Annotated in this window: 52 protein-coding genes and 1 pseudogene (2 of these 53 only partly in view); 30 read left to right on the plus strand and 23 right to left on the minus strand. The window is 68.8% G+C overall.

The window, feature by feature from the left end; all coding sequences use genetic code 11:
• Together ligD and ACFVYL_RS22175 are read left to right on the plus strand one after the other, a co-directional pair.
• Positions 1-746, plus strand: partial view of a non-homologous end-joining DNA ligase gene (gene ligD, locus ACFVYL_RS22170; RefSeq protein ID WP_389718762.1) — the 3' portion only. Its footprint begins 199 nt before the window's first position; 746 of the gene's 945 nt are visible here — the last part of the coding sequence; its start codon lies beyond the left edge, outside the window; the stop codon is at positions 744-746.
• Positions 743-1,279: an isochorismatase family cysteine hydrolase gene (locus ACFVYL_RS22175; RefSeq protein ID WP_389718764.1), complete on the plus strand. Its 537-nt coding sequence runs from the start codon at positions 743-745 to the stop codon at positions 1,277-1,279. The genes ligD and ACFVYL_RS22175 overlap by 4 nt, the downstream gene beginning before the upstream one ends.
• Before the next feature lie 16 nt (positions 1,280-1,295).
• Here the strand turns inward: ACFVYL_RS22175 and ACFVYL_RS22180 are convergent, their stop codons facing one another.
• Positions 1,296-2,384 (minus strand): Ku protein, encoded by a 1,089-nt coding sequence (locus tag ACFVYL_RS22180; RefSeq protein WP_389718767.1) that lies wholly within the window; start codon positions 2,382-2,384, stop codon positions 1,296-1,298.
• 103 nt (positions 2,385-2,487) lie between these two features.
• A complete protein-coding gene (locus ACFVYL_RS22185) occupies positions 2,488-2,790 on the minus strand; it encodes a DUF1330 domain-containing protein (RefSeq protein ID WP_389718769.1) in 303 nt (100 codons plus the stop codon).
• Between the two features lie 188 nt (positions 2,791-2,978).
• Here ACFVYL_RS22185 and ACFVYL_RS22190 point away from each other — a divergent pair, with 188 nt between their 5' ends.
• Entirely contained in the window at positions 2,979-3,881 is a 903-nt protein-coding gene (locus ACFVYL_RS22190) for a LysR family transcriptional regulator (RefSeq protein WP_389718771.1), read from the plus strand.
• Positions 3,882-3,935: 54 nt separating this feature from the next.
• Here the strand turns inward: ACFVYL_RS22190 and ACFVYL_RS22195 are convergent, their stop codons facing one another.
• Positions 3,936-4,727 carry a VOC family protein gene (locus ACFVYL_RS22195; protein WP_389718773.1) on the minus strand — a complete coding sequence of 264 codons (792 nt, stop codon included), beginning with the start codon at positions 4,725-4,727 and terminating at the stop codon, positions 3,936-3,938.
• 487 nt (positions 4,728-5,214) lie between these two features.
• Between ACFVYL_RS22195 and ACFVYL_RS22200 the strand changes: the two genes are divergently transcribed.
• The 6 genes from ACFVYL_RS22200 (at position 5,215) to ACFVYL_RS22225 (ending at position 10,301) form a co-directional block, all read left to right on the plus strand.
• Positions 5,215-5,601 carry a DUF6479 family protein gene (locus ACFVYL_RS22200; RefSeq protein WP_389718775.1) on the plus strand — a complete coding sequence of 129 codons (387 nt, stop codon included), beginning with the start codon at positions 5,215-5,217 and terminating at the stop codon, positions 5,599-5,601.
• Positions 5,602-5,702: 101 nt separating this feature from the next.
• The gene (locus ACFVYL_RS22205) at positions 5,703-6,887 is read left to right on the plus strand and encodes a zinc-dependent alcohol dehydrogenase (RefSeq protein ID WP_389718777.1); all 1,185 of its coding nucleotides are present in this window, start codon (positions 5,703-5,705) and stop codon (positions 6,885-6,887) included.
• A 53-nt stretch (positions 6,888-6,940) separates the two neighbouring features.
• Positions 6,941-7,924, plus strand: coding sequence for an SDR family NAD(P)-dependent oxidoreductase (locus tag ACFVYL_RS22210; RefSeq protein ID WP_389718780.1), 984 nt, complete (start codon positions 6,941-6,943; stop codon positions 7,922-7,924).
• Positions 7,925-8,034: 110 nt separating this feature from the next.
• Positions 8,035-9,189 (plus strand): hypothetical protein, encoded by a 1,155-nt coding sequence (locus tag ACFVYL_RS22215; protein WP_389718783.1) that lies wholly within the window; start codon positions 8,035-8,037, stop codon positions 9,187-9,189.
• A 126-nt stretch (positions 9,190-9,315) separates the two neighbouring features.
• Positions 9,316-9,711, plus strand: a complete 396-nt coding sequence (locus tag ACFVYL_RS22220; protein WP_389718785.1) for a PPOX class F420-dependent oxidoreductase — start codon at positions 9,316-9,318, stop codon at positions 9,709-9,711.
• Between the two features lie 98 nt (positions 9,712-9,809).
• Complete coding sequence (locus tag ACFVYL_RS22225; protein ID WP_389718788.1) at positions 9,810-10,301, plus strand: hypothetical protein; 492 nt, start codon at positions 9,810-9,812, stop codon at positions 10,299-10,301.
• Positions 10,302-10,407: 106 nt separating this feature from the next.
• Here ACFVYL_RS22225 and ACFVYL_RS22230 read toward each other — a convergent pair whose 3' ends face one another.
• Complete coding sequence (locus tag ACFVYL_RS22230; protein ID WP_389718790.1) at positions 10,408-10,596, minus strand: antitoxin; 189 nt, start codon at positions 10,594-10,596, stop codon at positions 10,408-10,410.
• Positions 10,597-10,834: 238 nt separating this feature from the next.
• Between ACFVYL_RS22230 and ACFVYL_RS22235 the strand changes: the two genes are divergently transcribed.
• Complete coding sequence (locus tag ACFVYL_RS22235; protein ID WP_389718793.1) at positions 10,835-11,632, plus strand: SAM-dependent methyltransferase; 798 nt, start codon at positions 10,835-10,837, stop codon at positions 11,630-11,632.
• Between the two features lie 30 nt (positions 11,633-11,662).
• On the opposite strand, the gene ACFVYL_RS22240 is transcribed toward ACFVYL_RS22235, so the two are convergent.
• Positions 11,663-12,721 carry a YihY/virulence factor BrkB family protein gene (locus tag ACFVYL_RS22240; RefSeq protein ID WP_389718795.1) on the minus strand — a complete coding sequence of 353 codons (1,059 nt, stop codon included), beginning with the start codon at positions 12,719-12,721 and terminating at the stop codon, positions 11,663-11,665.
• Between the two features lie 256 nt (positions 12,722-12,977).
• Here ACFVYL_RS22240 and ACFVYL_RS22245 point away from each other — a divergent pair, with 256 nt between their 5' ends.
• The 5 genes from ACFVYL_RS22245 (at position 12,978) to ACFVYL_RS22265 (ending at position 17,833) form a co-directional block, all read left to right on the plus strand.
• Positions 12,978-13,340, plus strand: coding sequence for a peptidase inhibitor family I36 protein (locus ACFVYL_RS22245; RefSeq protein ID WP_389718797.1), 363 nt, complete (start codon positions 12,978-12,980; stop codon positions 13,338-13,340).
• A gap of 14 nt (positions 13,341-13,354) precedes the next feature.
• The gene (locus ACFVYL_RS22250; RefSeq protein ID WP_389718800.1) at positions 13,355-14,239 is read left to right on the plus strand and encodes a phosphotransferase; all 885 of its coding nucleotides are present in this window, start codon (positions 13,355-13,357) and stop codon (positions 14,237-14,239) included.
• A gap of 215 nt (positions 14,240-14,454) precedes the next feature.
• Complete coding sequence (locus tag ACFVYL_RS22255) at positions 14,455-16,209, plus strand: FAD-binding oxidoreductase (RefSeq protein ID WP_389718802.1); 1,755 nt, start codon at positions 14,455-14,457, stop codon at positions 16,207-16,209.
• A gap of 230 nt (positions 16,210-16,439) precedes the next feature.
• Entirely contained in the window at positions 16,440-16,997 is a 558-nt protein-coding gene (locus ACFVYL_RS22260; RefSeq protein ID WP_389718804.1) for a DUF2243 domain-containing protein, read from the plus strand.
• Positions 16,998-17,014: 17 nt separating this feature from the next.
• Positions 17,015-17,833 (plus strand): cytochrome c oxidase assembly protein, encoded by an 819-nt coding sequence (locus ACFVYL_RS22265; protein ID WP_389719012.1) that lies wholly within the window; start codon positions 17,015-17,017, stop codon positions 17,831-17,833.
• Positions 17,834-18,089: 256 nt separating this feature from the next.
• Here the strand turns inward: ACFVYL_RS22265 and ACFVYL_RS22270 are convergent, their stop codons facing one another.
• Together ACFVYL_RS22270 and ACFVYL_RS22275 are read right to left on the minus strand one after the other, a co-directional pair.
• A complete protein-coding gene (locus ACFVYL_RS22270; RefSeq protein ID WP_389718806.1) occupies positions 18,090-18,377 on the minus strand; it encodes a hypothetical protein in 288 nt (95 codons plus the stop codon).
• Positions 18,378-18,491: 114 nt separating this feature from the next.
• Positions 18,492-18,944 (minus strand): winged helix-turn-helix transcriptional regulator, encoded by a 453-nt coding sequence (locus ACFVYL_RS22275; protein WP_389718808.1) that lies wholly within the window; start codon positions 18,942-18,944, stop codon positions 18,492-18,494.
• Between the two features lie 100 nt (positions 18,945-19,044).
• On the opposite strand from ACFVYL_RS22275, the gene ACFVYL_RS22280 reads away from it, so the two are divergent.
• The 4 genes from ACFVYL_RS22280 (at position 19,045) to ACFVYL_RS22295 (ending at position 22,988) form a co-directional block, all read left to right on the plus strand.
• Entirely contained in the window at positions 19,045-20,292 is a 1,248-nt protein-coding gene (locus ACFVYL_RS22280) for an MFS transporter (RefSeq protein WP_389718811.1), read from the plus strand.
• A 205-nt stretch (positions 20,293-20,497) separates the two neighbouring features.
• On the plus strand, positions 20,498-21,727 hold the full coding sequence (locus ACFVYL_RS22285; RefSeq protein WP_389718814.1) for a M20 family metallopeptidase: 1,230 nt from the start codon (positions 20,498-20,500) through the stop codon (positions 21,725-21,727).
• Positions 21,728-21,850: 123 nt separating this feature from the next.
• Positions 21,851-22,519, plus strand: coding sequence for a hypothetical protein (locus ACFVYL_RS22290; RefSeq protein ID WP_389718817.1), 669 nt, complete (start codon positions 21,851-21,853; stop codon positions 22,517-22,519).
• A 49-nt stretch (positions 22,520-22,568) separates the two neighbouring features.
• A complete protein-coding gene (locus ACFVYL_RS22295) occupies positions 22,569-22,988 on the plus strand; it encodes an SDR family oxidoreductase (protein ID WP_389718820.1) in 420 nt (139 codons plus the stop codon).
• A 110-nt stretch (positions 22,989-23,098) separates the two neighbouring features.
• Here the strand turns inward: ACFVYL_RS22295 and ACFVYL_RS22300 are convergent, their stop codons facing one another.
• Together ACFVYL_RS22300 and ACFVYL_RS22305 are read right to left on the minus strand one after the other, a co-directional pair.
• Positions 23,099-24,325 (minus strand): cytochrome P450, encoded by a 1,227-nt coding sequence (locus ACFVYL_RS22300; RefSeq protein WP_389718822.1) that lies wholly within the window; start codon positions 24,323-24,325, stop codon positions 23,099-23,101.
• 165 nt (positions 24,326-24,490) lie between these two features.
• Positions 24,491-25,678: a cytochrome P450 gene (locus ACFVYL_RS22305; RefSeq protein ID WP_389718824.1), complete on the minus strand. Its 1,188-nt coding sequence runs from the start codon at positions 25,676-25,678 to the stop codon at positions 24,491-24,493.
• 410 nt (positions 25,679-26,088) lie between these two features.
• Between ACFVYL_RS22305 and ACFVYL_RS22310 the strand changes: the two genes are divergently transcribed.
• Together ACFVYL_RS22310 and ACFVYL_RS22315 are read left to right on the plus strand one after the other, a co-directional pair.
• Positions 26,089-26,634, plus strand: coding sequence for a cupin domain-containing protein (locus ACFVYL_RS22310; RefSeq protein WP_389718826.1), 546 nt, complete (start codon positions 26,089-26,091; stop codon positions 26,632-26,634).
• A gap of 112 nt (positions 26,635-26,746) precedes the next feature.
• On the plus strand, positions 26,747-28,075 hold the full coding sequence (locus ACFVYL_RS22315; RefSeq protein WP_389718829.1) for an APC family permease: 1,329 nt from the start codon (positions 26,747-26,749) through the stop codon (positions 28,073-28,075).
• A 20-nt stretch (positions 28,076-28,095) separates the two neighbouring features.
• Here ACFVYL_RS22315 and ACFVYL_RS22320 read toward each other — a convergent pair whose 3' ends face one another.
• The 5 genes from ACFVYL_RS22320 to ACFVYL_RS22340 are packed head-to-tail and all read right to left on the minus strand — an operon-like array spanning position 28,096 to position 38,665.
• A complete protein-coding gene (locus tag ACFVYL_RS22320; protein WP_389718831.1) occupies positions 28,096-28,563 on the minus strand; it encodes an acyl-CoA thioesterase in 468 nt (155 codons plus the stop codon).
• Between the two features lie 3 nt (positions 28,564-28,566).
• Positions 28,567-34,527 carry an SDR family NAD(P)-dependent oxidoreductase gene (locus ACFVYL_RS22325; protein WP_389718834.1) on the minus strand — a complete coding sequence of 1,987 codons (5,961 nt, stop codon included), beginning with the start codon at positions 34,525-34,527 and terminating at the stop codon, positions 28,567-28,569.
• A gap of 3 nt (positions 34,528-34,530) precedes the next feature.
• A complete protein-coding gene (locus ACFVYL_RS22330) occupies positions 34,531-35,592 on the minus strand; it encodes an enediyne biosynthesis protein (RefSeq protein WP_389718836.1) in 1,062 nt (353 codons plus the stop codon).
• Positions 35,589-37,553, minus strand: a complete 1,965-nt coding sequence (locus tag ACFVYL_RS22335) for a CRTAC1 family protein (protein ID WP_389718838.1) — start codon at positions 37,551-37,553, stop codon at positions 35,589-35,591. The genes ACFVYL_RS22330 and ACFVYL_RS22335 overlap by 4 nt, the downstream gene beginning before the upstream one ends.
• On the minus strand, positions 37,550-38,665 hold the full coding sequence (locus tag ACFVYL_RS22340; RefSeq protein ID WP_389718840.1) for a DUF1702 family protein: 1,116 nt from the start codon (positions 38,663-38,665) through the stop codon (positions 37,550-37,552). Before ACFVYL_RS22340 ends, ACFVYL_RS22335 begins: the two co-directional genes overlap by 4 nt.
• Positions 38,666-39,317: 652 nt before the next feature.
• Here ACFVYL_RS22340 and ACFVYL_RS22345 point away from each other — a divergent pair.
• The 6 genes and pseudogenes from ACFVYL_RS22345 to ACFVYL_RS22370 form a co-directional block, all read left to right on the plus strand.
• Positions 39,318-39,581, plus strand: a pseudogene (locus ACFVYL_RS22345) (helix-turn-helix transcriptional regulator); the annotation flags it as partial.
• 144 nt (positions 39,582-39,725) lie between these two features.
• Entirely contained in the window at positions 39,726-40,046 is a 321-nt protein-coding gene (locus tag ACFVYL_RS22350; protein WP_389719020.1) for a hypothetical protein, read from the plus strand.
• Between the two features lie 152 nt (positions 40,047-40,198).
• Positions 40,199-41,629, plus strand: a complete 1,431-nt coding sequence (locus tag ACFVYL_RS22355) for an MFS transporter (protein WP_389718842.1) — start codon at positions 40,199-40,201, stop codon at positions 41,627-41,629.
• The gene (locus ACFVYL_RS22360; protein WP_389718845.1) at positions 41,601-41,999 is read left to right on the plus strand and encodes an ArsR/SmtB family transcription factor; all 399 of its coding nucleotides are present in this window, start codon (positions 41,601-41,603) and stop codon (positions 41,997-41,999) included. The genes ACFVYL_RS22355 and ACFVYL_RS22360 overlap by 29 nt, the downstream gene beginning before the upstream one ends.
• A 62-nt stretch (positions 42,000-42,061) precedes the next feature.
• Positions 42,062-42,547 (plus strand): hypothetical protein, encoded by a 486-nt coding sequence (locus tag ACFVYL_RS22365; RefSeq protein ID WP_389718848.1) that lies wholly within the window; start codon positions 42,062-42,064, stop codon positions 42,545-42,547.
• Positions 42,548-42,617: 70 nt separating this feature from the next.
• Positions 42,618-43,073: a pyridoxamine 5'-phosphate oxidase family protein gene (locus ACFVYL_RS22370; protein ID WP_389718850.1), complete on the plus strand. Its 456-nt coding sequence runs from the start codon at positions 42,618-42,620 to the stop codon at positions 43,071-43,073.
• Positions 43,074-43,080: 7 nt separating this feature from the next.
• On the opposite strand, the gene ACFVYL_RS22375 is transcribed toward ACFVYL_RS22370, so the two are convergent.
• From ACFVYL_RS22375 to ACFVYL_RS22410, 8 genes are all read right to left on the minus strand, one after another.
• Positions 43,081-44,655 (minus strand): MFS transporter, encoded by a 1,575-nt coding sequence (locus ACFVYL_RS22375; protein WP_389718853.1) that lies wholly within the window; start codon positions 44,653-44,655, stop codon positions 43,081-43,083.
• A gap of 170 nt (positions 44,656-44,825) precedes the next feature.
• Positions 44,826-45,914 (minus strand): methyltransferase, encoded by a 1,089-nt coding sequence (locus ACFVYL_RS22380; protein ID WP_389718856.1) that lies wholly within the window; start codon positions 45,912-45,914, stop codon positions 44,826-44,828.
• A gap of 163 nt (positions 45,915-46,077) precedes the next feature.
• A complete protein-coding gene (locus tag ACFVYL_RS22385) occupies positions 46,078-46,440 on the minus strand; it encodes a VOC family protein (RefSeq protein ID WP_389718858.1) in 363 nt (120 codons plus the stop codon).
• 35 nt (positions 46,441-46,475) lie between these two features.
• Positions 46,476-48,887 carry an ATP-dependent Clp protease ATP-binding subunit gene (locus tag ACFVYL_RS22390; protein WP_389718860.1) on the minus strand — a complete coding sequence of 804 codons (2,412 nt, stop codon included), beginning with the start codon at positions 48,885-48,887 and terminating at the stop codon, positions 46,476-46,478.
• A gap of 13 nt (positions 48,888-48,900) precedes the next feature.
• A complete protein-coding gene (locus tag ACFVYL_RS22395; protein ID WP_389718861.1) occupies positions 48,901-49,992 on the minus strand; it encodes an ABC1 kinase family protein in 1,092 nt (363 codons plus the stop codon).
• Positions 49,993-50,168: 176 nt separating this feature from the next.
• Positions 50,169-50,750 (minus strand): hypothetical protein, encoded by a 582-nt coding sequence (locus tag ACFVYL_RS22400; protein WP_389718863.1) that lies wholly within the window; start codon positions 50,748-50,750, stop codon positions 50,169-50,171.
• 161 nt (positions 50,751-50,911) lie between these two features.
• Positions 50,912-51,631, minus strand: coding sequence for a DUF6073 family protein (locus tag ACFVYL_RS22405; protein ID WP_389718865.1), 720 nt, complete (start codon positions 51,629-51,631; stop codon positions 50,912-50,914).
• Between the two features lie 78 nt (positions 51,632-51,709).
• The gene (locus ACFVYL_RS22410) at positions 51,710-52,150 is read right to left on the minus strand and encodes a hypothetical protein (protein ID WP_389718868.1); all 441 of its coding nucleotides are present in this window, start codon (positions 52,148-52,150) and stop codon (positions 51,710-51,712) included.
• Positions 52,151-52,788: 638 nt separating this feature from the next.
• On the opposite strand from ACFVYL_RS22410, the gene ACFVYL_RS22415 reads away from it, so the two are divergent.
• From ACFVYL_RS22415 to asnB, 3 genes are read left to right on the plus strand one after another with little or no spacing between them, the layout of a single operon-like run.
• Positions 52,789-54,018, plus strand: coding sequence for a cytochrome P450 (locus ACFVYL_RS22415; RefSeq protein ID WP_389718869.1), 1,230 nt, complete (start codon positions 52,789-52,791; stop codon positions 54,016-54,018).
• Between the two features lie 36 nt (positions 54,019-54,054).
• Positions 54,055-54,621 (plus strand): carboxymuconolactone decarboxylase family protein, encoded by a 567-nt coding sequence (locus ACFVYL_RS22420; RefSeq protein ID WP_389718871.1) that lies wholly within the window; start codon positions 54,055-54,057, stop codon positions 54,619-54,621.
• Positions 54,622-54,639: 18 nt separating this feature from the next.
• Positions 54,640-56,481: an asparagine synthase (glutamine-hydrolyzing) gene (gene asnB / locus ACFVYL_RS22425; protein ID WP_389718872.1), complete on the plus strand. Its 1,842-nt coding sequence runs from the start codon at positions 54,640-54,642 to the stop codon at positions 56,479-56,481.
• Positions 56,482-56,484: 3 nt separating this feature from the next.
• Here the strand turns inward: asnB and ACFVYL_RS22430 are convergent, their stop codons facing one another.
• Positions 56,485-56,560: the final stretch of an FAD-dependent oxidoreductase gene (locus tag ACFVYL_RS22430; protein ID WP_389718873.1), read on the minus strand. Its footprint extends 1,274 nt past the window's final position; 76 of the gene's 1,350 nt are visible here — the last part of the coding sequence; the start codon falls outside the window, past its right edge; its stop codon occupies positions 56,485-56,487.

Consider the following 56,560-nt stretch of genomic DNA (forward strand, 5'->3'; position numbering starts at 1 on the left):
GCTTCTACCAGAAGGAGATCTCCGACTATTTCCCCGACTGGGTCCACCGCGCGCCAGTGGCCAAGGAGGGCGGTGAGGTCACCCATGTGCTGTGCGACGACACCGCGACCCTGGTGTACCTCGCCGCTCAGGCGTGCATCACCCCGCACCGCTGGCTGAGCCGCGCCGACCGGCCGCGCAGCCCCGACCGTCTGGTGTTCGACCTGGACCCGCCCACCGACGGCTTCGAGCCCGTACGCCGCGCGGCGCACCGGCTGCGCGAGCTCCTCGACGAGCTTGACCTCCCCGCGGGCCTGATGACGACGGGCTCGCGCGGTCTGCACGTCGTCGTACCACTGAACCGGCGTGACGACGTCGACGACGTGCTCGCCTTCGCCCGCGCCGTCGCGGACACGCTCGCGGCGCGGTACCCGGAGCAGCTGACGACCGAACCGCGCAAGGACGCCCGCAAGGGCCGGCTGTACCTGGACGTCGCGCGCAACGGCTACGCCCAGACCGCGGTCGCCCCCTTCGCCGTCCGGTCCAGGCCGGGCGCCCCCGTCGCCGTACCGCTGGACTGGGACGAGCTGGACGCCGCGGAGCTGACCGCCCGGCGCTGGACGGTGACCGACCTCGGCGACCGGCTGGAGAAGGACCCCTGGGCGGGCCTCGCGCGCCGCGGGCGCGGGGTGGCCCCGGCCTCCCGGCGCCTGGCGCGCCTGGAGCGCGCGCCGGGCGGCGAGAGCAGGGCGGCCCTGGGGACATGAGCAAGAGCGCGGTCATCGTCATCGACATGATCAACACGTACGAGCACCGCGACGCGGACGTGCTCCTGCCCGCGGTCCGCAAGGCGGTGCCCGCCATGGTCCGGCTGCTGGAGCGGGCGAGGGCCGCGGGCGTCCCCGTGATCTACGCCAACGACAACTTCGGCGAATGGCGCTCGCACCACGGCGAGCTGGTCGAGACCGCACTCTCGGGGCCGCACGCCGACCTGATCGAGCCGGTCCGGCCCGACGAGGACTCGCTCTTCGTGGTCAAGGCCCGGCACTCGATCTTCTTCGAGACGCCCCTGTCGTACCTGCTCTCCCAACTGGGCGTACGGCAGGTGATCCTCTGCGGCCAGGTCACCGAGCAGTGTGTGCTCTATTCGGCGCTGGACGCCCACATCAGGCATCTCGACGTGGTGGTCGTCGAGGACGCCGTCGCGTCCATCGACGCCGGTCTCGCGGACGCGGCACTGCGGATGATGCGGCGCAACATGGACGCGGAGGTCGCGCCCGAGGGGCGGATCGAACTGTGAGCGTCCGGAGCCGGGATCAGGATGTCGCCTTGTGCCTGCGTGCGCCCCGCAGGGCCGCGACGAGTTCTTCCCGGTTCATGGAGGAGCGACCGGGGACCCCCGCGTCCGTGGCCCGTTCGTAGAGCTCCGCCTTGGTCAGGGCGTCGAGCGACCGTCCTCGCGCGCTTGCCTTCCGGTCGCCGGCCTTCCGGCCCGTGGCTCCCCGGGACTTGCCGGGGGCCTTCCGGTTCCTGGTCCCCGTGGCCCGGCGCCTGGCGGCGGCGTCGCGGATGTCGGTCGGCGGCGCGGCGCTGTCGTCGCCGCCCTTCTCGCCGCCGCTTTTCGAGGGGTTCTTCGCCCGGTCGACGCTCGCCCGCAGCGCGTCCATGAGGTCGACGACATTGGTGGACTCGGCGGGCGGAGCCGCCTTCTCGACCGACTCGCCCGTGCGTTTGGCCTCGATGAGAGAGGCGACCTGCTCCTGGTAGGTGTCGTGGAAGTCCTCGGGCTTCCACTCGATACGGAGGGTGTCCACGAGTTGCCGCGCCATCTTCAGCTCACGGGCGGTGACCTCGGTCTTCTCCGGGAGGTCGTCGATCTCGGCGCGCGGGTCACGGATCTCGTCGGCCCAGTGGAGGGTGTGCAGCGTCAGGAGGCCGCCCTCGGCCTTCACCGCGACCAGGTACTGGTGATTGCGCATCACGAACGTCGCGATCCCGACGCGGTCCGCCTCGGCGAGGGCCTTCTCCAGCAAGGCGTAGATCTTGGCGTACTCCTTGCCCTTCGGACCGAGGTAGTACGTCTTGTCGAAGAAGATCGGCTCGACGTCCTTCAGGTCCACGAACCCCGAGATCTCCAGCGTCTTGGAGCGGCCGGGGGCGATGTCCGCCAGTTCGTCGGGCTCGACCAGTACGTACTCGTCGCCGGCGTCGAAGGCCTTGACGATCTCGTCGAGGGGCACTTCCTCGCCGGTGCGCTCGTTCACCCGTTTGTTGCGGACCCGGTCGGACGTACCGCGCTGCAGCTGGTGGAAGCGGACGGTGTGGCTCTCCGTGGCGGTGAACATCTGGACGGGCAGGGACACGAGCCCGAAGGTCACGGTGCCGCTCCACACGGGACGCGCCATGGCGGTGCCACCCTTTCCTGTCTCGTCTCCTCGACAGTGTCCGTCGAGGCGCTGAGGTCGGCGACTCCGTGGCGGCCGTTCCGATGGCGCCGAGGCCCGCCGGTCAGTCGATGCCCTCGATGATGCGGAAGTCGCGCTCGACGCCGTCGGGGAGGGCCACCAGCGCCTTCTGGTACGCCTCGCTCTCGTATGCCGCGACGGCCTGTTCAAAGCTGTCGAACTCGATCAGAACGACGCGTTGCGTGCTTCCGGCCTCGTGGGCGACGACTCGACCGCCACGGGACGGGATCCGGGACAGGACGCGCCCGCCCCCAGCCTGGACGGCCGGACCGGCCAGCTCGTCGTAGGCAGTCAGCCGCTCAGGGGAAACGGCGGGGTAGACACTGACCCAGTAGCCCTTAGCCATGGAAACCTCCTGTGTTGGGCCGGACACGTCCGACCGCGGATTGACACTCGGATCGATCGATTCCGGCGACGGGTACTGCGGTCAGTTGAACCGTCATACGCGCAGGTTAGGGCGCAATGTGCGGGCGAGGGAAAGACCGGTACGGGATAGGCTCAGAACGGATCGTTATCAATCGGCAGGGAGGGCGCGTGGCGCCGGATACGGTGAGCCTGCGGTACTTCCTGGTGCTGGCGCAGGAGTTGAACTTCACCCGCGCGGCCGCACGGATCGGTATCGCACAGCCCGCACTCAGCGCCCGGATGCGCCGGTTGGAGGCGGAACTCGGTACGGCCCTGCTGGTCCGCAACACGCGTAGCGTCGTATTGACCACGGCCGGTGCGGCGTTGGCGGAATCCGCGCCGCCCGCGCTGGCGGCGCTGGACCGGGCATGGGACACCGCCCGGAGCGCGGCGGCCGGTGAACTGGGCACGCTGCGCATCGGATACAGCCTCAGCGCCGGGGCCGAGACGGCACCGGCCCTGGTGGACAGGCTGATCCGCGGCAACAGCGGACTCCAGGTCGGCGCGGTCCCGATGGCGACACCGGAGATCACCCCCGCGGTCGCCGACGGCCGCATCGATGCCGGGATCACCCGCGGTGAACAGCCGGGCCGTGGCGTGCGCCGGTTCCTGCTGCGGCGTGCGCGCGTCGGGGTCCAGCTGGCGCAGCACCATCCGCTGGCCGAACACCCGGAGATCGAGATCGCCGACGCGGCCGCGTATCCGCTGCGCCTCCCGGACCGTGCGGCCAACCCCGCGATCCACGATCAGCTGTCCGCACTGTTCCGGGACGCCCGGCCACACCCCCGATTCCACACGCCCGCAGTCTCTTTCGACATGTCTCAGCGTGACCTGCGCGACGGGGTCACCCTCGCCCCGGCCGGAGAAGCCGCGGCCACGGCACAACCGGCCGGTCTCACCTGGCGACCGCTGCGGGGTGCGCCCGGCCTGACGATCCACCTGGTCCTCCCACGCGAGCAGTCGCCGCTGCACCGCCGCGTCCGTGCCGTCGCCAAAACCCTGGCGCACGAGCTGCACTGGCTGACGGACTGACGCGCGTTCTGAGACCCCGCACGTCTGGCCCGACGCTGTCCCGGCTCCTCGGCCCTACCGCGCGTTCACCACGAAGCGCGCTCCGTCGGGGTCCCTCAGGACCGCCTCCGCCGAGCCCTCGTCGCGGAGCAGGACGCTGCCCCCGTGGGCGCGCGCGGCCCGGACGCAGGCCTCCACGTCGTCGACGGTGAAGTGGATCTGCCAGCGGGGCCGGATCGCGGGGTCGGGTGCGCAGTCCACGGCGCCCGAGTGGATGCGGGCCACCACGTCTCCCCGGCTGCGCAGGACGACCTCCTCGTCCTCGTAGTCGACCTGGCAGGCGCCGGGCTCCGCGGTCGCCCAGCCGAGCACCTCGCCGTAGAAGATGGCCGCGTCGAAGGCATTGCGGGTGTGCAGTTCCGCGAAGGTCGGTGCCGCGCCGCGCCATTTCTCCCAGCCGACCACGAGCTCGCCCTCCCAGATGCCGAAGACGGCTCCGTCCCGGTCGGCGAGCAGGGCCGCCCGGCCCGGCGGGAAGGAGAGCGGCCCCACGGCGGTCGTCCCGCCGCGCTCCTGGCTGCGGCTGACCGTCCGGTCCGCGTCCGACACGGCGAAGTACGGGGTCCAGGCGACGGCCATCTGGCCCAGGCTGTCCATGGCCGAGACGCCCGCCACCGGCACCCCGCGCACGCTGGCGAACCTGTACTCGTCGCCCAGCTTGCCCGCACGCCACTCCCACCCCAGCACGGCCTCGTAGAACCGCTCCGCGGTCCGCAGATCACGTGCGGTCAGGCTCACCCAGCAGGGCGCGCCGAACACCGAGTCGCTGGCCGCGACCTCACTTGCGAGTGCTCCGTGGCTGTTCATCGCCGTTCCGTCCCGAGATATCCGTACCGTCCTGGCGTCGTGAACGCCCGAAAAACCATGATCGCCGCAGGTCAGAGGGATGACGGCAGAGGCGAGGGCTCAGGTCCCGGGTCCGGGGAGGGGTCCGGTCCCGGGGTCGGGACGGGGCCGGGGCCCGGGTGCGGTCCAGGTCCCGGTCCGCCCGGCCCGCCGGGGCCCGGCGGCGGTGCGGGGTGCGTATCGGGGTCGGGCGGGACAGGCACGCTCATGGCGCTCTTCCTCTCAGCGATGTCACCTCGGGCAGGACGCGGTCCGTGACCGAAGCACCGGGTCCTCTCATGGTCTCCGCGTTTCCCCGCGCCCGCGAGCGCGCGCCCCGGAACGGCACGAAGGATCAGCCCTAAGGGGCGGTCCGAGGAGCCGGGCCCGAGGAGCCGAGCCCGAGGAATCGGTACGAGCCAGTCGGGCATGAATCATTTTAGGGGTTTTTGTCGCTTATGTTCCGGGTATGTCGACACTCATGATCACGGCAAGGGGCGAACTGTACGACCTGGCTGCCTCCGACGCGGTTCTCGGCACGATCGGCGCCTTCGTAGGCGGTCTCGTCGTCGTCGGCGTGCTGCTCTGGGCCTTCAGGCTGGGCAAGCGGGTCCGGGACCGGGAGCCCGCGCCGCCGCGCCCGGATGAGCAGCCGAAGCTGCCCGAGTCCGGCCCGGTCCACGAGATCCGGGAGATGCGGGAGCCGGACGAGGTCCCGCACGCCCAGGAGGAGAGCGAGCGGCTCAGGCCGGAGAACATGCACCACGGCGACAAGCGGAGCGACGACCAGGACCCGCCCCGCTGGACACCCGGGTCCAGCGGCTCCTTCGGGAGCGGCGGTCCCGGCAAGGGCTGACGCCGCCCGGACCGACATGGCGCGCCGCGCACAGGCATGGCGGCGCGCTTCGGGGACACCCGGAGCGAACCGAGCGCCACTGCGACAGGAGGAGACCCCGGATGCGCGCACTCACTTGGCACGGCAAGCGGGACGTACGGGTGGAGAGCGTCCCCGACCCCGAGCTGAAGGACGCGACCGACGTCATCGTTCGGGTGACTTCCAGCGGTATCTGCGGATCCGACCTGCACCTGTACGAGGTCCTCGGTCCCTACCTCGATCCCGGCGACATCCTGGGCCACGAACCGATGGGCATCGTCGAGGAGGTCGGCAGGGACGTCACCGAGCTGGCGGCCGGCGACCGTGTGGTGGTGCCCTTCAACGTCTCCTGCGGGCACTGCTACATGTGCGACAGGGGCCTGCACTCGCAGTGCGAGACCACCCAGGTCAGGGAGCGTGGCTCCGGCGCCGCGCTCTTCGGGTTCACCAAGCTCTACGGCCAGGTGCCCGGCGGGCAGGCCGAGCTCCTGAGGGTGCCGTTCGGCAACACCCTGCCCATCAAGGTGCCCGAGGGGCCCCCGGACGACCGCTTCGTCTTCCTCTCCGACGTGCTGCCCACCGCCTGGCAGGCCGTCGAGTACGCCGACATCCCGCCCGGCGGCACGGTGACCGTCCTGGGCCTCGGGCCGATCGGTGCCATGGCGGCGCGCATCGCGCTCCACCGGGGCGCGAGCCTCGTCGTGGGGGTCGATCTGGTGCCCGAACGGCTGAGCCGCGCGCACAAGGACGGCGTCAAGGCCTTCGACCTGCGCCGTTACGGCAAGGACCTGGGCGACGCGATCCGTGACCTCACCGACGGGCGCGGCACGGACGCCGTCATCGACGCCGTGGGCATGGAGGCGCACGGGGCGCCGCTGGCCAAGGCGGCCCAGTGGGGCGTGGGGCTGCTGCCCGACGCCATGGCCGAGAAGCTCATGGACCGCGTCGCCGTCGACCGGCTCACCGCCCTCTACTCGGCCATCGACATCGTCCGGCGCGGGGGCACCGTCTCGATCTCCGGTGTCTACGGCGGCGCGATCGACCCGATGCCGATGCTGACCATGTTCGACAAGCAGATCCAGCTGCGGATGGGGCAGGCGAACGTGAAGCACTGGGTGGACGACATCCTGCCGCTCCTCACCGACGAGGATCCGCTCGGCGTCGACGACTTCGCCACCCATCACCTGCCGCTGGAAGACGGTCCTGAGGCGTACCGGATGTTCAAGGACAAGGAAGACGGGATGATCAAGACGCTGCTCAGGCCCTGAGTGCGGCGGAGGACGCGACCGACGGGGACGGCCGAAAGGGAAGGGGCGTCAGCATGCACATGTCGCACTCCACGGAGTCGTTGTCGGGGGCGGCAGCGCTGGTCACCGGTGGCTCCCGGGGCCTCGGTCTGCTCATGGCCGACCGGCTCGCCGCACGGGGCGCCGCGGTGGTCGTCGCCGCCCGCGACGCCGACGAACTCGCCGCGGCCCAGCGGAAGTTGCTCCACCGCCACCCCGGCGCCACGGTCCACACGGCCGTGTGCGACGTACGGGACCAGGAGTCGGTGCACCGGATGTTCCGGGCGGCCCACGAGACCTGCGGCGGTCCCGACCTCGTCATCGCCAACGCGGGGATCATCCAGGTGGCCCCGGTGGAGTCCATCGGCGCCACCGAGTTCAGGGACGCCATGGACACCCTGTTCATGGGCGCCGTGCACACCTCCCTGGAGGCGCTCCCGTACCTCAGGGACAGCGAGTGGGGCGGGCGCCTCGGGCTGATCTCCTCGGTGGGCGGGCTGCTTGGTGTGCCGCACCTGCTTCCCTACGCGAGCGCGAAGGCCGCGACCGGCATCCTGGCCGAGGGGCTGAACGCGGAAGCGGGCCCCAGCGGCGTGAGCGTCACCGCGGTCTATCCCGGCCTGATGCGCACCGGGTCGCACCTCCACGCGCAGTTCGGCGGCGACCGCAGCAGCGAGTTCGGCTGGTTCTCCGCCCTGGCGGGCGCGCCCGTGGTGTCGATGAACGCCCAGCGGGCGGCCGAACGCATCGTCAAGGCTGTGGTCCGGCGCCGCACCCGGCTGGTCCTGACGCCCGCGGCCCGCGCCGCGGACCTGGCCCACGGCCTGGCGCCCGCGGCGACGACCCGGCTGGGCGGCGTCATGGCCCGGCTGCTGCCCGGGGCGCCCGGGGGCCGCGGGGCCATGCGGCGCGGCGCCGACATCGCACCGCCCGACTCCGCTGCGGGCAGCAGATTCCAGGCGTGGGGCAGCGCCCTGAACGACAAGGCGGCCGACGCCTACAACGCGCGCCGGCGGTGAGCGGACCGTTTGTGGAGACGAACGTGGGGAAGTCAATGAAGCCATACCACTTCCATTGACAGGAGCACGGGCCATACTGGTCGGGCCCTGATCACTCACAGAACGACTCCATGACCAAGAACAGCACCCCATCGGCCACTGTCCCCGACACCGCGTGGCTCGCGCGCGGTCGCCACCTCGGAGCCGAACCCGAGCAGGACGTCCGGCGTAACCTCATCGCCCTCAAGGCGGCCGGGGTGCTCGACGACTTCCTGGACCTCGACCCCGTCGAGGCGGCGCGCTCCACCGTCCTGTACCCGCGGGACGAGGCGGCGGACCCGGGCCCCTCGGCCCGCCGCCTCTTCGAGGCCCGCTGGCGCGTCGCCGACGACGTCACCGTGCGCGCTCAGCTGACCACGTACGGCCCCGAGGCCCGCCGCAAGGAGGGTGAGGGAGCCGACTGGATCATCGCCGCCGAGGCGGAACGGGCCTGGGACCCGCACTGGCCCTCGCCCGCCACCATGTTCTGGCCGGACAGCGACCGCATCGCCTGGGACCACGACACGGTGCCGGGCGTGCTCCTGCGGTCGGCCAACCACCTGCCGAAGGACGACGACGAACTGCGCCACAGGCTGCGGGACTGCACCCGGCAGAGCTGGTACATCCATGTCGTCGTGCACGAGGCGATGACGCCGGACGCGAAGGGGCAGCGGCCCATCTCGGTCTACCTGCCGCCGAGCCTGCGCCACCAGGTGGTCGAGCACCGGGGCACGCCGGAGCAGGCACAGATCGTCGACTTCGCGATGAAGCGAGAGCTGAGCGTACGGATGCCGCGCGGCGGCGGTGTCGTCCTGCCCGCCGGGCCGAAGGATCCGCAGTACGACGCGGACCGCTTCACGGTGCGCAGCGTCTTTCTCGACGGTTCGGAACCGACCGAACTCCTCGACACGATCAAGGAGTTCGCCGCGCTGCCGCGACCGATGCGGCCCGAGGCCGAGCAGGCCCTGGCACGGCTGCGCCAGGGCTGGCACCTGCTCACCCCGGACGAGGAACTCGCCCACGCGCAGGGCATGGTCACCAAGTACGCCGAGGCGCTGGAGGCCATGACGAACTCCTGCGACCTGTACCGGGAGGCCGCCGAGGCGGCGCAGGCGGCGCTGGCCGAGGCGGGTGGCGGCGACGGGCCCCCCGGCCCGCTCAAGCTGATGGCGCCCAAGGCGGAAGGCTCCATCCTGAGCACCCTCACGAAACCGTTCGGGCGCTTCCGGGACCCGCACGGCAAGTAGCCGCACCCTCGCTGCGTGCCGCACCGCCCTCGCAGGCGGGGTTCAAAGCCTGGGAAGAATTCGATCTTCATGCCTGTTCTGCATCAGCAGTGAACAACTCGGAGTGTTGAACAGAAGGGTGGGGCTGTGTCGGCAACGTTTAACGAGGGGACGCGCGAACTGCTGGACGGGAGGAACTTCGCCACTGTCGCGACGCTGAACCGGGACGGTGGGCCGCAGACCTCGGTGGTCTGGATCACAAGGGACGGAGACACGGTGCTCTTCTCCACTACGGCAGGGCGCCAGAAGGCCAGGAATCTCGCCCGGGACCCACGGGTCAGCCTCACCGTCTTCGATACCGAGAACCCGTACCGGTCCGTAGACATCCGGGGCACCGCCGAGCTGATCGAGGACCGGGAGAAGTCGCTGCCTCGCACGCTCTCGCAGAAGTACCTCGGTGAGAACCCTCCGGCCGAGCCGGAGGAAGTACTCCGGCTTGTCGTGCGGGTGACACCGAACAAGATCACGGGCTTCTCCGCCTGACGGACTGCCCCGCGATGCTCTTGGCCACGCGATCATGTGCTCGTGGATCGGGCAGGTAGCGTCACCCGGTCGAGGGTGTACCTGGCATTCTCGTACGGATGAACGAGACAAACGAGCGCCGGGACGTCCCGAAGGACCGTTGGGTCTTCGGCCTGGAGGAGATTCCTGCGACCGACACGGACGAGGACGGGGCATCCCATTACGTTGCCTCCGCCTTCGACACCACCGTCATCAGCGCACCCGAAGGCACGCCCCAGGCGCTGTGCTGGGCGGCAGAGGAGATCGTTTCCCAATGCGGGCCGGACTGGGCAGTGTCGTCGGTTCTCCTGCAGTGGCTCAGGATCGAAGCCGGCGATGAGCTTCGGCTGGGAGTGGAGAGCTGCCATCTGGAGCGCGTCTCCGGCGATCAAGTTCGCCTGGAGGCCCATTACAACCAGTGGGACGACCTACTGGTGCCCATTGCGGATGTTCGCCGCATGCTGATCGACATGATGCGCTTCCTCACCGAGGAGGCCCGTCACCCCCTGCCGAGCTGGCGGATCCTGCGCCTCAGGGAACGGGACTGGACGCGGAAGCGCACCTCCGAGTAGCTGGGCCTGGCCCGCACGCCGTCGCCCCGCACCCTGAGTCTCCAGGTGCGGGGCGACGGCGTCAGGGCGGGCTCGCGAGGCCCGGGGCCCAGCTTGTGGACACGACCTAGGACTGCGGCGGCTGGTCCTGGTCCCGGCCGAACTGGTCCCTCAGCTTGTCCTGGGCGGTGTCGACCTGGCTGCTGTACTTGCCCTGGGTCCTGTCGTCGACGAAGTCGCCCGCCTTGTCGACGCCCTTGCCGGCCTGGTCCTCATGGCCCTTGAGCATCTGCTTGAGCTTGTCCATGACTGACATGCGGTTGCCTGCCTCTCTGCGTCTGGCGCCCCCACGTCCAGGCTTGCAGTGCGCGGCCCGGTTCGCATCCGCTGGCGCGTCGACGGTATAGAAATCGAACGTATGAGCGAAAGCAACGCTCTGGGCCGTGCCCTCTTCGCACGCGTAACTGCTGGCAGGAGAGGCGCAGTTGGTATGGGAAGCTGTCGACTGCCGTCGGCGGACACGGGGCCGCGGCGGTTTTCGAGAGGAGCGCTGCGTGCGACAGGACGGTTTTCCCGCCGAGACGATAGACACCAGTAGGCCGCACCCTGCCCGGATCTACGACTACTTGCTCGGCGGCAAGGACAACTACGAGGTGGACCAGGAAGCCGCCGACGCCCTCGCCGCCGTGGCGCCCGAGGTGCGGATCGGCGTGCGGGCCAACCGCGCGTTCCTGCAGCGCGCCGTCCGCTACGTGGTCGGCAGCGGCGTGCGTCAGATCCTCGACGTCGGCACCGGGCTGCCCACCTCGCCGAACGTGCACGAGACCGCGCAGGAAGTGGCCCCGGACGTGCGCGTCGCGTACGTCGACAACGACCCGATCGTGAAGTCGCACGCCGACGCGCTGCTCAGCCGCTCCGGTGCGACCAGCATCGTCCTCGGCGACCTGCGCGACCCGCGCGCCGTGGTGGACCACCCCGACGTGCGAAGGATCGTCGACTTCGACGAGCCGGTCGCCCTGCTCCTCGTCGCGGTCCTGCACTTCCTCACTGACGCGGAGCGGCCCGACCGGGTCGTCGCCGAGCTGCGCGACGCGCTGCCGGCCGGCAGCTTCCTGGTGCTCTCGCACGCCACGGGCGACTTCGCCGATCGCAGCGAGGCCCAGGCCGTCTACAAGAAGGCCACCGCCACGCTGAACCTGCGGACCCGCGCCGAGGTCGAGCGGCTCTTCGACGGCTTCGAGCTCGTCGAGCCGGGCCTGGCCCAAGTCCCGTTCTGGCGCCCGGACGCGCCGCCCGCGGAGCGGTCACGGGAGATCGGCTTCTACGGGGGAGTGGCGCGAAAGCCCCGTTGACGGCGGCGTCGCACCCGGTGACCGCACCGCTCAGGGGTCGAGGCGACGGTGGTCCTCGTCGTCCCACGCGCGGGTGTCGCGAGGCTGGACGTACGGCTCCTGATCGGCCGGGAGGCCACCTGCGACGGCACGCTGTCGGACCAGCTCCGCGTCGAATTCGAGCCCCAGCAGGATCGCGAGGTTCGTGATCCACAGCCACACGAGGAAGACGATCACGCCGGCGAACGTGCCGTACGTCTTGTTGTACGAGGCGAAGTTGGCGACGTACAGCGCGAACCCGGCGGAGGAGAGCATCCAGATCACCAGCGCCAGGAAGCTCCCCGGTGTGATCCAGCGGAACCCGCGGACCTTCGCGTTCGGCGTCGCCCAGTACAGCAGCGCGATCATGACCGTGACGAGGACCAGGAGCACCGGCCACTTCGCGATCGACCACACCGTCAGGGCCGTGTCCCCGAACCCCAGCAGGCTGCCGGCCTCCTTGGCCAGACCGCCGGTGAACACGACGATCAGCGCACTGACCACCGCGAGGACCATCAGCACCACGGTCACGCCGAGCCGGAGCGGCAGAACCTTCCACACCGGCCGTCCTTCCGGCATGTCGTAGACGGCGTTGGCGCTCCGGATGAAGGCCGCGACGTAGCCGGACGCCGACCACACCGCGAGCACCAGGCCGACGATCGCCATGAGCGACCCGGTCCCGGCATTGCCCTGCAACTGTTTTACGGCACTGCTGAGGATGTCCCGCACGGCGCCAGGGGCGAGGTCCTGGATGCTGTCGAGGACCTCGCGGCTCGCCGACCTGCCGATGATCCCGAGCATCGAGACGAGTGCCAGCAGCGCAGGGAACAGCGACAGGATCCCGTAATAGGTCAGCGTCGCGGCCCGGTCGGACAGCTCATCGTCCTTGAACTCTTTGGCGGTGCCCTTGAGCACCGCCCACCAGGAGTGCTTGAGCACGTGGGCGGGGGAGTCCGGTGCCCGCCGCTCCACCTGCTCGTCGAGTCCGGCGTCGTCCCGGCCGTGCTCGCCGGGTGTCCCGTGTGCTCCGCGTGCGTCGTGCGCGTCGTGTCGTTTCGGTGTCCCTACCATTCCACCCGAGTATCCGGACTGGCGCCGTCCATCCCTCCGCTGTGGGGCGCACTCCTGTGCTTCAGGGACGCCGGTGGGCCGCATTTCGGCCAGAGTCGCGCCTGTGTGGAGCTTCCTGTGCGAGTCGAGCGGACAATGCGCCTGAGTACGCCCCGCTTTCCGGCAGGGAACCGGGCGACAGCCGGATTCCCCGGCACTCCATGAATCGAAGGAGGGCAGCACCCTCATGCAACGGTTCACACGACTCTGTGCCGCGATGGGACTCGCGACGGCCGGAATACTGGCCGCTGTTCCCACCGCCCAGGCCTCCACGGCTCCGACGGAGGCGGGCGTGGCCATCACCGCGTACCAGGACTGCCCGGTCGGCTGGTTCTGCGTCTGGGAGGACGCCGGCGGCTGGGGCCGGATGGCGCGCTTCCAAGTGGGCTCCGACGATCTGCGCGACTTCAATCTGAACGACCAGATCTCCTCGGTCTGGAACAGGACCGGCAGGACGTGGTGCACGTGGCTGAACATCAACCGCGACGGTGCCACGTGGCCCGTGGGGAACTGGCAGGGAAACACCTCCCAGTACAACCGGAACGACAACATCAGCTCCCTGCGAGTGGGCCCTTGCTGATCTAGAACCGACTCATGGACGACGAGAACCACGAGAACGCCGATAAGAACGTCGACAAGAACGTCGACAAGAACGTCGACAAGAACGTCGATAAGAACGACAAGAACGACGAGGGCGACGAGCAGCGTCTTCCCGGCGGCAGGACGGTGGGTGCGGTGCGCCGCGGTGGCGCGGTCCACCGGCCTGTCCAGCCGTGGACGCCCGCGGTGCACGCGGTGCTGCGTCACCTGGAGGCGCTCGGTTTCGAGGGCGCGCCGCGGGTCCTGGGCATGGACGGCCGTGGACGCGAGGTGCTGACCCACCTCGACGGCGAGACGGTGGGCGAGGAGCTGCCCTGGCCCGGCTGGGTGTACTCGGAGCCCGTGCTGGAGGACGTGGGCCGGTGGGCCCGGAAGCTGCACGACGCGACCCGGTCCTTCGTCCCGCCACAGGACGCGCGCTGGCTCGCCGGGCAGTCGTGGCGGCCCGGCCTGGTCATCGGCCACCATGACGCCGCCCCGTGGAACGCGGTCCGGCGCGACGGACGCCTGGCGGGCTTCTTCGACTGGGACACGGCAGGCCCGTCGACGCGCGAGTTCGACCTGGCCTTCATGGCCCTGACCTGGGTCCCCCTGCACGCGCGCGCTTTCGCCGAGCGGACCGGCTTCACCGCCTTCGACGACCGCTCCCGGCGACTGCGTCTGCTGCTCGACGCTTACGGTTACGAGGGCGACCGCCCGGCGTTCGGCGCCGTGGTGGCCGCGCGGGCCCGGACCAACGCGGACGTCATCCGCCGTATGGCCGCCGGCGGAGACCCGGTCTACACGGCACTGGAGCCGGTCGCCGCCGAGCTGGATCAGGCGGCCCGCGAAGTCGACGCGCTGCCCGTCTCCTTCTGGCTCGGCCAGCGCGCCCGCTGAGCCGCCTCACTCGTATGAATTGCCGCCGCAGCTCCCATTTGGGGCATGCATAGTTGCACATGTTGCAACCAACCATTATTTGACCGGCAGTTCGGACAGTTTTCTCATTGGAGCTATTGCGTCACCCCTCTCTCGCTGGGCTACTGTCGTGATCGATCATCGTTCGATGCATCTTCAACTTCCTTTGTGCACCGACCTGTTGGAGGAGTGCGACCATGCGAGAGACAAACAAGGCAGAAAAGGCAAACAGTGTGAACAAGGCGGAGGCGTCGAAGCGGGACAGACCCCTGGGGCGAAGATCCCTGCTCTCCGGAGCCGCCGCCGTCGCCGGTGGAGCGGCCCTCACCACCGCGCTGCCCGCGAGCGCCGAGGCCGCCGCCCGCCCCGGCGCCGCCGCCGCGACCGCTGCCGTCACCGGCACGCAGACCACCGTCGGCACGCCCGACTACATCACCGTCACCCCGGGCGACCCCCGCTTCCCCGACCTGGTGCGCGGCATCAACCAGCGCTGGGTCGCCACCCCTGACTACGTCCGGCTGGTCACGACCACCTCGCAGGCCGTGCGGGCCGTGCAGGAGGCCGTCTCCGCCGGCAAGCGGCTCACCGTGCGCAGCGGCGGCCACTGCTACGAGGACTTCGTCTTCAACAAGGACGTCCAGGTCGTCATCGACATGTCCGGGATGACGCAGGTCTACTACGACAGCGGACGGAACGCCTTCGCGGTCGAGGGCGGCGCGTCCAACCTCCAGGTCTACGAGACGCTCTACAAGCTGTACGGCGTCACGCTCCCCGCGGGATCCTGCGCGTCCGTCGGCGTGGGCGGCCACATATCGGGCGGCGGCTACGGCCTGCTGTCCCGCCTCCAGGGCCTGACCGTCGACCACCTCTACGGAGTCGAGGTCGTCACGGTCGACAAGAACGGCACCGCCAAGGCGGTCGTCGCCACCCGCGACTCCACCGACGCCGCGCTCAAGGACCTGTGGTGGGCGCACACCGGCGGCGGAGGCGGCAACTTCGGCCTGATCACCCGCTACTGGCTGCGCTCGCCGGGCGCGACCGGCACCGACCCGGCCAAGCTGCTGCCCAAGCCGCCGTCCGAGGTCTTCGTGCACGCCACCGCGTTCCCCTGGAAGGACATGACCGAGGCGTCCTTCACCCGGCTGCTGCAGAACTGGGGCGCCTGGCACGAGAAGAACAGCGCGCCGGACTCCAAGTACAACTCGCTGTTCGGCCTGCTCAAGCTGAACCACATCTCCAACGGCTCGATCGTCCTGCTCACGCAGATGGACGCCACCGTGCCCGGTGCCCAGGCGCTCCTGGACGACTACCTGGCCGCCGTCACCGACGGGGTCGGCGTGACCCGGCGAGCGATGACCGAGCGGTCGGGCGAGCACGCGGCCATGCCGCAGTTCGCCGCCCCGCGCAAGCTCCCCTGGTACATCGCGACCGACTATCTCAGCGGCGGCAACCCCACGCTGTATGGCAAGTACAAGTCGGCCTACGCCCGCAAGGGCTTCTCCGCCACGCAGATCAAGGCGATGTACAAGCACCTGTCCCGGACCGACTACAGCAACCCCGACGCCCTGGTCCAGGTCGACTCGTACGGCGGCCGCATCAACGCCGTCAAGCCCGGCGACACCGCGGTGCCGCAGCGCGACTCGGTGCTCAAGCTCCAGTACCAGACCTACTGGACCGACCCGGCCGACGAGGCCAGGCACCTGAAGTGGATCAGGGAGTTCTACCAGGACGTGTACGCCGAGACCGGTGGCGTCCCCGTACCGAACGAGGCCAACGACGGCTGCTACGTCAACTACCCCGACAAGGACCTGGGCGAGGCCGCCTGGAACACCTCGTCGACGGCGTGGAACAGCCTCTACTACAAGGACAACTACGCCCGGCTCCAGAAGGCGAAGGCGGCCTGGGACCCGAAGGACGTCTTCCGGCACGCGCAGTCGGTCCGCCTGCCGTAGCTCCGTAGACCGTTACTCCGTAGTCCCGTAGTCCCGTAGTCCCGTAGACCGGGAGCGCGGCAGAACCGTGCGGCCGCCGCCACCTTCCCGTGGACGGTGGCCGCACGGACCTGGCGCTCCACGGCCATTGCGGGCCGATACCCGACGGCCGTGTGAGCTTCGGGATCCGCCGGGGAAGACGTGCTGTCCGGGGCCCACGGGCCAAAAGCACGCCGCGGACGGAGACAGGCATGGCAACCACGGGCGAGGACCGCGCGGGCACAGGGCCCAGGAGCATCCGGCTGCCGGGCATCATCCTCGGGGTGGGCCTCGGCGGCTTCGTCGACGGCATCCTCCTGCACCAGCTCCTGCAGTGGCACCACATGCTCACCAGTACCAATCACGACCGCATCGGCGTCAAGTACTACAGCCCCCACACCGTCTCCGGCCTGGAGATGAACACCGTGTGGGACGGCGTCTTCCACGCCGTCTGCTGGCTCGCCGTCCTCCTGGGCCTGGCCGTCCTGTACTCCCGCGTCACCCACGACCGGCGCCGCGTGTGGACCTCCCGGGTGCTGTGGGGATGGATCCTGGCCGGCTGGGGCCTGTTCAACCTCGTCGAAGGACTCCTGGACCACCAGATCCTCGGCATCCACCACGTCCACGGCGGCCCCCACCAGGCATGGTGGGACGCCGGTTTCCTCGTCCTCGGCGCCCTTCTCCTCGTCGGCGGCTACCTGCTCCAGCGCGGCGGAAAGGGGTTCGACCCCGATGCCCCCGTCGGCGGTCGTGAGGTCCGGAGCATGTGATGCACCACGAGACGCCCATGGACGGCCACACCGCCCCCGCCAACCCGCTGGAGGCGATGTGGCCCGCCCTCGCACTGCTGCTCGTCGCGGCCGCCTACCTCCTGCTGGCCCACCGGGCCCGTCGCCGCAACCCGGTCCAGGGCTGGTCCCCGTGGCGGGCCGTCGTCTTCCTGACCGGGCTCGTCCTGCTGGCCGTGGCCCTGCTGCCGCCCCTCGCGCCGTTCGCCCACGACGACTTCCGCGGCCACATGGCCCAGCACATGCTCATCGGCATGTACGCGCCCCTCGCACTCGTCCTCGGCGCACCCGTCACGCTGCTCCTGCGGACCCTGCCTGCCGCCCGCGGCCGACGGCTCACCACGGTCCTGCACAGCCGGCCCGCCCGGCTGCTCGCCCGGCCCGACGTCGCGCTGCTGCTGTCCACGGGCAGCCTCGTCCCGCTCTACTTCACCCCGCTGTACGACGCGACCGCGGGCCACCCGGCGGGACACTGGCTGCTGCACGCCCACTTCCTGCTGTCCGGGTGTCTGTTCGCCCACGTCATCGCGGGCCCCGACCCGGCGCCCGCACGCCCCGGGGTGCCGGCCCGGCTGGTCTGTCTCGGCGTCGCCATCGCCGCGCACGCCGTGATCTCCCAGCTGATGTACGGCGGCTTCTGGACCGACATCCACGCTCCTGTCGAGGAGGTGCGGGGCGGCGCGGAGATCATGTACTACGGCGGCGACATCGCCGAACTCCTCCTGGCCGCCGCCCTGGTGGCCACCTGGCGCCCGGCGCCCCGGCTCCGCCCCCGCCCGGTGGCCGCCGGTAGCGTCCGCTCGTATGGACGCCGTTGAACTGAGCGTTCTGATGAGGGACTTCGGACCCCTGATCGCCTGCGTGGAGGAGAGCGGTGAGCGGCTCGCCGTCATCGACGACGGCGAGCACATGTACGAGCTCATCTGGTACACCCCGGGCGAGCCGCCGTTCGTCCCGGACGCACCGCTGTCCTACCTCAACCCGCACATCCGTCGCGGGGAAGAGGCGACTGACTGGACGGCCTGCGTCCCGCTCCTCGACGGGCGGACTGAGAAGAGCGGACGCGGGCGCGTGTCAGGCCGTGCCGCCGGGCGGGGCCGCGCCGCCGGCGCCGCCCGTGAGGCCGCTGAGGAGGCCGCCCAGAAGGCCGCCCACGAGGCTGTTCAGGAGGCCGCCGAGGGGGTCCTGGTTGTTGTTCTTGGCGGGGGTGGTGGGGCTGTCGCCGCCGGGGGGCGGGGCAACGTCGGTCACGGTGTTGGGGGGTGCGGGGGGTGCCTGGGGCCGGGCGGCCGCGGCGCCCGCGCCGCCGAGTACGGCCGTGGCGGTGAGCATCACTGTGACGAGTGCGGTACGAGTGCGCATGAAGTTCCTTTGGACGGGTCGGTTGAACGGATCAGTCGTTCCCTGAATCCATTCACCCGGGCGACCCGCCCGACCGCATCCGTTCGACACCCATCTGGCGGGTGGGCCCCCGGATCAGCGGGCTGAGACCTTGTGGACGGTGGTGTCGTCGGGGCTCAGCCGGCGCCCGTCCGCGGACAGCACCTCCAGTGCGCGCAGGTGCTGCCCCTGCCGGCGGTCGACCAACTCCGAGTGGGGTTCGCCGGGGGCGAAGAAGTTCTGCTCGCCCCACTGTCGCAGCGCCACGATGACCGGGAAGAGCGCCGTGCCCTTCGGCGTCAGTACGTACTCGCGGTAGGCGCTGCCGTCCGAGGCGGGGACGGATTCGAGGATGCCGCCCGCGACGAGGGAGCGCAGGCGCGCGGTGAGGATGTTCTTCGCCACGCCGAGGCTGCGCTGGAACTCCCCGAAGCGCCGGCTCCCGTCGAAGGCGTCCCGCACGATCAGCAGGGACCACCAGTCGCCGATCGCGTCCACCGACCGGGCGACGGGGCATTCGCTGGCGTCGAAGCGCGTCCTGGTCACCATGCCGTCCCTCACTCCTCACGATGGTTGCAACATGCTACCAAGAAAGCTACGGTCGCGATTGGTGGCAAGTTGAAACCAGGATGCGAGGGGAGCCGATGCCATGCCCGGCAACTGCGAGGCCGTGACGCGACCGGCGAAGGGCCGATGCCGAAGCGGGACGGAGGCCGCGTCCGTCCTGTCCCGTGGCGTCGTCGTCCTGTTCGCCGTCGCCGCCGGGGCCGCTGTGGCCAACGTCTACCTGTCCCAGCCGCTCCTGGTGACCATGGGCCGCGACCTCGCCATGAGCCCGGCACTCGTCGGCGGCGTGGTCACCCTCACGCACGTCGGATACGGGCTCGGGCTCTTCTTCCTCGTGCCGCTGGGCGACGTGGCCGACCGCCGGCGGCTCATCGTGGTCCAACTGCTGCTCCTCGTAGCCGCGTTGAGCGTGGTGGCCGTCGCGCCCACGGCAGCGGTCCTGCTCGCGGGCATGGCGGCGACGGGACTTCTCGCGGTCGTCACACAGACGTTGGTCGCCTTCGCGGCGTCACTGGCCCCGCCCGCCGAGCGCGGCCGGGTCGTCGGTCTGGTCACCAGCGGCGTGGTCATCGGGATCCTGCTCGCCCGCACCGCGTCCGGCCTCATGGCCGACCTCGCGGGCTGGCGCGCCGTCTATCTCGCCTCGGCATCGCTCACGGCGCTGCTCGCCCTGGTCCTGTACCGAGTCCTGCCGCGCCGCGGTGCTGCCCCGTCGACGGCGACTCTGCGCTACGGGCAGCTCCTGCGCTCCACGCTCAGCCTGTTCGCGCGAGAACGACTGCTGCGGCTCCGGGCCCTGTTCGGGCTGCTGGTCTTCGCCGCCTTCAGCACGCTGTGGAGCAGCGTCGCGCTGCCGCTCAGCGAGGCCCCGTACTTCTTCTCCCACAGCGCGATCGGCGCGCTGGGCCTGATCGGCGTCGCGGGCGCCCTGGCCGCGACGGCGGCGGGTCGCCTGAACGACCGCGGGCTCTCCCGGCGGACCACCGGCATCGCCCTGGCCCTGCTCGCCGTCTCGTGGCTGCCCCTGGCCTTCACCCGCAGCTCGCTCTGGGCCCTGTGCGTCGGCGTGGTCCTGCTCGACCTCGCCGTGCAGGCGGTCCATGTCACCAACCAGACCCTGATCTACGCGCTGCACCCGGCCGCGGGCAGTCGGCTGATCGGCGGATACATGGTCTTCTACTCGATCGGCAGCGCCCTCGGCGCCATCGCCGCGACCTCCCTCTACACGGCGGCGGGCTGGGGCGCCGTGTGCGCACTGGGTGGCGCGTTCAGCTGTGCCGGACTCGTGCTGTGGGCGTGCACGCGAGGTGTGGACGAGGAAGGTCGGTGAGCGCTGGGGCCAGGGGCCTCCGGTGTCTGACCGGCGACGTGGTGCCGGACCCCCACCGGCCGACCTACGCGTCGACGCCACCGCGCACCGCCGCGGCACGGGACACTCGCGCACCGCCGCGGCACGGGACACTCGTGGCAGGGAGTCCGGACGCCTTGACCGCGCTCCTCGCCCACCTCGACCGCAGCGAGGACCGGAGGTCCCGATGAACTCGTCCACCACCCGGCCACCCGACGGGGACGACCTGCTCGACGCGGCCCGTCGGCTCCTGCCCGGCCTCGTCGACCTGCGCCGCGCCCTGCACCGTGCCCCGGAGCTCGGCCTCCGCCTCCCGGCCACCCAGCGCACCGTACTCACCGCCCTCGACGGCCTGCCCCTGACGCGGGCCACCGGCCGGCAGCTCGACTCCGTCACCGCCACCCTCGACGGCGCCCGCCCCGGACCGACGATCCTGTTGCGCGCCGACATGGATGCCCTGCCCCAACAGGAGGACAGTGGCCTCGACTTCGCCTCCCAGGTGCCGGGGGCCATGCACGCCTGCGGCCACGACCTGCACACCGCCATGCTGGTCGGCGCCGCCCGGCTGCTCGCCGAGCGGCGCGAACTCCTCGCGGGCCGCGTGGTGTTCATGTTCCAGCCCGGCGAAGAGTGGGGTGGCGGCGCCGCGCGCATGATCGACGAAGGAATCCTCGACGCCGGAGTCGAGGGCGGCGCCGTGGAGGCGGCCTTCGCCCTGCACGTCATGACCCGGATGGAGCCGGGAACGGTCCACCTGCGCCCGGGACCGGCCTTCGCCGCCTCCGACATGCTGCACGTGACCGTCCGGGGACGCGGCGGCCACGCCTCCGCCCCGCACCTCGCGCTCGACCCGATCCCGGTGGCCTGCGAGATCGTGCAGGCCCTGCAGGCGATGGTGACCCGCACGGTGAGCGTCTTCGATCCGGCCGTGGTGACCGTGGCCCGTATCGACGCGGGTACCACGACCAACATCATCCCGGAGACCGCCGAGATCCGCGGCACCTGCCGCACCCTGACTCCCGCCACCCGCACGGCGGTTCGTGACGGCATCACCCGCGTCGCCCACCACGTCGCTGCCGCCCACGGCGCCACCGCCGAGGTGGAACTCGTCGAGGGGTACCCACCCGTGCGCAACGACCCGGCCTTCACCGCGCAGGTCACGGACACCGCCACCGGCCTGCTCGGCCCCGGCCGCGTCCACCACTTGCCCGACCCCATCATGGGCGCCGAGGACTTCTCGTACGTCCTCGAACGGGTCCCCGGCACCATGGCCCTGCTCGGCGCCCGCCCCCGAGGCGCGCCGCCCGGCCCGGTCCCCGACTGCCACTCCAACCGCGTCGTCTTCGACGAGACCGTCCTGGCCGAGGGCAGCGCCCTGCACGCGGCTGTCGCCCTGAGCCACCTTGCCGCGCCCTGACATCTGGGGCCGCACATCAGGGGAACCACATGTCAGGGGGGGCACTCGGATGCCGTGCCCGGCACGCGCCCCGTTCCCGTGCGGGTGATGCTGATCGGACCTGTCCCTTTCGCGGGAGGCTCCGTGATTCACATCAGCGAGACCTTTGCCCTGCACTCAGTCGAGGAGTTCCTCACCGACGAGGAGATCTCCCAGCTCAACAAGATCGTCGACAACGACGCGGTGCGTCCGCCCGGTGAGACGGGATCGCGCTACGAACACGCCCCCGACGCCGCCCAGGCGATGCTCCAGCAGGCGTTCGCGCGGGCGCTGCCGTCGCTGCGCGATGTCATGCCGAACGTGGCGGGCACCGGGCAGTGGGCGTACGCGGAGGTCGCCGAAGGGGACTGCATTCCCGTGCACGTCGACGGCATCCCCGACCCGTCGGCGCGCCCGCGGCGCATCGGCCGCATCGGCATCGTGATCCGTGCCGCCGACGCGGGCGGACAGTTCTACGTGGCCACCACGTCGAGCCCGGCGCTGTGGAGCGGTGCCGAACTGGGCGAGGCGGACGGTTTTGCGGCCGGGACCCGGCAGACGCGGAGCATGCCGCACGAGATGAGCCCCTCGCCGAGCGTCCATGCCGCGCCGAACTGGGCACAGGACATGCCCCAGACCCGCTGGACGACCGACGCGCCCGCGGGCACCGCGGTGGCCTACGGCGCACAGCTCCTGCACGGCGTCGCCCCCGTCACCCGCGGTGTCGTCCGCAAGTTCGTCACCGACCTGCTGGACATGGACACCTCGCTCTGATGACCCGCGAGGCAAGGAGCGGTCCTCGCGCCGGCCGCCGGACGTCGCGTTGACAGCAGAACTCGAAGGCCGGGTGGCGCTGGTCAGCGGCGCCGCCGGAGGGATCGGCGCGGCCGTGGCGCGGCTCCTCGCCGAACGCGGCGCCAGCGTCGTGGCCACCGATGCGACACCTGCCGTACGGCAATCGGCAGGCCCCGGTCCGCAGGGCCGCGCCCTCGACGTCACGGACAGCGCCGCGGTCGACACCGCCGTCGACAGCATCGCCCGGGACCACGGCGGCAGACTGGACATCCTCGTCAACGCGGCCGGGGTGCTGCGTCCGTCGAGCGGCATCGCGACCACCGACGAGGGCACCGCGCGGCTCTACGCCGGAGCCGGCATCGTCGCCGGTTCCCGCCCCTGGGCGGAGACCGCGGAGACGGAGACCAAGTTCACCGCCCCGATGCAGGCCATCGGCGCCCGGCTGTGAGCACGTGCCGCTGCACGTGCGGACAGGGCGCGTACCAGCATGCTCGTCTCCGGGGATTCAAAGACAGGCTCTCAAGGACGGGCGGCCCGGCCCGTCGGCGCGCGGCAGGTTCAGCGAAGGGTGAGCTCGCCGTGGAAGTTCTGCGGCACGGGCGCGAAGCGGTACGCCATGGTGACCTGCTCGGCGGCGGGCACCACGAGGCGGTATCGGGTGCACATCAGGTGGCACAGCGCGATCAGCTGGACCGTGCCGATGTCGGCGCCGACGCACTTCTTGGGCGCCCAGCCGAAGGGCACGTAGTGGCCCCTGCCGAGAGGGCCGTGCGGGGCTCCGGGCAGGAAGCGGTCCGGGTCGAAGACGTCCGCGGCGTGCCAGAACCGGTGATCACGGTGGATCATGTGCGGGCTCAGCACATAGCCGCGCCCCTCCTCCAGCGTGGTGCCGCCGAGGTCGAACGAGGTCCGGGCGCGCCGCACGAGCAGCAGCGGCGGACTCCACATGCGCAGCACTTCCTTGACGAAACGGTGGGTGACCGGCGCCGCCTTCACCGGGGCGGCGCGGAACTCGTCCGGATCGGCCCCCGCGAGTTCGACGGTCAGCCGGCGGGCCCACTCCGGCCGGCGGGCCAGCTCGTACAGGACGCTCGCGGCCGCCGCGCCGGGCGGCCCGCCGATCGCGGTGAGCACCGCGGTGACCACGTCGACCGCACGGTCCATGCCGAGTTCCGGCAGCAGGCCGACGAACGGATCCGCGAGGTCGCGCTCCCGTGCGCGGAGTCCGGCGGCCCGTTCGCGCAGCACCCGCCGTACCACGAGCCCGGTCCGGAACTGCACGGCGGCGAAGTGGAGTTGGTGCCGGACCCCGCTCCCCGGAGAGCGGTCGATCAGTCGCATCAGCTGCTGGTCGAGGTCCTGGACGACGGCGGCGCCCTCGCGCGCGGTGAGCCCCGACAGCGCGATGGGCAGCAGGGCCCGCACGGCGACGTCCTGTGCGAGCAGGACCAGATCGACGTCGTCGCCGAGACGCGCGTCGATGATCCGTTCCATCCGTGTGATCAGGCCGACGTGGTGCTCGGCGGTGGCGAGCGAGTGCAACTGGGTGCGCCACTCGGCGCGTACGCGGGACCACGGCACCCGGGTGCTGCCGCGCCGCCGGACCATGTCGACGAAGCGGTCGCTCATGAGGAGGCCCTGCCAGTTCGCGGCGCTGACCCTGCGCGCCGCGTCCGGTTCGAAGACCGCGAGTGTGTCGTCGTTGATCCAGAAGACGCCGCCCTCGGCCTCGCTGCGGGTGCGCAGGTCGTGCAGGAAGTCGGTGGGATGGTGCGGAGTGGTCATGGCGTCGCCTCTCGCGCAGCGCGGGAAGCCGCCCGTCGCAGGCGACTTCCCGCACCCGGCCGGATCAGATGTGGTGGTAGAGGTACCAGAAGTGATGGATCCCGCCGTAGCCGGACCGGATGTTGAGGGCCGACTTGGCAGAGCGGTAGAGCTTCCTCATGCTGTTCACCTCCCCCCGGGTGAATCGGTGCGGTCGCTCAGCCGCGCGGTGAAACGCGGCGGAGCCAGCGCGGGGCCCAGATGGGGACCGCTCCCCGCGGCTGTGACCGAGAGACGAAAGTCGCTGGTGATGATGCGGACCAGGTCCTCAAGCAGCGCCATCGTCACCGTCGCGCCCGCGCAGCTGTGTGGCCCGTACCCGAAGGGAATGAACGCCGGATCGCCCGGAGGCGCCGCCCACCGGCCCGGCACGAACTCGTCGGGACGGTCCCAGTGCAGGGGGTGCCGGTGCGTCAAGTAGGAGCACACGTCCACGTCGTCGTCCGGGCCGACCGCGACTCCGGCCAGATCGTGCGCGCCGCTCGGCTTGCGCGTGAACAGCCATGCCACCGGCCACAGTCGCAGCGCCTCCCGGACGATCCACTCCGGCTCCGCCTTCTCGGTGCCCGGGTGCGTGCCGACGAGGTGGACCGCCCAGCCCAGCGCGAAGCCGACCGAGCCCACCGTGGCGAACAGGAACGACAGATAGACCTCGGCGAGATCGCCCGGCGGGGCCGTCGGGCCGCCGCCGGAAACGACGACGTCCAGCAGGTCGTGCGGCTCGTCCGCACGGGCCGCACGGCGCGCCCGGATCTCCGTGGCCAGGACGCGCATGACCCGTCGGCGGAACAGGAGCCGGGAGGCCGTCGAATGGCGGTCGCGCGCGCCCGCGAGGACCGCGCGCTCCACCACCGCGTCGACCGCCCGCCGCAGCGGCTCCGGCGCGTCCGGGCGCAGCAGTACGTCCGCCAGGTGGGCGCGGACCAGCAGGTTGCCCGCGTCCGGCCACCTGCTGACCGGCACCAGCCGATCCCGGACGAGGCCGGGCAGCCCGGCCCGCCCCGCGTCGAGCCGACGGCGCATCAGCGCGCGTGCGCCGCGGCCGATGTCGACCTGCGCGGCGCGCGGCCCGAAGACCCCGGCACGGGTGTGGAAGAAGTCCGAGGTCTCGACGAACATGCCCCGCCGGTTCCCCAGCACTTCGCGTACGGCATCCGGGCCGACCACGCACAGGCGCCCGGACGCGGAGCGCCACAGCTCCCGCGTGCCGTCGAACTCCGCGCCCAGATACGCCAGCGGGTCCCGGCGGAAGGAGGCCGCGCCGCGTCGGCCCTGGGCGGGCCGCCCCGCGGCCGCGCCGGTCGACGACTCCATGAGCGTCCCCCTCCACTGCGCAGGGGGAGGCCGTGCGCGGCATCACCGCATCCGACCGACGTAACCGTTCCCCCGCTGCCGGACGGCCAGCCTCCTCCGGCGAAGGCCGTCTGTCACGCCCCGCGCCGCCCCCGCCGCACCCCGGCCGGCGAACACCCGCCGCGCGGAGACGCGGTCGAAACGCCTCCGAGCCCATGAGCTGCACGACTGCCCGGCGCGCAGCCATGGAGTATCGCCCCCGCCGTCCGCCCGCCCTCCGGCACCGGATGACTCCCGTTCGGCCTGGCTATGTAGTGGACCGGACCACGGATGGCCTACGCGGGGGCGGCCGCCGGACGGCCCGAGTCCCGCTTGAGGTAAGGGTCCTAGGCTGGCTGTGCTCGCTACCGTCCACGCAAGGAGCCGATCACATGAGTGACCTCATCCGCCTGCCGGGGCAGGGACACAAGCTGGTCACCAAGGCGCAGGAAGTGACGTTCAAGGCCACGGGAGCACAGGGTTCGTCGGCGTCCATCTTCGAGGTGGTCGTTCCGCCCGGGTTCGACACCGGCGGCCACTACCACGAGCAGTCGGAGGAGTTCTTCTACATCCTGGAGGGCGAGTTGGAGCTGCTGGCTTTCGAGCCCGCCGAACGTACGGATGACTGGCTGGACTGGGAATCCGCCGACGGCGACAGAGTCGTACGGGCTCCCGCGGGCAGCAGCATGTTCGTCCCGCCCAACACCCCGCACGCCTTCAGGAACGCCACGGACCAACCGGTGCGCATGCTGTTCCAGAGCTCCCCGTCACCGGAGCACGAGCACTACTTCGAAGAGATCGCGGAGATCTGGTCGGCCGGCGACTCGGTCGACCCCGAAGCGGTGAAGCGGATGCGGAGCCGTTACGACGTCAAGCAGATCACGCCCATGCGCTTCGAGCCGCCCGTCGCACGGACGACGGCCTCGACCGCTCGCTGACCATCCCCGTGTCCTGGGCGCCGAGCCGCCCAGCGAGGACGGTCGCCGCCGAGTCGCAGCCGTCCGGGGCATTCGCCGCCTGTGAAAAGCCGGACCGGGTATACGGCCCCGCGTGAAAGATCCCCGCACGAGCCCCGAGCCCGCAAAAGCTCCGGCACCGCTCAAGAAGGCCCTGACCACCCCGCTGCTCTACTTCTTCATCCTGGGCGACGTCCTCGGCGCCGGCGTGTACGTCCTGGTGGGCCAGGTCGCCGCCGACGCCGGTGGCGCCGTATGGGTGCCGCTCCTCGTGGCGCTGTGCCTGGCCCTGCTGACAGCGACGTCGTACGCGGAGCTGGTCACCAAGTACCCGCGCGCGGGCGGCGCCTCCCACTACGCGACGTTGGCGTTCGGCCCCTTCGCGGGGTTCCTCGCCGGGTTCTGCATGCTCGCCGCAGGCATCGTCTCCGTCGCGGCACTGGCGCGCGGGTTCGGCGGTGACTACCTGTCCGAATTCATCACGCTGCCGGTGGTCCTCGTGACGGTCGTCTTCCTTGCCGTGCTGGCGCTGCTGAACGCGCGGGGCATCAGCGAGTCGACGCGCGCCAACGCCGTCGCCACGGTCATCGAGGTGAGCGGGCTGCTGCTCGTGGCCGGGCTCGGGGTCTGGATCGTCGTACGCGGCGACGGGGACGTGGGACGGCTGACGCAGCTGGGCACCGAGAGCAAGGGTCCCGCCGCCGCCGCCGTGCTGAGCGGTGCCGTGCTCGCGTACTACTCGTTCGTCGGGTTCGAGACGTCCGTCAACGTGGCCGAGGAGACCCGGGACCCCAGGCGCTCATACCCCCGCGCGCTCTTCGGCGCCCTGGTCACCGCCGGTGCGGTGTACGCCCTGGTGGGTGCGGCCGCCGCCGCGGCCGTGCCGACCCGCAAGCTCGCCCTGTCGAGCGGACCGCTGCTCGAAGTCGTGCACGAGGCGGGCGGGGTTCCCGCGGAGCTCTTCAGCGCCATCGCCCTGGTGGCCGTCGCCAACGGCGCGCTCCTGACGGGCATCATGTCGTCGCGGCTCGCCTACGGCATGGCGCGGGACGGTCTGCTGCCGCGGTTCCTGACGAAGGTGCTGCCCCGCCGGCGCACGCCGTGGGCCTCGATCGCCGTCACCACGGCGCTCTCGCTGCTCCTCGCCCTCACCGGCGACGTGGCCACCCTCGCCTCCACCCTGGTCCTGCTGCTCCTGGTCGTCTTCTTCCTCGTCAACACCGCGGCCCTCGTACTGCGCCGCGACACCTCCTCCCAGGACCACTTCGCGGCGCCGGCCGTCGTACCGCTCCTGGGGGCCTCGTCCTGCGTACTGCTCGCGACCCAGATCGAACGTGACGTCTGGTTGCGGGGCCTCGTCGTCCTTGCGGTGGGCGCGACTCTGGGCGTGGTCGCAGCCTTGCGGGTACGTCGCGGACGGTGAGCGGCATCACCAGTACGGGATCACTTCGAGCCACCGTTGACCGCGACAGACCCGGCTCTCACGGCGCCATAGGGTTCGAGCGCCTGTCGCAGGCTTTCGGGGACGCGGGTCGGCGTGGCTTGGTCCCCCTCGCCGCGCATGCACGCGACACGCTGTCGGCCTTTTGCGACCAGGTGCTCGGTCCGGTCCGTCTCGTCGATCTTGACGTAGGCGAACTCGAACTCGATCTGGGTCTGGGTGAGGTCAACGAGCGTCATGCGGATGGACAGTTGATCGAATGCCGTCAATTCGGCGAAGTACTCGCATGCGCACTTGATGGTGAACAGCTTGAGACCGTGTGCGATCTCGTGCAGGACTCCCGGCGCCTTCTCCTTGAGGAACGTCTCCCTGCACCTGCCCTGCCAGCGAAAGTAGTGCACGAAGTAGACGTTGCCGACGAGGTTGGTCTCCTCGAAGCCGACGAGGTGGGGGATGTCGAAGCTCGGCACGGTTCAGCCCTTCTCGGTCACGGCGATCACGATGACCTCGTTCGGGGTGGGCGCCGCCAGCGTGGCGGCGAACGTCCACACCAGGTCGCGCCCGTGACGCAGCACGAGCCAGCCCTTGTCGTGGGCTCGCTCATCCAGGATCAACTTGGGCTGCGTCACGGTCACACCGAGCTTCATGACAGCCTCGCGGGCGCTCCAGACCCTGGTGGCGGCGGTGGCGAACGGCTCGTCACCCGCGGTGCCGCACATCTCCGCCAGCGCGACGCCGGACAGCCCGAGGAGTCCGCGCCACTGCTCCAGGGTGCGTTCCCTGACCGCTTCGATGTCGCAGCCGACGGGACGGGAAGAAGCGACGGCGGCGGTGATGCCGGGGCCGTGGGTGGCGCTCATCGGTTCGGTCGTCTCGGGCCGGCCGTCAGGGCGATGCCGCAACGCCACCGGGTGTCCGAACGCGGCAGCCAGCGCGCGTTCCGTGATGGCCCGGCGACTCGGTGTGCGCCGCCCGCTGCCGGGACCGGCGTTCGTCCCGCTTGCGCGCAGCGATTCCGGGGAGGCCGCGGGGCGATCGCGAACGACCGCGAGACGCAGCGGTTCAGGGAGCACACCGTCGAGATGACGCTGTAGGTACGGACCGAGCAGCTCGGGTGTCCACGCGCGGCCCGTGTGAGGCGACGGGACGGCGGTCAGTTCGAGTGACTCCCAGATCGCGACCAGCGCACCTTGTGCGTCGCGGACTACGACGTCGTAGACGTAGGTGTTCCCGTCGTGGGCGCGTTCGGCCGCCACCAGGGTGAGTTCCCCGGCCTTCTGCCGCTGGGGGAACGACCGCACTCGGCCGATCCTGGACGGCAGCAGGGTGGCGTCGGGGACACACACTTGCAGCGCATGCATGAACGCGTCTCTCGCGGCCGGGTCTGCGAGCAGCAGCGCGCCCGGCAGGACGGGAGAGAACCAGCGGCTGTCGGAACAACGGATCCGCGCGACACATCGCCGTGCCGATATCAGGCGGAAGTCGGTTACCGAACGGAACCGGGGACCGTGAAACATGATCCGGTCATAGAAGTCGACTTCGATGTCCATCGTGGTCGGAGCGATGTCCGCGGCCCTGTCGGCAGCTTTGAGCAGCGGATCCCAGCGCTGCGTCCCGGCCGTCGGCCCCGACACCTCTTGGCGCCCGGTGGGAGCTGGGGCGGAATCGTCCCGGCGCAGGCACACTCCACGGAAGTGATCGACGTGGAACAGCGTTTCGGCCGATCGGATCGCGACCTGAACCTCATCGCCGTCCCGCAGCGCGGCGATCCGGATCGTCGTCGTCCCGTCCGGCGCGACCCCGATCGGACGGTTGAACTCGACGTCGCGGAACTCGACCGGGCTGTCGTCACCGAACAGCGCCGTCGCGACCTGAGCCATCGCCTCCATGCCCATGACCGCCGGGAACAGCGCCTGCCCGGACAGTCGGTGATCGTCGAGATACGGGTCGGCCGCCGAGGAGAGATCGGCCTCGACGATCAACTCGATACCGGGGAAGTGCAGCATCGGACGTTCGAGGAAGCGCAGCAACGGCAGCTCAGCCGGCGCGAAGGCGATGGTCGGGAGGCCGACGGCCCTTCCGAGCACCACCACGTTCGACGGGGCTGACCGAGTGCGCAGCAGATCCAGCAGGACGGCGACCCCGACGTCCGTGGGGATCGGCTCGATCCCTTCCCGGGTCAGTACGTCGAGCACGCCGAGTCGTTCGCCCATCCCCGTGCCCGACCACACCGACCACTCGATGTTCAGGCAGCGGCACCGCGGCAGTTGTCCGTCGAGCGTGTCGATCGTCGATCGCAGCCAGTCGTTGGCGGTGGCGTAGTGGCCTTCGCCGCGCAGCCCCGCGCGTCCGATGATGCTGCCGAATCCGATGACGAGCCGCAGACCGGAGGGGTCGACGTGGTTCAGGACATTGCGGAATCCGTCGACCTTGACGGCAACGGTGCTTGTCAGGTCGTCGTAGGTCAACGAACCAATGGGAACAGGCGTGTTGATGCCGGCGCCGTGCAGGATTCCGGTGATGTCTCCCAGTTCCTTCCGGATCGCCTCGGTGGCCGCGGCTACCTGCCGCACGTCGGTGACGTCGGCGGAGTAGTAGCTCACCTTGGTGCCCGAGTCGCGCAGCCGGGCGACGTTCGCCGCGACCTCCGCGTCGGCTGCGGCGTCGGCCCGCCCCATCAACGCCAGCGTGCAGCCCGTCTCGTGGGCCAGGGCGGCGGCGCACTCGACAGTGATGCCGCGGGCGCCCCCGGTGACGACGACGACGTCGCCGGCACCGACCGGATAGCCGTCGTGCCCGGTGGTCAGTTCACGGAGAACGGGCTCGGTCCGCCGGGCATCGTCGTCGTAGGAGACCTCGCGGAAGGTACGGGTGCCGGCCACCTCGGAGCAGACCAACCGCGCCGCCCGATCGGGCGCGAGGCGGTCGGCGAGGTCCACGATCGTCGTACGTACCGCCGACGCCTCCAGATGGACCGTCTTGGCCAGGGCGGAGGCACTGTGGCCACGGTTGACGACGACGAGCCGGGTACCGCGCTCGGCAGCCAGCCTCGCCGCGTCCACCATGCGGGCCGTCATGCCTGCGGGGGCCTCGTTCCCAAAAGCGCCGCTGATGAGCAGGATCCCATCGCCGACAGGGGCGGCCTCAAGCCGCTGCCGAACCGCGGGCGCGAGCGGTTCACCGGGGGGAGCGAACACCTCCCACGTGCCCGGCCGTTCCTCGTCCGAGCCGGGCGGCAGCGGGGTCGGGGCCTGCTCGACCACGAACGGCCGAACCCAGGTGCCGATGCCCGCCAGGTCGTCGGCGTCCTTGCTGTCCGCTCCGTCACCGGCTCTGTGAGCGAGGTCGTCGATCGCCTCCGCCAGCTCCGCGACGGTGGCGGTCGCCACGCTGGTGCTCGGCTCGGGGACCGGTGCGCCGAACGTCTTGAGGACTTCGCTCATCAGCTGGGTGATCGTGATGCTGTTCAGGTGCAGATCGTCGAGGGGGCGCGTCCCGGGTTGAATCTCGGCGACCGGAAGCTCGACACGTTCGGCTATCAGGTGTCGCAGGGTGTCCAGTGGACTCCGTACGTCGGCAGGGACGTCCGTGCGGTCGGCCTCGGCCCGGGGAGGCCGGACCGAGGACCGAGGGACATGCGAGACGTCCGGCGCCTGTTCGCAAGGGCTCTCGATGAAGGTGAAGTGCTTGTCCAACGAGATGGGCCGGTGGAATCGCTCGGCCGCGAGGGCCACCAGATCAGGACCGGCGCCCAGCACGTAGCAGCCTGCGAGCGTGCGCAGGACGGCGGCGACCGACCCGTCGTCGGTGTCCATCGAGACCACCGGAACGGCCGGACACACCTCGGCCGCGAGGCCGGACAGGATCGTGCCCGGCCCCACCTCGATGAGCAGGTCACATGTCTCAGCGAGCCGTTCGAGAGCGTCGGCGAACCGCACCGGTGCCACGACTTGCCGTTCCAGGAGATCGGCGACGTTCGATCCGGGCTCCACCGGTTCCGCCGTGACCGTCGAGAACAGTCCCGCCCGTTTGACCTCGCCGACGCGGGTCTCGTCGAGGTACCCGCGCAACTTGTGTGCGGCCGGGGCGACCAGCGGTGTGTGGAAGGCATGGGAGACAGCGAGCCTGGCGCCGTGCTGCCCGGCCCCCCTCGCCGCGTCGACCACCGCGTCGACGGCGTTCACGGGGCCCGCGATGACAGTCTGAGTCGGGCCGTTGTAGCCGACGACGGTGACCTGCGTTCCGGTGAGCAATGGTTCGACCTGGGCCGCGGAGGCGCGGAGGGACGCCATCGTCCCGGTCTCGTGCGGCGCCTGTCCGGACGTGGTTCCCTCGGGTCCTGAGGTCGCCTTGTGCATCGCCTCGCCGCGGAAGGCCGCGGTCCCGACGACCGACCTCTCGTCGAAGACCCCCGCCCAGTACAGGCCGGTGAGTTCGCCGAGGCTGTGTCCGACACAGCCGGAAGCCGACACCCCTGCCCGGTCGAGGATCCGCAGCCCGGCAAGGGAAGCGGTGACGATGCGCGGTTGTGCGTCCTCGGTCGCGGCGCCCGGGGGCCGCGTGCCCACCTGCCGGTAGAGGTCCTGGACGACCTCGAACCTGTGCGCCGGTCCTCCGCCGTCCCCACGCCCTGGGGCGCCCTGGCCCGGGAACAGGAACCCGATCCGGGGGGCTTTCGCGCAGTGGGCCAGGAACTGACCGCGACGAGGTGCGAACACCTGCGTCTCACCCGCCGCGATGGCGTCAGCGAGCGCGCGCAGACTCGATGCCGCCGCTGCGGGCTCGGATGCGACCACCGCTGCCTTGAAGGCGAAATCGCAGTCGGTGCGCGTGAGTTCGGCGGCCAGGTCGCCGAGTTCGGCGTAGGAGCACGCAGCCGCGACGTCTGCGGTGCGACGGAGCCCGCCCTCGAGGTCCTCGAAGCCGGCTGCCGAAAGGACCAGCAGTTCGGCGTCCTGTGGCGTGTGTATCAGATGCCGGTGGAGAGCCGCGGGAAGCGCTTCCGCCGACCGGGCGGACTCCAGGGCAACGTGGGCGTTGATCCCCCCGAACCCCAGCGACGACGTGCCCGCGCGGCGCGGCGGATCACCGGCTCCGTCGCCCGGCGGGCTCGCGGGCCGCCGGGTCGGCCACGGCTGCGGCGTGCGGGGAAGCCGCAGCCGCGAGTCGGGGATCTCGAGTATCGGGTGCGCCTCGCTGTTGCCGGCCACAGGCGGGATCGTGCCGTGGTACAGGGCAAGGGTGGCCTTGATCAGGCCGGCGATGCCGGCGGCGGCCTTCGTGTGCCCGATGTTGCCTTTGATCGTGCCGATGTAGACGGGCTCGGCGCCGGCCGGCCGGTCCGCGCTCACGCGGTGGAACACTTCGAGCTCGGTCCGGTCGCCCAACGCCGTACCGGTTCCGTGCCCCTCGAAGTAGTCGACGGTCTCGGCACCGAAGCCGGCCATCTGATAGGCCCGTTCCATGGCGAGCAGGTGGCCGCCCGCCTCAGGCCGGGAGATACCGCCGTGGCCGTCGGAGGACACTCCCCAGCCCGCGATGGTCGCGTAGGTGCGCATGCCGCGTGCGATCGCGTCCTCCTCGCGGACGAGCACCAGGATGCCGCAGCCTTCGCCCGGCCAGAAGCCGTTCGACTTTCGGTCGTAGACCTTCATCTGCGAGGTCGCGAGGGCCCCGGTCTTGGCGAAGCCGACGAGTTCGAACGGGTCGATGGACGTGTCGACTCCGCCGACGACGGCGGTGTCGATCTGCCCTGCGGACAGGGCGTTACCGGCGCTCGCCACGGCCAGCAGGGACGACGAGCAGGCTCCGTCCACGATGAAGCCGCCACCGCCGAAATCGAAGTGGTTGCAGATGCGTCCCGCGATGGTGTTCGCCAGGCCACCGGCCAGGCTGTCTTCGTTGATCCCGGGGTACGGAGCCTTGTACTGGGTCTCGTATGCGTCGAGGAACTCGGCGATGTCGTCGACCGTCCAGTCCCTGTCCTCCAGCGCCTTCGCCAAGGTACGCCGTACGTAGGGCCACCTGAGCCTCATGCCGGTGGCCCGAGTCATGTCTCCGGTCAGGGTGTTGCCGAGGATGACGCCGGTGCGGGCACGGTCGAGCCGCTCGCCTTCGGCGAAACCGGCGTCCTCCAGCGCTGCCGCGGCGGTGTCCAGGGCCAGCCAGTGCGCGATGTCGGTGGACCGGTACACGCTCGCGGCGACGCGGTGCTTCGTCCGGTCGAATTCCCAGCCCTCGATGACCGCGGCATGAGTGGCGTAGTGCCGGTCCGGTGCGGCCGGATCGGCGGCGTAGTAGTCCGCCGTGCTCAGCCGCACGTCCGGCACGCGCCGAAATGCCCGGCGTCCGGCAAGAACGTTCTCCCAGAGCTGCCTCGGGGTCTTGGCGTCGGGGAACGTGCAGGCCATCCCGACGATCGCTATACGGGTCATGGACTAGGCCTCCTGCGCGCCTCGCCGACGGTTCGGGGCCGCGGACGACTCGGTCACGGACCTGCGCTTGGCGATGAGTACGCCGATCCACACGGAGATTCCGCGGATGGCGCACACGATCGTGAGAGCGAAGAACAGCGTGTAGACCAAGTTGAACAACATCAGCAGTCCGTAGACCATCGCGGCCGAGGCGCCGAACATGAATTGGGCCCGTGGCTTGACCGGTGTGGTACCGGGGTCGGTGATCATGTAGTTGGTGAAGAGGAGGAAGGCCGTGCCGGTCATGGTGCCGAGCGCGGCCATCAGCGCGACGTCGAACAGCTCATGGCGCAGGACCGCCTGGATCACGAATCCGCCGAGCCAGCCGACGATCAACGGAATCTTGCCGGTGAGCTTCGCGTTCAACACCGTGCCGGCGGTGGCGAGGATGACGGGGATCGCGATCCGGAACAGCGAGTTGATGTTCTCACCGAACTGATACGGCGGCGCGACGCTGACCCAGGAGCCGAAGCACAGCAGCGCGACGCTGATGCCGAGGTTCGACGGGTTCATGTAGTGGCGCATGCGGCCACCGATCGGAGCCTGGAACACGTACTTGCCGGTGACGGCGACGGAGATGCCGAAGAGGACCGGCCAGAACTGGTTGTTCGCGTACAGCAGCATGTTGACCGCGAGCGCCGTGATGTGCGCGGGAAGCAAGAACTCGTAGACGCCGCGCATGCCTCGGCCGCGGAAGCGGGGTGCCCGGCGTTGTGCCCACGCGCTGAGTGTCTCGAAGGCGAGATCGATCGTGTACGCGCTGGCTACCGCCAGGATCGGCCATAAGGGCGGCTGTTCGAACCCAAGGAGGGTGTAGCCGAGGATGTTGAAGACCGAGATGGAGAGGGCGAAGTTCCGCAGGGCCAGGTAGCGCGGATCCTTCCCGGCTGCCTGGGCGGTCGGCGGCTTCGAGTCGGCGCGGAGCGGCGTGGCGGGCGATGACGTGGGTGATGGTGAGGTCGTTTCCGGGAGAGGAGACCGTTCGCGGACGTTCCGGTCGACGGGCTTGGGACTCTGGGTCGTCACGGGGCGCTGACCTCCTCGGCCGTGTCGGTGAGCATGAAGGTGTGCGTGCCCGGGGTGAGCCGGATGGTCTGCCGGTGGCGCTCGCCCTGGTTGTCGAGCCATGCGATGGTGGCGCTCACCGGCCGGTCCTCGGTGCCCAGGCCGAAGTGCACGTCGAAGCCCCGCTTGCCGCTGTGCCCGCTACCGCCGTCGAGTTGGCCCTGCATCGTGCGGCCGTCGGCCGTTCGTACGGTGACTTTCGCGTTGTAGGCGGGTGTTCCGGCTGCTGACAGGTCGCCGCTGTCCTTTTTGCCGGAGGGCCTGTACAGCTGGAGTTCGAGGTAGCGGCCCATATCCGGTGAATCGTTCCGGTAGAAGGCCGGCGGACCCCATTGCCGGGCGACGGCGAAGTCCAACGTCCCGTTTCCACGGGTGTCGCCGACGGCGATCCCGCGGGTCGGGGTCTTGGAGTCGATGCCGACCTGATCGGCGATGTCGACGTACTCGCCGGAGCCGGTCGGTGCGTACACCGCCATCGGCTGGTGGCCCGCGATGTCGTCGTCGGGGCCGACCTTGGGCCACATGCCGGGCTCGCGCAGGAGAACGTCGTTGCTGGTGGCAAGCTCCTGCAGCCACGGCCAGCGGTTGTGCTTGGCGCCCTGGACGAACCCGGCGGTCTGCAGGACGTCGAGCTTGCCGGAGTTCTGCAGATCGGCACCCTTGATGTCCCAGGCCCATCCGGTCCAGGCCAGGCCGGCCTCTTGGGCCTGCTGGGAGAAGGGGGCGTGCCCGGCGCCGAGTTCGGACGCCATCTTCTTCGGGGTGCGGGCGTCGTTGCGCCACACGTAGTTGCTCTCCTCGAGGCCCCACGCCGTTGTGATGTTGCTGGCGATCATGTCGAACTTGCCGCGGCCGTAGAGGTCGACGAAGTCCACACCCATCCCTTTGAAGGAGTCGTTGCCCAGGACGAATGACTTGGGTGTGGTCCAGCCGCGATCGCCGGCCGCGGTGCTGAACCGGATCTCGCCGGGCTTCGACTTGTTGTAGAACAGGTGGTCGTGTCCGAAGTCGTTGGCCGCGTAGACCTCGGGCAGAAGATCGTCAGTGAGGTCTCCACCGGCCAGGGCGAGGGTCCACCCGGTCGCGTCGTCGTACGGGATGGCCTTCTTGTCCTCCACATACACCGGGTGCCCGCCGTCGTTGCGCACCCAGCGCAGCATCCGTATGCCGCCGCCGTTCCGCGCGTTCGACATGGAGTCGTTCATGACGACGTCGTCCTGGCCGTGCGGGTCGAGGACGGAGGAGTTCGGGAAGTAGTTTCCGACCATCAGGTCGGGGTGGCCGTCCCCGTCGTAGTCGGCGACCGACATGGCGTTGGTGTTCCACTGTTCGCCCGTGTACCTGTCCACGTCCTTGGCCGACGGGACCAGTTCGGTCGGGCGATACGCCGGTGAGCGACCGGGTGCGGATTTGTCCGCCATGAACAGAATCGGTGTGCGTCCCCAGTAGTAGACCAGCAGGTCCATCCGCCCGTCGCCGTCGAAGTCGCCGGGCGCACAGCCCATCGGCGCCATCGTCGAGTCGACGTGGAGAGGCGCGGCGTCGAGGGTGAACGGAGTGAATCGGTCGGCTGCCGGAGCGGTCGGAGTGTGGGTGACGACCACCGAGTCCGTGCGGGTGTCCACGAGACACACGCCACTGGCCCGTCCGTGCCCGGTCAGGTCGTTGATGGCGACGCCGGCGCCCACGGACGAGATCCACGAACGGATCTTGTGGTAGGCGGGGTTGACCTCGCGGACCTTCTTCTTAGGAAGCTTCTCGTAACCGGGCGGCATCGGGATCGACATGGCTGCGAACTTGTAGTCCGGTGCGACCTCCGACGCATCCGGCGCTGCGACCGCTGCTCGGGTCACCACGAACAGGGACGCGGCGAGCAGGACCGCGCAGAGGGCAGGCGTGAGTGTGCGGATGCGTTCTCTCATGAGCCGTCCCTCACCCCGTCGGCGTGGGGTTGTCGGGATGTCGAGAGGGAACCCGTCCCGTCGGCCGCTGTGCCGTCGCCGACGTCCTCGACGGCTGCCCTCGGCTGTGCCGGCGAGCTGAGCGGGGAGTCGAGGCTGAAACGTGTTTCGGTGGCCCAGCGCAGCATGATGCGGCGACGCCACACCTCGAACGACACCTGCCCGTCCACCGTGTGTCCCGACGGACGGCTCTGGGTGGCGATGGCGGCCGCCTCGGTGACGTGAAGCCCCGTGATCGCCCGGACTGCGGTCTCGGTGTGCGGCTGTGCGATGTGCGCACGTGTACGTGCTTCGGCGGCGAACACCGACCCCTGCGCGAGGGCGGGCCGGTGTTCGCCCGCCCGCTCGGCGAGTTCTTCGAGCTCGTCGGGGGGCGCACCGCCCGCGTAGGTCGCGGCCAGCCCGAGCCCGGCGAAGAGATCCTCGTGCCGCCGCGGTGAGAACGCCTCGATCAGCCGTACCGCTCGGTTCGGATCGGCACCCGCGACGAACCAGAGGGCTCGTCCGATTCCCTGGTCGATCGCGTGAGTGGCGTACCCGGGATGGTGGTTCGTCGGCAGGGGCGGATCGGCGTCGATGTACTGCCGTTCCACGTACTTGTCCGTGTGGAAGAAGGCTTGGTGGAAGCCGTAGCCGTCCAGGGCCAGCCACGTGAGGGTGGGGTCGGTCAGGCCGCCCGCCGCCGCCCGCCACAGAGGCCGGGGCAGCCGGGCGAACGACCAGCCGACCCCGACGTGGATCATGTAGGTGTGGTCGTCGGCCGCTTCGAGGAGGTCGCCGACGTGGTGGCGGTGGCCCAGCGGCAGAGCGTCGCGGATGGCCATGGCCATGGCCGCGCCCTCGAAGGCGAATCCTCGCCGGATGCCGTCGATCCTCGACAGCGTGACCGTGGCCTCAACGGCAGTCGGACTCTGGGCTGCGACGCCGAACCCTTCGATGAACGAGCCGCCGGCCATCTCCAGGGACGCCTTCGCGTGGGCGTCGCGCTCGGGGAAGCCACGTGTGCGTAATAAAGCCTGATTCGCGCCGGGAGTGAGCAGTATGCGACGAATGTGTCCTATCCACGAAACCATGCCAGCACCTCGCGTCCGACTACGCCACGTCGTCACGAGACTGGCATCGAACAGGCGTCGAGCGTTTCTCTCTCATTGCTCAATTGAAAAAAGATTAGTAATCTCTGCTTCCTCGCGGTCGTTGACGGGCCAGTGCAGGGACCGATGCCGGCGCCTGGTCAGTGACGGCTCGCGTGGCCGCGTTACGAGGGAGTCGCGCAGGGGGGCGACCGGCGCGTGGTTCAGGGGGGATGTGGATTCCCTGGTTCCTTTTCCGGCAGGGTCAGCCGACTGACCCGGGCTGTGGGGCGCCCGCAAGCCGCCCCTCATTGCGCACGTGATTAGGCCGGACGGATACCGAGTTTCCCCATCACGCTGAACCGTGCGTCAGGCTCTGCCTCACCCGGTGGGACTCCACCTCATGGAGGGAGGCCGGTAGCCGCCACTGACGCGTAACGCAGAACGGGGGACGGTTTATGTCAGCAGGACCCCATTCAACCGGACGTCTGCTATTTCCGCGGGCAGGTGGGCCCGGACGTGTTTCCCATGGGTGACGCAGTCGCCTGACCTGCTCGACGATCATCGAGACCCAGAGCATCGTTCCCCTGGCCATTATTCGATCACGAGATCGGAGGCAGCCATGTCTGATCCAGTTGGGGACAGCATGATCTACATGTGGGAAAACTGCGGACACCCACTGAGTCTCGGTGACATCGCGGCGTTCGTCAGGTACAGCAAGTTTCATTTCGCCCGGAAGTTCAGGAGAGAAGCGGGGTGCTCACCTGGAAGCTTTCTTTGCGCGGTCCGGATGGCACGAAGCAAACAGCTTCTGTCGACAAGCGTGGCAAATGTGTCCGACATCGCGTCTTCGGTCGGATACCGGAGCCTGGGGACCTTCACCACTCGGTTCACCGAAATTGTCGGGCTCCCCCCGTCCCAATACAGGCGCTCGTCTCGCGCCGATCTCACGCTCTTCGATCTGGTCGTTCCAGGTGTCGTACCCGATGTCAACCCTCGTGGCTGCGTCATGGGCCGGCTGATCGGTACTCCACGAAATCGGGGGACGCGCATCCACGTGAGCGTGTTCTCGAGTACGAGGCCGCTGATGCCGCCGATCGCCGCCAGGTTCGTGGACCCCGAGGAGGGCTTCTTCTTCGGCGGCCTGCCGCCCGGTAAATGGCTGATGCGGGCGATCGCCGTCGAGAGGGGATCCGAGGACTCACTGGCGGAAGTGCTTGTCGGTGTGAGCGAAGAGTTCGACGTCCGGCCGGCCGACCAGATCAGCGCCGACGTCGTGCTCCAGGAGCCCACGAGGGGGATGGTGCCCTCACTGCTCGCGGTCCCGGGGCTCGACCGGTACCTCTCCAGCCTTCTGTGGAGCAGCACGCGAGCCTGTTCGTGAGGTGAGCTGAACGCGCTGTGCCGACGCACCCGGGGGCGCTGCGCGTCGACCGGGGCTCGGCCTTGACTGACATGTAAGCCCACACTAACGTAATAATTCGCTAGGGAGCTGTCCTTGGCCGTTCTGCTGAGGTGCAAGACAGGAGCAGAGTGATGCAGCCAGCACGAGACACATTTCCCAAACAGCAGGTGGTCTGGACGATCGCGCTTGCTGCCCTCACCAACTTCATGGTGAGTCTGGACAACCTGGTCGTGGCCACCGCTTTGCCGACACTGCACGAGGACCTCGGCGGGGATGCGGGCAACCTCAGCTGGGCGGTCAACGCGTACACGTTGGCCTTCGCATCACTGATCCTCACGGGTACGACCCTGGCCGACCGCTTCGGTCGCCTGCGGGTCTTCTCGATCGGTCTGACGGTGTTCACGGTCGGCTCCATCCTGTGTGCCGTCAGTCCGTCGATGGGGTTCCTCATCGGCGCGCGGGTCGTGCAGGGCATCGGTGGCGGGATCGTGCTCCCGCTGACCCTCGCGCTCATCACCTCGGTGACCCCACCCGAGGAGCGAGGGAAAGCCATCGGAATCTGGGGTGGCGTCATCGGCATCGCCGTGGCGTCCGGACCGGTCGTCGGTGGCGCGATCATCCAAGGCTTCAGCTGGCATTGGATCTTCTGGCTCAACGTACCCATCGGGGTCGGCGTCATCGCGTTCGCTCGCCTGCACGTGCCCGAGTCCTTCGGCGGCGCGAGGAAGATCGACCCGGCCGGCCTCCTCATGGCCACCTCCGCGGTCCTGCTCATCGTGCAGGCGCTGATCCGCGGTCCGGAGCGGGGGTGGACCGATGCCACGATCCTCGGAGGGCTCATCGTCGGGCCGCTCCTGCTCGTGTGCTTCGTCCTGTGGGAACGCCGGGTGGCGGAGCCCATGATCAACATGAGCCTGTTCCGAAACCTGAGCCTGTCCGCGGGATGTGTATCCAACTTCATCCTCAACGCAGGAATGTTCGGTCCGGCGTTCCTCCTCACCCAATACATTCAGCTCGGGCTGCACAACGATCCCATCGAAGTCGGTGTGCGCCTGCTGCCGTGGACCGCGCTGACGCTGGTGATTTCCCCGTTTGTCGGCCAGCTGGCGGACAGGATTGGTGAGCGGTACCTGGTCACCGTCGGCCTGCTGTTGCCCGGGGTGGCATTCCTTTGGATTGGCGCGGAAATGTCTGATTCGGCAGTAGGGTACGGCAGCCTATGGCTTCCGCTCCTCATTGCCGGTGTGGGCACCGCGATCGCATTCCCCTCGGTGTCGTCCGCGGTGATGCGGTCGGCGACTCCCAAGCAAGCCGGGATGGCATCCGGATCCAGTGAGACGTTCGCGTACGTCGGCGCCGTATTCGGCGTCGCGATGGTAACCGCGTGGTTCGCCGCATTCGGCGACTACGGCACTGCTGCTAGTATGGCCGAAGGGGTTAGTCCCGCATTGGTCGGGATCGGCGTGCTCAGTATCATCGGAGCGATTGTCGCCGTACTAGTCATCCGACAGCAGAAGACGGCGGCGCCTGACCATGACGAGGCTCTCGAAACAGCCGGATGAAGCATCGACCATCGCGGTCCTGCGGGCGTTTTCGGACGAGAACCGCCGCATCATGCTCGAACTGGTGGCCACGAAGGAACTGTCCGCCGGTGAGATCGCGGGGCACTTCACGGTCACCCGCCAGGCCGTCTCGCAACACCTTCGAGTGCTCAGGGAGGCGGGACTAGTCGAGGAACGTCGCGCCGGAAGGAACCGGCTCTACCGCACGCGGGCCGACGGGATCGCGATACTGCACCAGTACTTCAGCGACCTCTGGTCCAACAGTCTCGCGCTTGCCAAGGAAATCGCGGAGGAAGCCGAGAGTGCCACGCACAGCGACAGCGACCACGGCGACGAATCGGCCAGTAACGGGAAAGGGATGCCGGTCTAGAGCACGGACGGTATCCTTGCGGCGTCGCGCACCGTTGCCGAACAACACCGAGGGCTAGGTTCATGAGCTCAGTAAACGCCGGGCACCCGAGTGTCGTAGCCGACCAGCATGTCGTGCGGGCGAGTGTCGTGGTGAATTGCAGTCAGGATTCGACATTCTCGACGTTCGTCGGCCGGGTCGCGGACTGGTGGCCGCTGCAGTCCTACTCGCTGGGGCGAGATCAGATCAAAGAAGTCGTTGTCGAGAAGCATGTCGGCGGCCGAATGTACGAGGTCCGGGCGGACGGTGAGTGCAATTGGGGTGTGATTACCAGTTGGAACCCGCCGCATGGGTTCGTGCTTCGTTGGGACGTAATCCCCGGCTCCGCGACCTATGTTGAACTGATTTTCCAAAAGGTGACCGACCATTCGACGCGCGTGTCAATCGAACACACCGGATGGGAGAATGTCGACCCATCCATGCTGCCCTCGGACTGCAGTTACGGGGAAGGGTGGCGCGTAACCCTGTCTCATTTCGCCGAGGAATGCGCGAAGCAGTCCGAACAGTAACTGCTCGTGCTTCAACTTTCTTCAGCCAACGGAATAGTGACCTGATCCCGGGGTGCTCGTTGATCCTTGTATGCCGACGCCCCGTACTCATGACGAACGCCTGGCTGCCGCCCGTCTCCGGCTTCGGCAGGAAGGGCAGATGTGGCTGTCGACAGGTGGGTGCTCCGGACCGCATCTGATTCCGGTCGCGTTCGTCGATGACGACGACGCCATCGTCACCGCGACCGGCGAGAGCAGCAAGACCGTCCGGAACCTCCGGGAGACCGGACGGGCACGCCTGGCGGTAGGCACCACGTGTGATGTGGTGATGGTCGATACCGTTCTCGACGGTTTCGTGCCGGTTCCCGAGGTCGCCACGGACGTCGCCGACCGCTTCGCCGCTGTCTCTCATGACCCGAGGAAGATGGAGGGTTACCTCTACATCCGACTGCTCCCTCGCCGCGTTCAAGTGTGGAACGGATTTCACGAGTTCCGTGGCCGGACAGTGATACTCAAAGGCCAGTGGCTGTCGGACCCGGTCGACTGAACCCGGCTCAGTGGTCTGCTGGCGAGGCGGCCTCGGTGGCCAGCAGCTCGTCGGTGATCTCCTCGACGCTTCGGTGCTTGGTCTCGGGCCCGAACCACAGGAACATCACGGCCGCCAGGAGCAGCGGCACGGCTCCGATGAGCGCGGTCGCGGCGATCGAGGGGACGGTTGTGCTGGCGACGACAACTGCGATGATCAGGACTCCGCCGAGCTTGGTCATGCCGGCCGCGAGGCCCGAGCCGCGCGAGCGCAGCATCGTGGGATAGACCTCGGCGGCGTACGCCGAGACGACCGCCGTCACCGAACTGACCGCGGAGAGCGGCACGATGAGCAGCAACGAGAGCGCGAGGCGGTGGTCGGCCAGCGAGTCGCCCGCCACCACGAAGCCGCCCAGCGACAGCGCCGACACCACCGAGAGCGTGACGATCGTCTTGCGGCTTCCCCACCAGCCGTAGGCCACCGCCACGAGCACGGTGAAGGGGAGCCCGAGCAGCGCCGCGTTGCGCACGACGTAGTCCGATTTCACCGCCGAGTATCCGAGGTGCTGCAGGTTGGTCGGCACCCAGAGCTGAAAGCCGAATGTGATGAGGCCCGCCCCGGCGGCGAGGACCAGGATCGCGAGGGTGGAACCGGCCAACGGGCGCCGGAAGAGCTGTTGGTAGCCGTGAAGGGCGGGTGTCTCCGGTGCCACGGGGTCGCTCGGGGCCTCTCGCACCTCCGCCCCGTACCTGGTCATGATCGCCTTTGCCTCCTCGTTCCGGCCGCGGGCGATCAGGTAGCGGGGCGATTCGGGGATCCAGTGGTTCAGCGCGATGAACAGCAGCCCCGTCGGTAAGCCGATGAGCCAGAGGATGCGCCAGCTGTAGGTCGGGGCCAGCCAGCCGGACAGCCAGCTCGTGATGAGGTACGCACCGGCGATGTCACCGCCGATCAGTACCATCAGCCAGCCGCGGTGGCGCGCGGGGATCGTCTCGGCCATCAGCGCGAAGGCGATCGGGATCATGCCGCCGACGCCGATCCCCATCATGAAGCACATCAGCAGATTCCACTTGAAGCCGGGCATCGCGCCGCAGATCGAGGTGGTGATGAAGAGTATTCCGGCCAGCAGAATCGAGGAGCGCCGGCCGATGCGGTCGCCCAGCCCACCCCATATCCACGAGCCGAGGACAGTTCCGGTGATCCCTGAGAGCGGGAGCCAGGAGACGGGAATGTCACCGTGCGGATTCGCCGGGGATTTGAGCCCGTACTCCTGGGCGACCCCGGGCGCGACGAACGCCAGCGTCGCGGGCTTCATGACGTCGATCGTGATCGCGATGGCGAGAACGACGAGCAGTGCGACGTGCTGACCTCGTATCGGGGCGTCGTCGATGGCGGTGACGCGCAGGGACCGCGCCGATTTCTTGATCTGGGCCCCACGTGGGGGCAGCACACCGTAGACGACCGCGACCAGGCCGACGGCGATGAGCGCCATCCCGGTGATCATGGCGCCATCCGGTCGCATCCCGGACATGACGTAGTTCATGTGGCGCGCCGAGAAGTACATCGGCAGGTGCAGCACGACGCCCGCGGTGCACGCCAGCACTCCGAGCCAGAATGCAGCCGGGTGTTCGAAATCCCCCCGGACGAGACTGATTTTCCTCATCGCCATGAGCAGCCCTCTCATCAGCCGAACGCCCTGATGAGGTTAGCGGGTTGCGGTGGCGAGCACCCCTTCTGGGTTTCCTCGATCGCATTTCAGCAATCGCGGAGAAGTCAGGGCCGACTGGAGGCCCCTGACGTGCAGACAAGAATGCTCAGCGGGCTCGGTGTCGCGATGATCTCGTCGAGTTGAAGATCGGCGTTTCCGAGGAGTCGGCGGAATTCGTCGGCCGTACGCTCTGCGCCGTTGAGGTTGATGAGCATGTTCAGGTCCTGGAACTTGCTCAAATCGGCTTCGTTCGCGGGTCGGACCACGCGAGTGATGATCAGTAGCCTCGCGCGGTCGACCATCGCGTCCCGGCAGGTGCGGAGCAGCTGCGTCGCGCGTTCGTCATCCCAATCGTGGAGGACCGATTTCATGATGTAGCAGTCGGCGCCGGACGGGATCGTGGAGAACATGTCTCCCGCTATCGCCTGGCAACGGTGCCCCAGTCCGTTCGCGACGAATTGGTCGCGGGCCTCGCGGGTCACCTCCGGTTGCTCGAAGAGGATGCCTTCGAGGTGCGGATACTTGTCGACGATCGCGGCCAGGAGGTTTCCCTGTCCGCCGGCGACGTCGACCACCGTGACGGCGCCCGAGAAGTCGTAGTTGTCGAGGATCGCGCGGACTTCGGCGGTGGAGAACGCGCTCATCGATGACTGGAACAAGGCGTGCGCGTCCGCATGCGTGGCGAGGTACTCCCACATCGACATCCCGAAGACGTGCTCGAACGCCGGCTTTCCCGTTCTGACCGTGTGACTCAGATTGCCGAGCGTGGGCCACTGCAGGTCCGAGCCCATCAGCCGCGCGACCGGCTGCAGCGACCCGGGGACGTCGGAGCGCAACAGCTCGCCGGTAGCAGTCAGTTCGAAGGAACCGTCGTCGCGTTCGTAGAACACCCCGATGCCGGCCAGAGCCCTCAGGAGCCGGTACATCGCTCGGGCATCGCACTGCGTGGCACGGGCGAGATCGGATGGTCGCTGTGGCGCCTCGTGCACGTGGTCGGCAATCCTCAGATCAGCGGCCACCGCGATGCATTGCGACGCGTAACAACCCATCAGCAGCGAGAACATCTGCTGTCGAGGGCTTGCGACAGGAGCGGCGTGACTGCCCGCGGGCGACGCCGAGGATGATCCCTTGTGGCCACCGAGCTCTGAGGTCATGGTTGTTCCGATCCCTGATCAGGTCGTCGTCACAGGCCCACAGACAGTTCGGGAACGAGCGGCCGCGCCCACATCGTCCCCGTCATGACGGGCAACCCGTGCCGGCGAGCTGCCGGCAGGGGCGACCGCGTCGGTCTCACTCGCCCGTCCTGGCGCTGGTGAGTCAAACAGAAGACCGATCCCACAGGCCGATGGTGTTTCCGTCCGGGTCGGTGAACGCCGCGACGTTGCCGAACCCGGGCAGCTCGGTCGGCTCCATGACCCTCGTGCCTCCCAGCTCCTCGGCCCGCTTCAGCGCGGCACCGAGATCAGGCGCGTGGAAGTACACCCGGACGCCGGGCTCGCCCATGGCCGGACCGATCCCGCCGATCACGGACCCTTCGCCGGACTGGGTGTCGACGAGGGCGTATCCGCCCATGTCCGGTAACTGGTTGACGTTCCAGCCGAACAGGCCGGCATAGAACGACTGAAGACGCTCGGCGTCCTCGGACGAGGTGATCTCGAAGTACGCCAGTCGCTGACCCATCCTGCGCTCCTCCCAAGTAGGTACTACTTCTTAAGTCAGTCTGAACTTACCTTAGGGCCTTTCGGGCCGTCAACGGTCCGCCCGGCCAGGGAGTGGGCGGGCTCGGGACCACTGTTCGCCTCACCGTGGATCTCGCTATCCAAAGTGGAAGGTGAATGATCGCTACTGGATGGACTCAGGGGGGTCAGCGTGAGCCGGCCGGAGTCCGCATCGGTGTCGACTCTGACTGTCTGGCCTGCTGTGACGCGTTCGGTGAGCACCAGCTCGGTCAGCGGATCCTCGATGAGTGTCTGGATCGCCCGACGCAGCTGCCGCGCCCCTTCCCTCGGGTTGTGCCCGTGGTCCGCCACGTGCTCGCGGGCGGCCGTGGTGACGTCGATCGAGATGCCGGTGGCGCTCAGCCGGTCGTCCAGGCCGTTCACCAGCAGTCCGACGATCGCCAGGATGTCGTCCCGCGACAGCTCGGGGAAGACGATGATGTCGTCGAGTCGGTTGAGGAACTCGGGCCTGAAGTGCTGTTTGAGTTCGGCGGTCACCACATGCTTCTGATGCTCGTACCGACGGTCGCTGTCGCTGTCGCCGTCGGTGAAGCCGAGGCGGCCTCTGGCCAGATCCCGCGAGCCGAGGTTGGTGGTCAGGATGATGACCGTGTTCGTGAAGTCCACCCGTCGGCCCGCGGAGTCCGTCAGATGCCCTTCGTCGAGCACCTGCAGCAGTGTGTTGAACACATCGATGTGGGCCTTCTCCACCTCGTCGAACAGCACGACCGAGAACGGCTTGCGGCGGACGCGTTCGGTCAGCTGTCCGCCCTCGTCGTGGCCCACGTATCCGGGCGGCGCACCGACGAGCCGTGCAGCCGTGTGGCTCTCGCCGAACTCGGACATGTCGAACCGCACCAGATTGTCCTGGTCATCGAAGAGGAACTCGGCCAACGCCTTGGCCAGCTCTGTCTTACCCACGCCTGTCGGGCCGGCGAATATGAACGAGCCGGCCGGCCGGCGCGGGTCCTGGATTCCCGTGCGGGTGCGTTTGATCGCTTTGCTGACGGCCTGGATCGCCTCGTCCATGCCGACGACACGCCGGTGCAGCCGATCTGCCATCTGTCCGAGCTTCTGCGACTCGTACCGGGACACCGTCGACACCGGCACGCCGGTCTGCTGCGACACGACCGCCGCCACGTCGGCGGCCGCCACATCGGTCGACGGCGAATCGAGTCGCAGCGCGACTTCCGCCGCGGCCTCGTCCATCAGGTCGATCGCTTTGTCGGGCAGGAACCGGGTGGGCAGATAGCGGCAGGACAAGTCGACGGCTGCCCGGATCGCCGCGTCAGCGATGGTCACTTGATGGTGCGCTTCGAACAGCGGCTTCAGCCCGTTCAGGATGGCGACGGCGTGGTCCGGGGTGGGTTCGTCCACGCTGATCCGCTGGAAACGACGGTCGAGAGCCGAGTCCTTCTCGAGCGACTTGCGGTACTCGTCGTGGGTGGTCGCGCCGATGAGCTTCATTTCGCCGCGGCTGAGCATGGGCTTGAGGATGTTCGCGGCATCGATCGACCCCTCCGCGGCACCTGCACCGACCAGCATGTGCACCTCATCGATGAACACGATGATGTCGCCGCGGCCCAGCACCTCCTTGAGGACGTCCTTGAGACGTTCCTCGAAGTCGCCTCGGTAGCGCGAACCAGCGACCATCGATGCCAGATCGATCGAGTAAAGCTGCTTGTTGGAAAGCGATGGGGGGACCGCACGGGCAACGATGTTGCGAGCCAGTCCTTCTACGATGGCTGTCTTCCCCACGCCGGCGTCCCCGAGAAGTACGGGATTGTTCTTCATGCGCCGCGAAAGCACTTGAGTCAGCCGTCGAATCTCCGCGTCACGGCCGATGACGGGGTCGAGTTTGCCTTCGGCGGCCTGCCGGGTGAGGTTGACACCGAACTGGTCCAGGAGCTGCGATCCCGCGGGCTTGAACGTGGCCGGCTCGACTGCGGTGGACTGGAGTTCAGTCGCTGCATCCGTCGCCATGGCCTTCAGAAGCTCGGAACGCAGATCCCCCGGGTCGAGTCCGAGGCTGAGCAGAATGTCGACGCTGAGATTGTCCGACGTCTGAGCGAGGAGGGCGAGCAAGATGTGCGCGGGCTCGACCGCGGGGTCACCACGGCGCTCGGCCTGACGAGCCGCGGCGCTGAGCACCTCGGTGGCCTGCGAGGTCGTCTGCAGCTCCGTTGCCGGACGAGGTTCGGATTCCCCGAGGATGAAATGGACCCGCTCATGGAGCGTCTCCACGGAAGCGCCGTGGTCCTGGAGAACACGTGCGGCTGCCCCTTGCGCGTGATCGGCCAGTCCGAGGAGCAGGTGCTCGGGGCCGACGTAGGGATGATTGAAGCGTTGCGCCTGCCCTTCGGCCAAGCTGAGCACCTGGTCGGCGGCGTCGCTGAACTTGTCGCGCATAGGTCTTCCCCGGCTACTGATCGATAAGGCTGGACATGATGTAAGGAGCGGCCTCAATCTGGAAGTCCATGTGGGGCGCCAACTCGTTGACAGTTCCCTCGAGCGCGATCAGGCACAGCAACGGAAACGTCATCTCGGGCTCGGCGTAATAGCCGTTGCTCTGCTGGATCTGAAACAGCCGCGCGGCAAAGCGGGGAACAGAGAAGTTCGCGACATCGAGTTCGGCGGACTCCTCCACGAGCCGAACGATCTCCGCCTGGAACCGATCCAGGTTCTGGTCGTGGTGGTCGACCCCTTTGGTCGTAGTGAGCAGGATCTCCGCGCACTCCTGCCCACGCCCGGTCACCATGCCGCCGAAGAAGCGGGTGAAACGCTCACGAGAGAATTCGCTGAGCACGTGCGCGAACCCGACGTCGAGCAGAACGAGCCGTCCGTCGGGGAGCAGGTAGGCGTTTCCCTGGTGCAAGTCGATATGCACGAAACCATGCACGAAGATGAGTTCGTACATGGCGCGGACCAGAGTGGTGATGCCCTCGTCGCGCAGGCTCGGCGGGGCGGTCGCGAACATCTGACGGTCCAGGCCGGTGACGAACTCCATGGCGAGCAGTTCCGAGTTGGAGTATTCGTCGACCGGCGCCGGAATGACGATGCGTGCTTCGTTCTCCAGGATCCCCCGAAGCCGGGTCAGCATGAGGCGTTCGCGGTCCAGATCGAGCTGGTTGAGCACGGCGGCGCACAGATCATCGACGATGGCAACGACCGGGCTGGAACGCATCCACGGCGTCTTCGCACACAGCCGCGCGAACCAGCGCAACATGGCCGTGTCGACAGGCACCGTCGCGGCTGCGTCGGGCCGCCGTATCTTCAACGCGACAGGAGCGCCGGGTTCGGGCTCCCACCGGTACACGCAGGCGATCGATCCGCTTGCCACGGGACCCTTCGCCACTGCCGCGTACGCGCTCGCCGGCAACGGCGGTTGCGAACGTTCGAGCACCGCAAGCGCATCAGCGATGCTCATCGGGGCGACGTCGTCCTGCAGCCGCGACAGCCGGCGTGCGAGTCGTGGACCGATGAGGTCGGATCGGGTGGCCAACAGCTGACCCACTTTGATGTAGGCCCCTCCGAGCGACTCGACGGCTCGAACGAGGGAATCGGCGGCCGCGTCCCCCGCCCGTCTCGGACGTGCGAGGGCGGCGCCGGCCACGCGTGCCGTCGCTGTCGCCACAGACACGAGTCGAGCCGTGGTACGCACGGTGTCTCGGCTTCGATTCGCTGCACGCTTCATGCCGGCCCCGTGTCGAAGAGTTGTCGATGTGCCTCGTCCAAGAGGGGAGTGGCGTCCTCGACGCCGGGATGCCGCGCCAACGCGGTCACCGGAGTGACCCGTTCGAAGACCGTCGGCTTCTTGACACCCGCTCGACCGACCTGAAGCCGCACGGGCATGCCGTGATCGGCTTCGCTTCCGAACTCCAGGACCCGCCAGGAACGTTCGAGCACGTCGTTCCGGCGCACAAGCCGAGCCACCGGTGTCGCCTGACCATCGACAAGGAACTCGGTCACCGACACGTCGGCCGCCCGGTACGTCACCTGGGCCGATGCGCCCAGCGACGTCGCCCACGACGACTCATCCGATGCCACCTCGACGCAGGTCGTGGGGAGCAGACTGGGGCTGATCGTGCGCATGAGGTCCAGATAACTGATGTCCGTCAGCGGGAGGCAGTCGAACATCTGCGGCCGGTCGATCTCCTTGGGGGCGCGCATCGTCGGAATGAAGGTACGGATCCGGCAGCCACCGGGCCGCGTCACGTCTTCCCAGATCGCCACCTCGGTACGGCTCAGGGTCTGCGGGGCGTCGATCCGCACCGCGGTCAGGAACCGGTGGCCGAGAGCGGCGCGAGCGAAGGTGTACCGCATCGCGCGATGACCTATCGAGGAGGAGACACCGAATGCGTACGCTGTGAGCGGGCCCGCGCCCAGGTTGACGCGGGCCCGTCCACGATCATTCACCGCCGGTTGCTCCCTGCTCAGGCGATGATGGTGGCGAACTCGACCGGGTTGGTCGCGTTCTTCACCGGGATGTGGTGCAGCAGTGCACCGATTTCGAGGTCCGCCGCCAAGAGCGTCCCGACCCGACGGTCGCCGTCGTACAGCGCGTACGACGTCGACGTCCGGGAGACGTCACCGATCGGCGGAACCATGTTGACGCGCGACTCGACATCGACGCGGACGTCGCCCGTGTCGATGATCGCGCCGAGGTTCTCGATGTCGAACCGCGGGTACAGCGCGGTCACGCAGTTTTTCATCGGGGTGATCTCGGGGTCCACCGGGCCAGGGACGAGGTTGGGCGACACAGTGGCGCCTTCACTCTTGGTCGGGCTGTTGGTCACCCTGATCTGCCCGAACACCTCGCTCTCGCCGACGACCTGCAGCGAGAGGAACTGTGCACCGATGGTTGCCGTGCGCCACGTGAGCTCGGTCTCGCCCTCGGCGCCGATTCGCGGCTCGTGCCGGCGGTAGACGCCGATGCCGTGAAGGTCGACCAGGTCCTCGCCGAGCCCGTCGATCGCAACGTGGATGCGCTCGCGGACGGTGAAGGCCTCAAGCGCGGCCGGACCCAGGGTGTAGGGACGGATGGTGTAGAGGTCGCCGCCCCACGCGAGTTCGTGCCCCTTGACTACTTCGGCATTGTGCAGCGCCGAGCCTTCAGCGCCCTTGACGGCCGCGCCCTCGCGCAGCTCGTTCATGAGGCTCATCAGATCCTCCTGTTGAAGTTTTCGCGGTCTGGTTGAACCTGTTGTGTTTTGTCTTGGGCCGAGCCCGGATCAGGACTTGCTCGACAGCGACTGCATCAAGCCCTCCAGGGCATCGATGACGTACGCGAAGTCGATGATCCGCTCAGGCAGTTTTGTCGAACTCGCGGTCCGGTCCCCGAGCTCGACCTCGAGTACGTCGATGAGCCGCTCAAGGTTGTTGTGCGAGATGGTCACCGGGAAGTAGCGGAGCTGCTCCGCGTACTTCGGGTCTGCCATCGGCGGGCCGGGCTCGATGCCGCGGTCGGGTCCGTAGGCGGCACGCCAGGCTTCCTGAACGGCCCTCTCGTACGTGAGGAAGGAGCCTCGGAAGTAGGGCAACCAGATCGCGCGCAGATCCCGCGCCGACATGCGGCCCCTGACGAATTCGGTGGCCGCGGGCACCACTTCGGAGCGGTACTCCTCGAGCAGCGCCGTCGTGTCGAGACTGCGAGGAGCGGCGAGGTCGGTCATGGCGGTTCCTTCCGCGAGTCGTCGGGCGGGCTGTGCCGCCATCGGAGGGCTGCACCACTGTGACTGCTCAGGACTGTTCGTACCGTGCAGTGGGGCGCGCTCGTCCGCCGTCGTCCGGTGGGCCTGTGCGGGCTGCGGTGGTGCGCGGTGCGGGCCTGCGGCGGGGGAGAGACAGCTGCGTATCACTCACTAGATCACTCTTTTTTTCTGTAGTCAATAGCCGACAGCTCACGAAATGTGCGGTGACTTGCGGTTGGTCGCCGAGCAGGCGGAGGCGACCGTGCGGGAGGGTTCTTCGAGGTTGCTGAACCCCTCCGGTGAGCCTTTCGCTCCCCGCCCGAGGGTTCCGATGACCGCGCGAAATCGGTAGAACATGCTGTAGCGACCGCTCGGGGCTGTCGCTTGTCCTGCTTCTGCGCACGGAACGGCTCCGCAACTGGGCGCGCGGTAGGCGAACTTAGCGCGTACGGGTAGGGCGAAGTCTTGACTCGGGCAGACAGCGGCATTACGATTTCGGTACTCAAACATGTAGCTACCTACGGTCGGGCAACTTCAGGCAGCCCTGTCGGCGTGCGCGCTTCCGCGACAAGGAGCGGGGTCAGGGTGGTCGGAGTTCCGGCAGAGCTCGGAGTGCTCAGATGACCGGCATCGCCGAGTCGACCAGGCAGAAGTTCGGTGAGATGAGCGCGCTCTTCGCCGACCCGTACCCGCTGTACCGTCACCTTCGTGACGAGGAGCCGGTCAAGTTCTCGCCCGAACTCAATGCCTGGGTGGTCAGCCGGTACAACGACGTCAAGGCGGTGTGCGGCGACCCGGAGACGTTCTCGTCGCAAGGGCTGACGCACCCCTTCGACGATCCGCATCCCGAGGTCGCCGAAGTGCTGGCGATGGGCTACCCGATGGTGCCGATCGCGATCAGTACGGATGGCGAGGCGCACGCACGATTCCGCTACCCGTACGTCCAGGCCATGGCCCAGACCCGGACCAACGAATTCGGCTCGGTCGTCGACGGCGTCGTCGACCGGCACCTGGACCGCGTCGTTCCGTTGGGAAAGTGCGATCTGATCGCGGATCTGGCCCGGCCCGTCACCGTCGAGGTCATCCTGCGCTTCATGGGCATCTCGGCGGACCACATCGAAGACGCGTCCCGGTGGAGCAGGGACCTCGTCTCGTTCCTGTTCGCGCCCGCCGAGCTGGACGAACGCTTGCGGCAAGCACGCAATCTGGTGGCGTTCCAGCACTTCATCGCCGACGAGATCGAGGAGCGTCGGGCCCGGCCCACATCCGACGTCATCAGCGTCATGGTCCACGAGCAACTCCCCGGCGCCGAACCCCTGTCGATGAACGAGATCGTCAGCGCGCTGTGCGGGCTGGTCATGGCAGGGCATAAAACGACCATCGATACCGTGGGCAACGGCATGGTCGTGCTTCTGTCGGAGCCCGCCCGTTGGGCACACCTGTGTGCCGACCCGTCGACCATCCCGACGGTCGTCGAAGAGATTCTGCGCTACGACGCCCCCCTGCAAGGTCTGTGGCGGACGACGACCCGGGACACCGTCCTTGGGGACGTGTCCCTGCCGGCCGGCTGCAGACTGTTCATCCTCTTCGGATCCGGCAACCGCGATGAGGATGCGTTCGACTCTCCCGACCAGGTGCGCGTCGACCGCATGCCGAATCGGCATCTGTCCTTCGGACACGGCGCGCACTTCTGCATCGGGGCGCCGCTGGCGAGGACCGAGGTGCAAAAGATCCTCGCGAGCCTCGCGGAAAGACTCCCGAATCTGTCGCTCTCGCCGGAGTTCACCGGCGAACGTCACACACCCGTCCTGGGGTTCCACGGATACACGCAAGTGCCGGTCGAATGGTAACGACCACCCGTCTGCCTACCAGGCTAGGAGCACGTGATGCCACACATCACCGTCGACGCCCGGATGCCCGGCATCTTCGGGCTGTTCAACTACCGCCCCGAAACCGCCAAACCACTCCTCGAGTTCTGCGAGGCACTGCTGCGCGACGACACCTCCCTCTCGCGGGGCGAGCGTGAGCTCATCGCCGGGCATGCGTCCAACCTCAACGCCAGTCCGTTCTGTGCCAACGGGCACTTCGCGATCGCGGCAGCCCAGCTGGACGACGGCGAGGCCATCGTCGACGGCGTCAGGTCACGATCGACCGACACCGCGATCAGCCCGAAGATGAGGGCGTTGCTCGACATCGCGACAAAGGTGACCGCCGACGGCAAGACCGTTCAGGACGCGGATGTCGCGAAGGCGCGCGAGGCGGGAGCCACGGAGCGCGACGTGCACGACGCGGTCCTCATCGCTGCCGCCTTCGCCATGTTCAACCGCTATGTCGACGGACTGGGCGCCGTGGTGCCCGAAGACCCGGAATTCTACAAATCCATGGCCGCGGGACTCGTCAGTCAGGGGTACGCCGCCGGCGTCCGCTCCAGGACCGATCGCGAGCCCGCCTGACCTCGTGGGAGATCATCGATGTGCGGAATCACCGGCTGGGTCTCGTTCGATTCAGGGTTCGGTGCCCGGCCGGCCGATGTCATCGAGTCCATGACAGCGGCCGTGTCGCGCCGCGGCCCCGATGCGACCGGAACGTTCGTACGCGCGAACGTCGCCCTCGGTCACCGGCGGCTGGCCGTGATAGATCCGGCAGGTGGCCGGCAGCCGATGGTGGCCACCGAGAGCGGCCATGAAGTGGCGCTCGTCTACAGCGGTGAGATTTACAACTACACCGAACTGCGGGCCGAACTCAGGGCGCGCGGCCGCCGATTCGAGACGAGGAGCGATACCGAAGTCCTGCTCCAGGGCTATCTGGAGTGGGGAGAGTCGGTCGTCGAACGACTCAACGGGATGTTCGCCTTCGCGATCTGGGACGAGCGGCGAGAGCGGTTGTTCCTCGCGCGGGACCGCTTCGGCATCAAGCCCCTGTATGTCTACCGCATACCCTCCGGGATCGTCTTCGGGTCCGAGCCGAAGGCGATCCTCGCGCATCCACTGGCCGACCGCACGGTCACCACCGACGGTCTGCGTGAACTGTTTGCGATGACCGGCCAGCCCGGCTGGTCGCTGTGGCGCGACATGGACCAGGTGCGGCCGGGCACGACACTCGCAGTCGACCGCAAGGGCATTACTCCGTACACCTACTGGAGTCTGCAGACCCGGCACCACAGCGACGACCTGCCCACCACGGTCGAGCGTGTGCGCGCACTGCTCGACGACATCGTCGAACGACAGCTCGTCTCTGACGTCCCCCTATGCGTACTGCTGTCCGGCGGTCTGGACTCGAGCGCCCTCACCGGACTCGCCACTGCGACCGAAGCGGCGAAACGCGGGGCGCTGCGGACCTTCTCCGTCGACTTCGAAGATCAGGAGTCGACGTTCGTACCCGATGAGATCCGCGATACGCCGGACGCCCCGTTCGTCCGGGAAGTCGTCGAGCTCCTCAAGACCAACCACCACCGCGTCGCTCTCGATCAAAACACCCTTTCGAGGCCCAGCGTTCGCCGTGCCGTCGTCAGCGCCCGTGATATCCCCGCCGGGCTCGGCGACATGGACAACTCGCTGTATCTGCTCTTCCGCGCGATTCGCGAACAGTCCACCGTCGCCCTTTCGGGAGAGTCCGCGGACGAGATCTTCGGGGGGTACATCTGGTTCCACCACCCGCAGTCCGTCAACGCGGACAACTTCCCCTGGCTGGCATTCCGCAGCGCCTTCACCGCCGACCGGTTCGCCCTGCTGAACCGCGACCTGAGGGCGAAGCTGGAGCTCGAGGATTTCATCGCCGACCAGTACGCCGTCTCCCGCAAGGAAGTGGAACAGCTCCCCGGGGACGACGACCACGAAAGGCGGATGCGGCGCATCAGCCACCAGCACCTCACCAGGTTCCTTCCCATGCTGCTCGACCGGAAGGACCGCGCCTCCATGGCTGTCGGGCTGGAAGTCCGCGTTCCGTACTGCGACCACCGCCTGGCCGAGTACGTCTACAACACGCCGTGGTCGTTCAAGACCTTCGACGGCCGCGAGAAGAGCCTTCTGCGCGAGGCCGCCGGCGCCGTAATGCCCCGGGCTGTCCGCGATCGCGTGAAGAGCCCCTACCCGACGAGCCAGGACCCCCGGTACGCCGCAAGCCTCGTCAGCCAGCTGTCCGAGATCCTCGCGCAACCCGACCACCCCGTCTTTGCGATCGTCGACCGGCGGTGGGCACAGGCGACCACCGAGATTCCGCCGGACAAGATGCCGGGGGACGTCCGGGCCGGACTGGACCGGATACTTGACGTGTATCACTGGCTCGACATGTACTCGCCCGACCTGCTGCTGTAGATCTCATCGAGGCGTGACCGGCTCGCTGTTCCCCAGGGGCCTTCGCCCGGCGTTGCGCACCATTCGCGCGAGAGCCGAT

This window comes from Streptomyces sp. NPDC058308, assembly GCF_042880275.1.
Taxonomy (GTDB): domain Bacteria; phylum Actinomycetota; class Actinomycetes; order Streptomycetales; family Streptomycetaceae; genus Streptomyces.

Bases quoted from the DNA above. Each gene is read 5' to 3' on its own strand.
- ACFVYL_RS22175 (WP_389718764.1), top strand. From the start codon at position 743: ATGAGCAAGAGCGCGGTCATCGTCATCGACATGATCAACACGTACGAG.
- ACFVYL_RS22180 (WP_389718767.1), bottom strand. From the start codon at position 2,384: ATGGCGCGTCCCGTGTGGAGCGGCACCGTGACCTTCGGGCTCGTGTCC.
- ACFVYL_RS22185 (WP_389718769.1), bottom strand. From the start codon at position 2,790: ATGGCTAAGGGCTACTGGGTCAGTGTCTACCCCGCCGTTTCCCCTGAG.
- ACFVYL_RS22195 (WP_389718773.1), bottom strand. From the start codon at position 4,727: ATGAACAGCCACGGAGCACTCGCAAGTGAGGTCGCGGCCAGCGACTCG.
- ACFVYL_RS22200 (WP_389718775.1), top strand. From the start codon at position 5,215: ATGTCGACACTCATGATCACGGCAAGGGGCGAACTGTACGACCTGGCT.
- ACFVYL_RS22205 (WP_389718777.1), top strand. From the start codon at position 5,703: ATGCGCGCACTCACTTGGCACGGCAAGCGGGACGTACGGGTGGAGAGC.
- ACFVYL_RS22210 (WP_389718780.1), top strand. From the start codon at position 6,941: ATGCACATGTCGCACTCCACGGAGTCGTTGTCGGGGGCGGCAGCGCTG.
- ACFVYL_RS22215 (WP_389718783.1), top strand. From the start codon at position 8,035: ATGACCAAGAACAGCACCCCATCGGCCACTGTCCCCGACACCGCGTGG.
- ACFVYL_RS22225 (WP_389718788.1), top strand. From the start codon at position 9,810: ATGAACGAGACAAACGAGCGCCGGGACGTCCCGAAGGACCGTTGGGTC.
- ACFVYL_RS22230 (WP_389718790.1), bottom strand. From the start codon at position 10,596: ATGTCAGTCATGGACAAGCTCAAGCAGATGCTCAAGGGCCATGAGGAC.
- ACFVYL_RS22240 (WP_389718795.1), bottom strand. From the start codon at position 12,721: ATGGTAGGGACACCGAAACGACACGACGCGCACGACGCACGCGGAGCA.
- ACFVYL_RS22245 (WP_389718797.1), top strand. From the start codon at position 12,978: ATGGGACTCGCGACGGCCGGAATACTGGCCGCTGTTCCCACCGCCCAG.
- ACFVYL_RS22250 (WP_389718800.1), top strand. From the start codon at position 13,355: ATGGACGACGAGAACCACGAGAACGCCGATAAGAACGTCGACAAGAAC.
- ACFVYL_RS22255 (WP_389718802.1), top strand. From the start codon at position 14,455: ATGCGAGAGACAAACAAGGCAGAAAAGGCAAACAGTGTGAACAAGGCG.
- ACFVYL_RS22260 (WP_389718804.1), top strand. From the start codon at position 16,440: ATGGCAACCACGGGCGAGGACCGCGCGGGCACAGGGCCCAGGAGCATC.
- ACFVYL_RS22265 (WP_389719012.1), top strand. From the start codon at position 17,015: ATGGACGGCCACACCGCCCCCGCCAACCCGCTGGAGGCGATGTGGCCC.
- ACFVYL_RS22270 (WP_389718806.1), bottom strand. From the start codon at position 18,377: ATGCGCACTCGTACCGCACTCGTCACAGTGATGCTCACCGCCACGGCC.
- ACFVYL_RS22275 (WP_389718808.1), bottom strand. From the start codon at position 18,944: ATGGTGACCAGGACGCGCTTCGACGCCAGCGAATGCCCCGTCGCCCGG.
- ACFVYL_RS22280 (WP_389718811.1), top strand. From the start codon at position 19,045: ATGCCCGGCAACTGCGAGGCCGTGACGCGACCGGCGAAGGGCCGATGC.
- ACFVYL_RS22285 (WP_389718814.1), top strand. From the start codon at position 20,498: ATGAACTCGTCCACCACCCGGCCACCCGACGGGGACGACCTGCTCGAC.
- ACFVYL_RS22300 (WP_389718822.1), bottom strand. From the start codon at position 24,325: ATGACCACTCCGCACCATCCCACCGACTTCCTGCACGACCTGCGCACC.
- ACFVYL_RS22305 (WP_389718824.1), bottom strand. From the start codon at position 25,678: ATGGAGTCGTCGACCGGCGCGGCCGCGGGGCGGCCCGCCCAGGGCCGA.
- ACFVYL_RS22310 (WP_389718826.1), top strand. From the start codon at position 26,089: ATGAGTGACCTCATCCGCCTGCCGGGGCAGGGACACAAGCTGGTCACC.
- ACFVYL_RS22325 (WP_389718834.1), bottom strand. From the start codon at position 34,527: ATGACCCGTATAGCGATCGTCGGGATGGCCTGCACGTTCCCCGACGCC.
- ACFVYL_RS22335 (WP_389718838.1), bottom strand. From the start codon at position 37,553: ATGAGAGAACGCATCCGCACACTCACGCCTGCCCTCTGCGCGGTCCTG.
- ACFVYL_RS22340 (WP_389718840.1), bottom strand. From the start codon at position 38,665: ATGGTTTCGTGGATAGGACACATTCGTCGCATACTGCTCACTCCCGGC.
- ACFVYL_RS22355 (WP_389718842.1), top strand. From the start codon at position 40,199: ATGCAGCCAGCACGAGACACATTTCCCAAACAGCAGGTGGTCTGGACG.
- ACFVYL_RS22360 (WP_389718845.1), top strand. From the start codon at position 41,601: ATGACGAGGCTCTCGAAACAGCCGGATGAAGCATCGACCATCGCGGTC.
- ACFVYL_RS22365 (WP_389718848.1), top strand. From the start codon at position 42,062: ATGAGCTCAGTAAACGCCGGGCACCCGAGTGTCGTAGCCGACCAGCAT.
- ACFVYL_RS22370 (WP_389718850.1), top strand. From the start codon at position 42,618: ATGCCGACGCCCCGTACTCATGACGAACGCCTGGCTGCCGCCCGTCTC.
- ACFVYL_RS22380 (WP_389718856.1), bottom strand. From the start codon at position 45,914: ATGACCTCAGAGCTCGGTGGCCACAAGGGATCATCCTCGGCGTCGCCC.
- ACFVYL_RS22385 (WP_389718858.1), bottom strand. From the start codon at position 46,440: ATGGGTCAGCGACTGGCGTACTTCGAGATCACCTCGTCCGAGGACGCC.
- ACFVYL_RS22390 (WP_389718860.1), bottom strand. From the start codon at position 48,887: ATGCGCGACAAGTTCAGCGACGCCGCCGACCAGGTGCTCAGCTTGGCC.
- ACFVYL_RS22405 (WP_389718865.1), bottom strand. From the start codon at position 51,631: ATGAACGAGCTGCGCGAGGGCGCGGCCGTCAAGGGCGCTGAAGGCTCG.
- ACFVYL_RS22410 (WP_389718868.1), bottom strand. From the start codon at position 52,150: ATGACCGACCTCGCCGCTCCTCGCAGTCTCGACACGACGGCGCTGCTC.
- ACFVYL_RS22415 (WP_389718869.1), top strand. From the start codon at position 52,789: ATGACCGGCATCGCCGAGTCGACCAGGCAGAAGTTCGGTGAGATGAGC.
- ACFVYL_RS22420 (WP_389718871.1), top strand. From the start codon at position 54,055: ATGCCACACATCACCGTCGACGCCCGGATGCCCGGCATCTTCGGGCTG.
- asnB (WP_389718872.1), top strand. From the start codon at position 54,640: ATGTGCGGAATCACCGGCTGGGTCTCGTTCGATTCAGGGTTCGGTGCC.